We start from the raw sequence: 57,671 nt of genomic DNA on the forward strand, positions 1-57,671 counted from the left end.
CCTACGCGGACATGAGCGCCTTCCAGGAGCTTTTGACCGCGGGTGAGACCGTCTTCACCGGCTACACCGAGCTCGCCGGCGAGTCCACGGTCCGCGGCATCCTCGCCAACGGCCGCAAGGTGGGCCACGCCGCCACCGGCGAGGAGATTGAACTCGTCCTGGCCGAGACCCCGTTCTACGCCGAGGCCGGCGGCCAGGCCGCCGACACCGGTCTGATCACCGGCGACGGCTTCGTCGTCGAGGTCCTGGACGTGCAGCGCCCCATCAAGGGCCTCAGCGTCCACAAGGCGATCGTCCGCGAGGGTGAAATCGGCGCCGACGCCCGCGTCCTCGCCGCCGTCGACCGCGAACGCCGGCACGCAGCCGAGCAGGCACACACGGGCACGCACATCGTGCACGCCGCCCTGCACCAGATCCTCGGGCCGGAGGCGCTGCAGCGCGGCTCCTTCAACAAGGCCGGCTACCTCCGCTTCGACTTCTCCTGGGGCGAGGGCCTGAGCACGGCCACCCGCTCGGAGATCGAAGAGGTCGCCAACATCGCCATCCGCAACAACTACCAGGTTGAGACCAAGATCATGGGCCTGGCCGAGGCGAAGGCACTCGGCGCCATGGCGCTCTTCGGCGAGAACTACGGCAACGAGGTCCGCGTCGTGGAGATCGACGGCGCCTGGTCCCGCGAGCTCTGCGGCGGCACGCACGTGTCCAACACCTCACTCATCGGCAGCCTGTCGCTGCTGGGTGAGCAGTCCGTCGGCTCGGGCAACCGCCGCGTCGAGGCCTTCGTCGGCATGGACGCCTTCCGGCACTTGGCCGCCGAACGCGCCCTGGTCACCGAGCTCACCGACATGCTCAAGGTGCCCTCAGGCCTGCTCACCGAGCGCATCGCCGGCACCCTCGCCAAGCTCAAGGCCACCGAGAAGGAACTCGAGCGTCTCCGCAAGGAGCAGCTCACCGCCGCCGCCGCGCAACTGGTGGGCACCGCCAAGGACGCCTCGGGCGTCAAGGTCATCGCCCACGACGCCGGCCAGATCGGTGGCGCGGAAGACCTGCGCGGCCTGGCCCTGGACCTGCGCACCCGTCTCGGCTCCGACGCCGCGGCCGTCGCGGTGGCCGGCGTCAGCAACGACCGCCCGGTGATCCTGGTGGCCACCAATGAGGCCGCCCGTGAGGCCGGCGTCAAGGCCGGCGCGCTGGTCCGCCTGGCCGCCGGCATCCTCGGCGGTGGCGGCGGCGGCAAGGACGACGTCGCCCAGGGCGGCGGCACCGACGTTAGCAAGGTCGGGGCAGCCCTGACCGCCGTCGTCGACGCCATCACCAAGCGCTAAAGGCCGCGGATGGTTGACGCTATGGTGCCCGGCGGCTACCTCCGGGGCGTGAAGCTCGGGGTAGACGTCGGCACCGTGCGCGTGGGGGTGGCCGTGTGTGACCCTGACGGCATCCTCGCAACCCCGCTCCGGACGCTCAAGCGTGACGCCAAGAAAGCTTCCGACGTCAGGATCCTGGTCCGGGAGGCGCTGGAGCGGGACGTCGTGGAAATTTTTGTCGGCCTGCCCCGCACCATGAAGGGGGAGGAGCACGCCTCCGCGACAATGGCTTCCGACTATGCAAAGCTACTGGTCAGTACCCTGCGGGCGGCCGACGCCGACATTCCCGTCTGGCTGGTTGACGAGCGACTGAGCACCGTTTCAGCGCACCGGGACCTGCACCAAGCTGGCATGAGCAGCCGCGACCATCGTAAAGTGGTTGATCAGGTTGCGGCCGCAGGGATACTGCAACACGCAATCGATATGCAAAAGGCCAGGGGGACGGAAGTGGGTCGCCGCGTCAGCGCGGACCCGCAGCCGGGGCCGACCGGTGGCGGCGCTCAGGCCGCCCCGGACTTAAACGCGCATTCTGCACAACGCATTCTGCCCGAAATGGAAGGCTACAGTGAGCCCGGTCAACAATGACGAGTCCTCTGGTTTTGCCACTGGCGGCGCAGACCGCCCGCTGACGCGCAAGGAAATCCGGGCCCAGGAGAAGTTCCTGGCCACCCAGAACCACGAAGTCGTCCCGCCGCAGGCCTATGTCACGGGCCAGGAGGAGCAGGCCGCCCCCGAGGCGCCGTCCCATCAGGAACCCGCGCACGAACCGGTCCAGGAACCCGTGCACCAGGAGCCCGCATACGCCGAGCCCGTGCAGGAGGAACCGGTCCACGAAGCGCCGGTCCACGACGCGCACACCGACCAGGTGCCCGTGCACGAACCGGCCCAGCAGCCCGTCCATGTCGAGCCTGTGCCCGCCGAAGAGGCGCACCACGAGGCTGGCTACGCTGCCCCCGCCTTCGCAGAGGCCGCCCACGAGGAGCCGGCCCACGAGCTGCACGACGCGGCCCAGGAGCCCGTCCACGAATACGCCGGGGGTCTCTCCCGTGAGGAAACCCTCCGCCGTGCCGACGCCCTGCAGTACGGCCACCCCGCCGACGGCGCCGCGTACTACGACGAGCACCTCGACGACCACCATGAGGGCGCGGCCTACGCCGGGCACCCCCTCGAAGACCACCACGACGAAGAGGAGCACGGCCGCGACCTGATCGGCGCCGCGGGCATCCCCGTCGCCAAGGGCCCGTCCAAGAAGGTCCGGCGCCGCCGCCGCTTCCTGGCCCTGGTCCTGACCCTCGCCGTCTTCGTCGTCGCAATCGTCGTCGGCGCCCAGTTCATCAAGCCGCTGCTCGGCGGCAACACGGTTGCGGACTACCCGGGCCCCGGCACCGGCGAGGTCACCATCACCGTGCCGGCCGGCGCAGGCCCCAAGTCCGTGGCCGCGGACCTGCAGGCCAAGCAGGTCATCGCCAACCCGGACAACTTCGTCAAGGCCTTCGTGGCTGCCGGCGGAGCCCTCACCCCGGGCACCTTCAGCATGCGCAAGGAAATGAACAACACCGATGCCGTCAACATCCTGCTGAACAAGGGCAGCGGCAAGGTCATGTACTTCGCCCTCAGCGCCGGCATGCGCATCAACGAATCCCTGCAGGCCATCTCCGAAGGCACCGGCGTGCCGGTCCCCGAGCTCAAGGCGCTCAGCGACTCCCCGGCACAGTTCGGCGTTCCCGCGAAGGCCAAGAACCTTGAGGGCTTCCTGTTCCCCGGCGAATACCGCTTCCCGCTGGGCACCTCAGCCAAGGACGTCCTGACGAAACTGGTCGGCAGCACCCTGGACGAGCTGAAGGCCCAGGGCATCACCGACCCGGCCAAGCAGTACGACGTCCTGACCGTCGCCAGCATCGTCCAGGCCGAGGGCGGCCAGGCCGAGTACGGTGACGTCGCCGGCGCCATCTACAACCGCCTCAAGCCCAACAACACGGAGACCGGCGGCCTGATCCAGTCCGACGCCACAGTCACCTACGGCCTGGGCATCCGCAGCTTCCACATCGATGAGGCGCAGAAGGCGGACAAGTCGAACCCGTACAACACCTACGCCAACCAGGGCCTGCCCGCCGGTCCGATCGGCTCGCCGGGCAAGACCGCCATCGACGCCGCCGCCAAGCCGAAGACGAACGACTACCTCTACTGGGTGACGGTCAACCTGGACACCAAGGAGACCCTGTTCGCCAAGACGCTGGCGGAGCACAACGTCAACGTGGCTAAGTACAATGCCTGGTGCAGCGCCAACCCGAACCGTTGCGTGTGACCGGACGGGCGGCCGTCCTCGGCCACCCCATCGGGCATTCGAAGTCCCCGGCCTTGCACCGGGCCGCCTACGCGGCACTCGGCGTGGACATCGGCTACGAGGCGATCGATGTCACCGTCGACGCCCTGCCCGGGTTCCTGTCGACGGTCCGCGCTGAGGACAGTTGGCGGGGGCTCTCGGTGACGATGCCGCTGAAGGCCGCCATGGCCGCGGCCGTGGACGAGGTCCGCGGCGTGGGGGAGACCCTCGGCGTGGTCAACACCGTCGCACTCGAGCCCGGGCCCGCAGGTCCGCGCCTCGTCGGGTACAACACCGACGTCGCCGGCATCGTCAACGCCCTCCGCTACGCCGGCGCCCCGGATGCGCCGACCGCCGCCGTGCTGGGCGGGGGCGGAACCGCCGCGGCCGCCGTCGCCGCCCTGCGCGACCTCGGCACCGCTTCCGCCACGGTTTTCGTCCGCGACGCGGTCCGGGCCGCCGACGTGCGCGCCGCCGCCGCCGGCGTCGGCATCGACCTGCAGTTCCGGCCCCTCGTGGAGGCGGCCCGTGAACTCCCCGGCTACGACGTCGTCGTCTCCACCCTGCCGCCTCGCGCCGCGGACGGAACCGGAGCGGACCTCGCCGCCGCCGGCGCCGCGACGCCTGGCATCCTGCTCGATGCCGCGTACGACCCGTGGCCCAGCCGGATCGCCGCGGCGTGGACCGCGGGCGGCGGAACCGTGGTCCCCGGCCTGGAAATGCTGCTCTACCAGGCGATCGAACAGGTCCGGCTTTTCGCAGCCGTCGACGGGCCGATGCCCGCCGAAGTCATAGATGTGATGTGTGACGCAGTAGGGGCACCTCGACGGGTGTTCTGAGTGCCGCACATGGCAGGATGGAAGCTATGTTGCGTTGGTTGACCGCCGGTGAATCCCATGGCCCGGCACTGGTCGGAATTATTGAAGGCGTCCCCGCCGGCGTCGAACTCAGCAGTCCCCGGATCGTCGAGGCGCTTGCCCGGCGCCGGCTCGGCTACGGCCGCGGCGCCCGAATGAAGTTCGAACAGGACGAGGTCAGCATCCTTGGCGGTGTCCGCCACGGCCTGACCCAGGGCGGCCCCATCGCCATCCAGGTGGGCAACACCGAATGGCCCAAGTGGGAACAGATCATGTCCGCGGACCCGGTGGACCCGGAGACCCTCGCGGACCAGGCCCGCAACGCCCCGCTGACCCGGCCCCGCCCCGGCCACGCCGACTTCACCGGGATGCAGAAGTACGGCTTCGACGAGGCCCGCCCCGTCCTGGAGCGCGCCAGCGCCCGCGAGACCGCCACCCGCGTGGCCCTCGGCTCGGTGGCCGCCGCCTACCTCTCCCAGCTCGGCATCGAACTGGTCTCCCACACCGTCTCCATCGCCACCGTCTCCGTCCCTGAGGGCAAGCCCCTGCCGGTTCCCTCGGACGTGCTGGCCCTCGACTCGGATCCGTTGCGCTGCTTCGACCGCGAAACCTCCCACGCCATGGTCGCCGAGGTCGACGCCGCCCACAAGGAGGGCGAAACCCTCGGCGGCGTCGTCGAGGTCCTCGCCTACGGCCTGCCGCCGGGACTCGGCAGCTACGTCCACTGGGACCGCCGGCTGGACTCCCGCCTCGCCGCCGCCCTGATGGGCATCCAGGCGATCAAGGGCGTCGAGGTCGGCGACGGCTTCCTCACCGCCTCGCGGCGCGGCTCGGCCGCCCACGACGAGATCGTCAAGGACTCCGAGGGCCGGATCATCCGCACCTCCAACCGCGCCGGCGGGATCGAGGGCGGCATGAGCATCGGCGACGTGCTGCGCGTGCGCGCCGCCATGAAGCCGATCGCCACCGTGCCCCGGGCCCTCAAGACGGTCGACGTCGCCACGGGCGAGGCCGCCAAGGCCCACCACCAGCGCTCGGACGTCTGTGCGGTCCCGGCCGCCGGCGTCGTCGCCGAGGCCATGGTGGCACTGGTCCTGGCCGAGGCCGTGGCCGAAAAGTTCGGCGGTGACTCGGTTGCCGAGACCGCCCGCAACCTCAAGGGCTACCTGGACAACATCCCGGCGTCCCTGGACTCGATCGGCCACTAGTGCCTGCCAGTGAAACGCCGCGCCGGCAGGCCGGCAGCCGGGCCCCGATCGTCCTGATCGGGCCGATGGCCGTCGGCAAGTCTGCGATCGGCCAGCAGTTGGCGCAGCACCTCGGCGCCCGGTTCATCGACACCGACGCCGAGGTGGTCAGCCAGCACGGCGCCATCGCGGACATCTTCGCCAGCCGGGGCGAGTGTGCCTTCCGCGAGATGGAGGCCCGGGCCGTGTCCCGCGCCGTGGAAGACGCCGCCGAATTGCCGACCGTCATCTCCCTCGGCGGCGGCGCCGTCCTGGACTCGGGCACCCAGCAGCTGCTCGCCGGCTGCACCGTGGTCTATCTCGAATGCGACGCCGGCACGGTGGCGGACCGGATCGCCCGGAACTCCGGCCGGCCGCTGTTGGCAGGGGACGCCATGGAACGGTGGCGGACCCTCTTTGCCACCCGCCAACCGGTCTACGAACGCCTCGCCGACATCGTCCTGGACGTCCGTCACGGCAGCGTCGCGGACCTGGCACACCGACTTGAAGATGCGCTCCGGCGCCCCGCCGGCACCGCCGCGGCGGCCCCGGCGGCAACAAAGAAAGTGGAACTGTGAGCAACGAATCAACCACCATCCCCGTCACCGGCCAGTCGGCGTCGGAGAACTACGACGTCGTCGTCGGCCGCGGCCTGCTCGCCGGCCTCCCGGCGCTGCTGGGGGAGCGGGTCAAGCGCGTCCTGGTCATCCACCCGCGCGCCCTGCGGCTCACCGGCGACGCCGTCCGCGAGGAACTCGGCACCGCCGGCTTCACCGCCCTGACCGCGGAAATCCCCGACGCCGAAGAAGGCAAGCACATCGAGGTCGCCTCCTTCTGCTGGCAGGTGCTCGGCCAGAACGATTTCACCCGCTCCGACGCGATCGTCGCCGTCGGCGGGGGAGCGGTGACCGACCTCGCGGGCTTCGTCGCCGCCACGTGGCTGCGCGGCATCAAGGTGGTCCACATGCCCACCAGCCTGCTCGGCATGGTGGATGCCGCCGTCGGCGGGAAGACCGGGATCAACACCGCCGAGGGCAAGAACCTGGTGGGCGCGTTCCACCCGCCCGCCGGCGTCCTGGCCGACCTGGACACCCTGGACACGCTGCCGAAAAACGAGATCATCTCCGGCCTCGCCGAGGTCATCAAGTGCGGCTTCATCGCCGACCCGGCCATCCTCGACCTGATCGAGAAGGACCCCGTGGGCGCCACCGACCCACGCTCGGAGGTCCTGCGGGAACTGATCGAACGCGCCATCACGGTCAAGGCCCGCGTCGTCTCCGAGGACCTCAAGGAAACCGGACAGCGCGAAATCCTGAACTACGGCCACACCCTGGGCCACGCGATCGAACTCGCCGAGCGCTACTCCTGGCGGCACGGCGCCGCCGTGTCCGTCGGCATGATGTTCGCCGCGGAACTGGCCCGCAGCGTGGGCCGGCTCAGCGACGCCGACTTCGACCGGCACCGGGCCATCCTGGAAAGCCTCGGCCTGCCCACCACCTACCGCCGCGACCGCTGGCAGGCACTGCTCGACGGTATGCGCCGGGACAAGAAGTCCCGCGGCGACCTGCTGCGATTCGTGGTGCTCGACGGCGTCGGCCGTCCGGGAATCCTCGATGTCCCGGACACCTCGCTGCTTTTCGCCGCCTACCAGGAGATTGCCTCCTGATGATCAGCGACAACGGCGGCACCAGCGAGTGGCCGGACGCCGGGTTCCCCGGCATCCGGATCAACCCGCGCACGCTCATGCCGGAACTGGTCAACGAGGAGGCCTGCGCCGACGCCCTCGCCGCGTCGCAGGACCCCACCGACCTGATCTTCGTCCGGCTCGTCGAGGGCCACCCCGGGGAGGCGGCCGAGCTGCTCGCCGAGGCCCGGTACAAGGACCCCGATTCCTTCCGGCTCCGGATGTTCGAGGCGGAGGTGCTGCGCGTCTCGCACCGCTCCGACCGCGCCGTCGAACTCTACCGGCAGCTGCTGGCCGAGGCGCAAGGCACCCCCGAGGAGGCCTCCGTCCGGCAGCACCTGGGCCGCTCCTATTTCGCGGCCGGCAACACCGCTGCGGCCGTCGAGTCCTTCGCCAAGGCCCTGGACCTCCGGGTGGCCGGCGCCGCCGACGCGGCCCTGATCTACTCCTCAACCGTGGCCCTGCAGCGCGCCCGGGACGTGCTGGACCTGGCCTCCTGAGGGACCCCGTCCGGCACTGCATCCGTAAAGCCGGTAGAATGGATCTTGGATTTTTGAAAAACACGCGCGGAGCCGCCCATTGGGCGCGCCCGCATGGCATACACGGCTGGCGGCTTAGACCGGCCATTGACGAAACCTGAGGATACTGTGGCAACGACCAACGACATCAAGAACGGAACCGTGCTGAAGCTGGAAGGCCAGCTCTGGAACATCATCGAATTCCAGCACGTCAAGCCCGGCAAGGGCGGCGCCTTCGTCCGCACCAAGATGCGTAACGTCATGTCCGGCAAGGTTGTCGACAAGACCTTCAACGCCGGCCTCAAGATCGAGACCGCCACCGTGGACCGCCGCGACTACCAGTACCTGTACCAGGACGGCGCCGACTTCGTCTTCATGGACACCTCGGACTTCGACCAGCTGACCGTGCCGGCCGCCACCGTCGGCGACGCCACCAACTTCATGCTCGAGAACCAGATGGTCAACATCGCCATCCACGAGGGCAACCCGCTCTACATCGAACTGCCGCCGAGCGTCGTGCTGGAAATCACCTACACCGAGCCGGGCCTGCAGGGCGACCGCTCCTCCGCCGGCACCAAGCCCGCCACCCTGGAAACCGGCTATGAGATCCAGGTGCCGCTGTTCGTCGAGAACAACACCAAAATTAAGGTCGACACCCGCGACGGCAGCTACCTTGGCCGGGTCAACGACTAGTGAGCGCCCGCGGTAAGGCCCGCAGCAGGGCCCTGGATGTTCTTTTCGAGGCGGAACAGCGTTCCGTCTCCGCATTCGATGTGCTGCGCTCCCGTCGTGAACAGACGGATCAGGTCATCAACCCCTACACCCTGGAGATCGTCGAGGGCGTGGTCTCACACCAGGCCGCCATCGACGAGTTCCTGGAAACCTACTCGCAGGGCTGGTCGCTGGAACGGATGCCGTCCGTAGACCGCATCATCCTGCGCGTGGGCACCTGGGAACTGCTCTACAACGACGACGTCCCCGACGGCGTCGCGGTGAGCGAGGCGGTGGCGCTGGCCAAGACGCTCTCGACGGACGAGTCCCCGTCCTTCATCAACGGCCTGCTGGGCCGGCTGCAGCAGCTGAAGCCGTCGCTGCTGGCCTGATCCGGCCGGCACCGAAGCGCCCCCATGACGGGGGACTCTGCGGCGAAAAACTCCGGGCCGGCGCCCGCCATCACGGCGGGCGCCGGCCCTTTCGCGTCTGTCTGGCTGTTCTCGCCCGTGTGATGCACACCGCGTCCCGGAGACCCGAAGCGCCGGGGCCCGTGTGGTAATTTGAAAGAGCAAATGTTCCTTTTTTAATTCCGTCCCGTGAGGCGGGGAAAGGGGAGACGAGCGATGACTTCTGTTCCGGAATCACCGGTACCGGCGACGGTTCAGCTGAGCCGCGTCGTGCTCAGCCAGGCCGACATCGACCGGGCACTCACTCGTATAGCCCACGAAATTCTCGAGTCCAACAAGGGCTCCCAGGACCTGGTCTTGCTGGGCATCCCGCGCCGCGGCTACCCGCTGGCCGTCCGGCTCGCCGCGAAGATCGCCGCCGCCGATCCGTCCGTGGATCCCGCCGCCATCGTCGGCCAACTCGACGTCACCATGTTCCGTGACGACCTCTCGCACCAGCCCACGCGGCCCCCTTACCCCACGCAGCTCCCGCGCACCGGCATCGACAACAAGGTCGTGGTCCTCATCGACGACGTCCTCTACTCCGGCCGCACCATCCGCGCCGCCCTCGACGCCCTCGTGGACCTGGGCCGGCCGAGGATCGTCCGCCTGGCCGTCCTGATCGACCGGGGCCACCGCGAACTGCCGATCCGCGCCGACCACGTCGGCAAGAACCTGCCGACCTCCTCCGCCGAGAAGGTCCGGGTCCGGCTCGAGGAAACCGACAGCGCGGACGGCCGCCCCGTCAACGAGGTCGTCATCGAGGCAGCCGTCGAGGCCACCGCATGAGGCACCTGCTTTCCACCGGGGACCTCAGCCGCGCAGACGCGATCCGCATCCTCGACACCGCGGAGGAAATGTCCGCCGTCGGCGACCGCGAGGTCAAGAAACTCCCCGCCCTCCGCGGGCGCACCGTGGTCAACCTCTTCTTCGAGGACTCCACCCGCACCCGGATCTCCTTCGAGGCCGCCGCCAAGCGGCTGTCCGCGGACGTGATCAACTTCGCCGCCAAGGGCTCCTCCGTTTCCAAGGGCGAATCCCTCAAGGACACCGCCCAGACCCTCGCCGCGATGGGCGCGGACGCCGTCGTCATCCGGCACTGGGCCTCCGGCGCCCCGCACCGGCTCGCCGCCACGGACTGGATCGACGCCGGCGTCATCAACGCCGGCGACGGCACCCACGAACACCCCACCCAGGCCCTGCTGGACGCCTTCACCATGCGCCGGCACTGGTCGAAGCTCGCCGGCGTCCCTTCCACCGGGGCGGACCTGACCGGGATGCGCGTCGCGATCGCCGGCGACGTCCTGCACTCCCGGGTGGCCCGCTCCAACGTCTGGCTGCTGCGCACCCTCGGCGCAGAGGTCACTCTCGTCGCGCCGCCCACGCTGCTGCCCATCGGCGTCGAACACTGGCCCTGCACCGTCAGCTACGACCTGGACCAGACCCTCGCCGGCGGCGTCGACGCGATGATGATGCTCCGGGTCCAAGGGGAGCGGATGAACGCCTCGTTCTTCCCCACCACCCGGGAGTACTCCCGCCGCTGGGGCTTCGATGACAACCGCCTCCGCGCCCTGGACACCCTGGGCCTGAAGGACACCATCATCATGCACCCCGGCCCGATGAACCGCGGCTTGGAGATCTCCTCCGCCGCCGCCGATTCGCCGCGCTCCACCGTCCTGGCCCAGGTCCGCAACGGCGTGTCCGTCCGGATGGCCGCCCTGTACCTGCTGCTCTCCGGCGACACCCGCGAGCCAGCCCCCACCCACTCCAAGGAGAGCCACTGATGGCACCGCAGCACCAGACCGGCAGCTACCTCATCCGTGGCGCCTCGATCCTCGGCGGCCCGGCCGAAGACCTGCTGATCCGCGACGGCGTCATCGCCGCCCGCGGCACCGACCTCGCCAACGACGACGGCGTCACCGTGATTGATGCGCACGGCCTCGTCGCACTGCCGGGCATGGTGGACATCCACACCCACCTGCGCGAACCCGGCCGCGAGGACGCCGAAACGGTCGAGACCGGCACCCGCGCCGCCGCCCTGGGCGGCTACACCGCCGTCCACGCCATGGCCAACAGCAACCCCGTTGCGGACACCGCCGGCGTCGTCGAACAGGTCTTCAGCCTGGGCCGCACCGCCGGCTGGGCCGACGTCCGCCCGGTCGGCGCCGTCACCGTCGGCCTGGCCGGCGAGCAGCTCGCCGAACTCGGCGCCATGGCGGACTCCCGGGCCCGGGTCAGGGTCTTCTCCGACGACGGCATCTGCGTCAGCGACCCGGTCCTGATGCGCCGCGCCCTCGAATACGTCAAGGCGTTCGACGGCGTCGTCGCCCAGCACGCGCAGGAACCCCGGCTCACCGCCGGGGCCCAGATGAACGAGGGCGCCGTCTCCGCCGTCCTCGGCCTCGCCGGCTGGCCCGCGGTGGCCGAGGAAAGCATCATCGCCCGCGACGTCCTGTTGGCCCAGCACGTCGGCTCCCGCCTGCACGTCTGCCACGTCTCCACCGCCGGGTCGGTCGAGATCATCCGCTGGGCCAAGTCCCGCGGCATCAACGTCACCGCCGAGGTCACCCCGCACCACCTCTGGCTCACCGACGAACTGGTCCGCAGCTACGACCCCGTCTACAAGGTCAACCCGCCGCTGCGCACCGACGAGGACGTCCAGGCCCTGCGCGCCGCCCTCGCCGACGGCACCATCGACGTGGTCGGCACCGACCACGCCCCGCACCCCAGCGAGCACAAGGAGTGCGAGTGGGCGCAGGCGGCCATGGGCATGACCGGGCTGGAGACCGCCCTCTCCGTCGTCCAGCACACCATGATCGAAACCGGCCTGATGGACTGGGCCGACTTCGCCCGCGTGACCTCCACCACCCCCGCCGCGATCGGCCGGGTGGAAGACCAGGGCCGGCCGCTGGAGGCCGGGGAACCCGCGAACGTCATCCTGGTGGACGCGGCTGCGCGCTGGAGCGTTGACCCTTCTAAGATGGCAACCATGGGCCGCAACTCTCCATTCGCCGGCCGGGAACTCCCGGGCAAGGTGATGGCCACCTTCCTGCACGGCCACCCGACCGTCCTCGACGGCGCGCTGAACACCCCCTACCGCTGGGACGCCGCGGACACGGCGGGGCGCCCCTGATGGTCAAGGAACTCTCGCTGCTCCTGGTTTTGGTCCTGGTGGCCGTGGCGCTGGTGCTGATCGGGCTGGGCTGGCGCAACCGGCTCCGACGCCAGGCGGACATCCCGGCGCTGCCCGAGGCCCCCGACGCGCTTGGCCCGGCCCTGGCCGAGGCCGAGGGCCAGTACGTGGCCACCACCACCGCGGGGGACTGGCTGGACCGGATCGCCGTCCATGGGCTCGGCCTGCGCACCAACGCCGGCCTCTCCGTGCACCGCGACGGCGTCCTCTTTGACCGCGCCGGCGCGGGTCCGCTCTTCATCCCCGTGGAATGCCTTACCGGCGTACGCCAGGAAAGCGGCATGGCCGGCAAGTTCGTGGAACAGGACGGGCTCCTGGTCCTGAGCTGGATGCTCGGGACCCGCGAGCTGGATACCGGATTCCGCAGCCGCCGCGCCGAGGACAAGACCGCCCTCCTGACCGTTCTCAATGATTTGATCTCCGCTGCCCCCCAGGCAGAAGCCGAAAGTGGAAAGTAACGACGTGACGCAACCAGTGATCGCAACAGAGCAAGACAAGTCCGAGTCCGGGACCGCCGCCGGCGTCCCCGCCGCGCCGGAGCCCGCCGTGCTTGTCCTCGAGGACGGCCGCATCTTCCGCGGCCGCAGCTACGGCGCCACCGGCACCGCCCTCGGCGAGGCCGTCTTCGCCACCGGCATGACCGGCTACCAGGAGACCATTACGGATCCCTCCTACGCCCGCCAGCTCGTGGTGCAGACCGCGCCTCACATCGGCAACACCGGCGTCAACAAGGACGACGCCGAGTCCCGCCGCATCTGGGTGGCCGGCTACGTCGTCCGCGACGCCGCCCGCCGCCCCTCCAACTGGCGCTCCGAGCGGAGCCTGGACGAGGAGCTCACCGAGCAGGGCGTTGTCGGCATCCAGGGCGTGGACACCCGCGCCATCACCCGCCACCTGCGCGAACACAAGACCATGCGCGCCGGCATCTTCTCCGGCGACGCCGCCCGCGCGACGGACAAGGAACTGGTCGACGCCGTCCTCGCCAGCGCCCCCATGGAAGGCTCCCGCCTGGCCGAGGAGGTCAGCGTCGACGAGGCTTACACGGTCGAGCCCGCCGACTGGGGCTGGGAAGGCGAGCCGCGGTTCAGCATCGCCGCGATCGACCTTGGCATCAAGCGCATGACCCCCATCCGGTTCGCCGAGCGCGGCGTCCGGGTCCACGTCCTGCCGGCCACCGCCACCCTGGAGGACGTCAAGGCCGTCAACCCCGACGGCGTCTTCATGTCCAACGGCCCCGGCGACCCCGCCACCGCCGACACCCAGGTGGGCCTGCTCCGCTCCGTGCTGGACGCCAAGCTGCCCTACTTCGGCATCTGCTTCGGCAACCAGATCCTCGGCCGTGCGCTCGGCTTCGGCACGTACAAGCTGCGCTACGGCCACCGCGGGATCAACCAGCCGGTCATGGACCGCGCCACCGGCAAGGTCGAGATCACCTCGCAGAACCACGGCTTCGCCGTCGACGCCCCGCTGGCGGGCGACACGGTGGCCCCCGAGGAGCGCTTCGGCCGCGTCCAGGTCAGCCACGTCAGCCTCAACGACGACGTCGTCGAGGGCCTGAACTGCCTGGACATCCCCGCCTTCTCGGTCCAGTACCACCCCGAGGCGGCCTCCGGCCCGCACGACGCCGCCTACCTCTTCGACCGCTTCATCGACCTGATGGAGAGCACGAAGACCGCGGCCGCGAACGTCGGCACCACGACCTCCACCGACTCCAAGACTGAGGACAAGAAGTAATGCCCAAGAGAACTGACCTGAAGAGCGTCCTGGTCATCGGTTCCGGCCCGATCGTGATCGGCCAGGCGGCCGAATTCGACTACTCCGGCACCCAGGCACTGCGCGTCCTCAAGGACGAAGGCCTGCGCGTCATCCTCGTCAACTCCAACCCGGCCACCATCATGACCGACCCGGAGTTCGCCGACGCAACCTACATCGAACCGATCACCCCCGAGGTGGTCGAGAAGATCATCGCCAAGGAACGCCCCGACGCCGTCCTGCCCACCCTGGGCGGCCAGACCGCGCTGAACACCGCGATCGCCCTGGACAAGAACGGCGTCCTGGAGAAGTACAACGTCGAACTGATCGGCGCCAACATCGCCGCGATCGAACTCGGCGAAGACCGGGAAAAGTTCAAGGGCGTCGTGGAGCGCTGCGGCGCCGAATCGGCCCGCAGCCACATCATCCACACCATCGACGAGGCCCTCACGGCCGCCGAAGACCTGGGCTACCCGATGGTGGTCCGGCCCTCCTTCACCATGGGCGGCCTCGGCTCCGGCCTCGCCTACGACGAGGGCGACCTGCGCCGCATCGTCGGCCAGGGCCTGCAGTACAGCCCCACCACCGAGGTGCTGCTCGAAGAGAGCATCCTCGGCTGGAAGGAGTACGAGCTCGAGATGATGCGCGACAAGAACGACAACGTCGTGGTGGTCTGCTCGATCGAGAACTTCGACCCGGTGGGCGTCCACACCGGCGACTCCATCACCGTCGCCCCGGCCCTGACCCTGACCGACCGCGAGTACCAGCGGCTGCGCGACATCGCGATCGCCGTCATCCGCGAGGTCGGCGTCGACACCGGCGGCTGCAACATCCAGTTCGCCGTCGAACCCGACACCGGCCGCGTCGTCGTCATCGAGATGAACCCGCGCGTCTCCCGCTCCTCGGCCCTGGCCTCCAAGGCCACCGGCTTCGCGATCGCCAAGATCGCCACCAAGCTCTCGCTCGGCTACACCCTGGACGAGATCCCGAACGACATCACGCAGAAGACCCCGGCGTCCTTCGAGCCGACCCTGGACTACGTCGTCGTCAAGGTCCCGCGCTTCGCGTTCGAGAAGTTCCCGGCCGCGGACCCCACGCTGACCACCACCATGAAGTCCGTGGGCGAGGCCATGGCGATGGGCCGCAACTTCACCGAGGCCCTGCAGAAGGCCCTCCGCTCCCTGGAGCAGAAGGGTTCGCAGCTGGACTTCACCCCGGTCCCGGAGTGGGAGGTTGCGGAACTGGTCGAGAAGGCCAAGCGCCCCACCACCGACCGCCTGCACCAGGTCCAGCGCGCCCTGCTGGGCGGCGCCACGGTGGAGCAGCTCTTCGAGGCCACCAAGATCGACCCGTGGTACCTGGACCAGCTGCAGCTGCTCAACGAGATCTCCCTCGAGATCCGCCAGTCCACCGCCCTGACCAAGGAGATGCTGCAGCGCGCCAAGCGGCACGGCTTCTCCGACGCCCAGATCGGCGCCCTGACGCACAACCCGGAGGCCGTGGTCCGCGGCGTCCGGCAGGCCCTGGACATCCGCCCGGTCTACAAGACCGTGGACACCTGCGCCGCCGAGTTCGCCGCGTACACCCCGTATCACTACTCCTCCTACGACGAGGAAGACGAGGTTGCGCTGCACGCCAAGCCCTCCATCATCATCCTCGGCTCCGGTCCGAACCGGATCGGCCAGGGCATCGAATTCGACTACTCCTGCGTCCACGCCTCGATGGCGCTGCGCAAGGCCGGCTACGAGACCGTCATGGTCAACTGCAACCCGGAGACCGTGTCCACCGACTACGACATCTCCACCCGGCTCTACTTCGAACCGCTGACCCTCGAGGACGTCCTTGAGGTCATCGCGGCCGAGGAACGCACCGGCGGCGTCATGGGCGTCTTCGTCCAACTCGGCGGCCAGACCCCGCTCAAGCTCGCCCAGCAGCTGGCCGACGCCGGCGTGCCGATCCTCGGCACCTCCCCGGAGGCGATCGACCTGGCCGAGCACCGCGGCGCCTTCTCCCGCGTCCTCGACGAGGCCGGCCTGATCGCCCCGAAGAACGGCACCGCCGTGTCCTTCGAGGATGCCAAGAAGATCGCCGACGAGATCGGCTACCCGGTCCTGGTCCGCCCGTCCTACGTCCTGGGCGGCCGCGGCATGGAGATCGTCTACGACGAGGCCAACCTCTCCCGCTACATCGCCAACGCCACCGAGATCACCCCGGACCACCCGGTGCTGATCGATCGGTTCCTCGAGGACGCCGTCGAGATCGACGTCGACGCCCTCTTCGACGGCAAGGACCTGTACCTCGGCGGCATCATGGAGCACATCGAAGAGGCCGGCATCCACTCCGGTGACTCCGCCTGTGTGCTGCCCCCGATCACCCTGGGCAACAACGTGATCGACCGGGTCCGGACCGCCACCCGGGCCATCGCCGAGGGCGTGGGCGTCCGCGGCCTGATCAACATCCAGTTCGCGCTGGCCTCCGACGTGCTCTACGTGCTCGAGGCGAACCCGCGCGCCTCGCGCACCGTGCCGTTCGTCTCCAAGGCCACCGGGGTGCAGATGGCCAAGGCGGCCGCGCTGATCGGCGCCGGCGTCACCATCAACCAGCTCCGCAGCGCCTACAAGATGCTGCCGGAGTCCGGTGACGGGTCCACCCTTCCGCTGGACGCCCCCGTCGCCGTCAAGGAAGCCGTGCTGCCGTTCAGCCGGTTCCGGACCCCCGAGGGCAAGGTGGTCGACTCCCTGCTCGGCCCGGAAATGCGCTCCACCGGCGAGGTCATGGGCATCGACAAGCACTTCGACACCGCCTTCGCCAAGAGCCAGGCCGGGGCCAACAACGCGCTTCCCACCGAGGGCAAGGTGTTCGTCTCCGTCGCCAACCGGGACAAGCGCGCCGTCATCATGGCGGTCAAGCGCCTCTCCGACCTCGGCTTCGAGATCGTCTCCACCGGCGGCACCGCCGACGTGCTGCGCCGCAACGGCCTGCAGGCCACCCCGGTCCGCAAGGTCGCCGAGGGCAGCAGCGCCGAGGGTGAAGGGACCATCGCGGACCTAATCGTCGCCGGCGAGATCGACATGGTCTTCAACACCCCCTCCGGTGGCGAGGCCCGCAGCGACGGCTACGAGATCCGCGCCGCCGCGACGTCCATCGGCATCCCCTGCATCACGACCGTGGCCGAGTTCAACGCCGCGGTGCAGGCGATCGAGGCGATGCGGACCTACGAATGGTCCGTCACCAGCCTGCAGGAGCACGCCGCGGCCCTCGCCGAATCGCAGGAAGCCGCCCGGACCGCGGCCCAGCATGCCTGAGCAGGGCACGGACACCACGGCCGGCCGGGAGTCCTTCGGCTCCCGGCTGGGCCGGGCCATGGCCGTGCGCGGCCCGCTCTGCGTCGGTATTGACCCGCACCCGGCGCTGCTGAGCGCCTGGGGCCTGAACGACGACGCCGCCGGCGTCGAACGTTTCTCGCTCACCGTGCTGGAGGCCGTGGGTCCGCTCGCCGCCGCGGTGAAGCCGCAGGTGGCGCTCTACGAACGGCACGGCTCTGCCGGCATGGCCGCGCTGGAACGCACCCTCGCCGAATGCACCGCCGGGGGAGTGCTCAGCATCGCCGACGCCAAGCGCGGCGACATCGGCTCCACCATGGCCGCCTACGCCGACGCGTGGCTGCGGGACGGCTCGGCCCTGGCCGCCGACTCCGTCACCCTTAGCCCCTACCTGGGCTTCGAATCGCTGCGCCCGGCCCTGGACCTCGCGGCTGAGGCCGGGAGGGGTGTCTTCGTCCTGGCTCTGACCTCCAACCCGGAAGGCGCCTCCGTGCAGCACGTGGGTGGGGCGGACTCCGTGGCCCGGCGGATCGTCACCGCAGCGGCCGGGGAGAACCGGCGCTACGACGGCGCCATGGGCTCCGTGGGCCTCGTCGTCGGCGCCACCGTGGGTTCGGCCCTGACCGACCTCGGCCTGGACCTGGAAGCCGTCCGCGGCCCCATCCTGGCCCCTGGCCTGGGCGCCCAGGGAGCCACTCCCGCCGACCTCAAGCGGACCTTCGGTGCCGCCTACGGCCAGGTCCTCGGGACCTCGAGCCGGGACATCCTGGCCGCGGGTCCGGACACCGCCGGCCTGCGGGCCGCGGCCCAGCGTACCCTCGACGGGCTGCGGACCGCCTGACACCGGGCTGAACCGCTCCCGTGCGGGTTCAGGGGGCGGTGAGGCCGGGGTCCTCCATTGCGTTCCTACGCTGCCAAAGGGTAGGTTCGGGAACAGCTACGCAGGGAGGACCCCAGTGAGTTTGCGACCCCTCACGCCGCAGGAGCGTGCCGATGCCCTGCGCAAGGCTGCCGCCGCCCGGGTTACCCGGGCCGAAGCCAAGGAGCGGCTGAAGTCGGGCCGGCTGTCCATCACCGAACTGCTCGGCGCCGCGGAAACGGACGAGGCGGTGGCACGCATGCGGGTGGTGGAACTGCTCGAGGCCCTGCCCGGCATCGGCCAGGTGCGTGCCGCGGCGATCATGGAGCGGCTCGGCATCGCGGCCTCCCGCCGGGTGCGGGGGCTGGGAACCCACCAACGCGCTGCGCTGGTAGATTTTATAGACGAGAAGCAGCCCCGTTCGAAATAAAGCACCGCTAAAGGAATATGTGAGCAAGAAACCCGGACTGACAGTCCTCGCCGGACCGACCGCCGTCGGCAAAGGCACCGTGTCCACCTACATCCGGGACAACTACCCGGGCGTCTGGCTCTCGGTCTCCGCCACCACCCGCGAACCGCGTCCGGGAGAGCAGGACGGCGTGCACTACTTCTTCAAGACCGCCGACGAGTTCGACGAGCTGGTGGCGAAGGGCGAACTGCTGGAATGGGCCGTGGTGCACGGCCGCAACCGCTACGGCACCCTCCGCTCCACCGTGGACGCCGCCATCGCCGAGGGACGCTCCGTCCTCCTGGAGATTGACCTGCAGGGCGCGCGCCAGGTCAAGCAGGCCGTCCCGGACGCACAGTTCGTCTTCCTGGCCCCGCCGAGCTGGGACGAAATGGTCCGCCGCCTGGTGGGCCGCGGCACGGAATCCGCGGAAGAACAGCAGCAAAGGCTGGAAACCGCTAAACTAGAACTTGCTGCTGAACCGGAGTTTGACCACACCGTGGTCAACGACGACGTTCGCCGTGCAGCTGACGAGCTTGTTTCACTCATGGGGCTGACCCCGAACCCGTAACCTCGGCCACGGGACGTATCGGCCCGTAAGAATTTGGAGAATTCGTGTCCACGAACCTTGAAGGCATCATCAACCCGCCGATCGACGAACTGCTGAAGGCAGCCGACTCGAAGTACGGCCTGGTGATCTTCGGTGCCAAGCGTGCCCGCCAGATCAACGCCTACTACGCTCAGCTGCACGAGGGCCTCTTCGAGTACGTCGGCCCGCTGGTCGACACCAAGCTGAACGAGAAGTCGCTGTCCATCGCCCTGCGCGAGATCAACGAAGGCAAGCTCGTTTCCACGCCGATCGAGGCCGCCGCAGAGTAAATGCTCTGCTGCCTGACGGAGGTCACGTGCGCATAGTCCTCGGAGTCGGGGGAGGGATCGCCGCCTACAAGGCGGCATCGCTCCTCCGGCTTTTTACTGAAGCCGGTCATGACGTCACCGTCATCCCCACCGACGCCTCCACCCGGTTCGTGGGGGTTGCCACCTGGGAGGCCCTCTCCGGGCACCCGGTGAGCAACAGCGTCTTCGACGACGTGCACACCGTCAACCACGTCCGGCTCGGCCACGAGGCGGAGCTGATCGTGGTGGCGCCGGCGACGGCCGACCTGCTGGCCCGCGCCGCCACCGGGCAGGCCAACGACCTGCTCACCAACACGCTGCTGATGGCCGGCGGGCCGGTCCTGATGGCCCCCGCCATGCACACCGAGATGTGGCGCCACCAGGCCACGCAGGCGAACGTCGAGACCCTGCGCTCCCGCGGCATCACCGTTCTCGAGCCCGACTCGGGTCGCCTCACCGGCGCCGACTCCGGCCCCGGCCGGTTGCCCGAACCCGCCGCGATCTTCGCCGCCGCCATGGCGCTGGCCGAATCCTCCGGCATCCCCGACGCCCCGGAGCGTGCTGCGGCCCCCGGCCCTGCCGGCCCCACAGCTTCCGGCCCCGGCCCGCTGGCCGGCACCAGGGTCACCATCAGTGCCGGCGGTACCCGTGAACCACTGGACCCGGTCCGATTCCTTGGCAACCGCTCCTCCGGGAAGCAGGGCGTGGCTCTCGCCGCCGCCGCCCGCGACGCCGGCGCGAAGGTCCGGCTGCTCGCCGCGCACATGGACGTCCCCGCGCCCGAGGGGGTCGACGTCGTCCGCGTGGAAACCGCGCTGGAACTCCGGCAGGCCGCCCTGCGCGCCTCCGCCGAGTCGGACGTCATCATCATGGCCGCCGCCGTCGCCGATTTCCGCCCGGCCGAAACCTCCGGGACCAAGATCAAGAAGCGCGACGATACCGCCGACCCGGTCATCACCCTGGTCCGCAACCCGGACATCCTCAAGGAACTGGTGGAGGTCCGCGACACCGCATCCCGCAACCAGCTGATTGTGGGCTTCGCCGCCGAGACCGGCGACGCCGACGGCGGGGTCCTCGAGTACGCCGAGGCCAAGTTGCGGCGCAAGGGCTGCGACCTCCTGGTGGTCAACCAGGTGGGCCGCGATGAGGTCTTCGGCCAGGACACCAATTCCGTAGTCATCCTTGCCCGCTCCGGCTCCGAACCCCAAGAGGCGTCGGGCAGCAAGTCCGATGTCGCTGCTGCCGTGATCGACCGCGTCAGCGCCGAGCTGAGCCGGGTGCAACCGCCCGCCTGACACCCGGCGTTAGCAAGGTCTCCCTCACCGGAGGTCACGCGCCGCTGTATGCCCGTTCCCAACCAGTAAGGTAGTTGAGTGACTTTACCGCTGCACATCCCAGACTTTCACGGGTCCACGCCCGCCTCGCTCCGGCTCTTCACCTCCGAGTCCGTGACGGAGGGACACCCGGACAAGATCTGTGACCAGATCAGCGATGCCATCCTCGACGCCCTGCTGGCCAAGGACCCTGAGTCCCGGGTCGCCGTCGAAACCCTCGCCACCACCGGCCTGGTCCACGTTGCCGGCGAGGTGACCACCGACGCGTACGTCGAGATCCCGCAGATCGTCCGCGAGACGATCCTGGGCATCGGCTACGACTCCTCCGCCAACGGCTTCGACGGCGCCCGCTGCGGCGTTTCGGTTTCCATCGGCCAGCAGTCCAACGACATCGCCGGCGGCGTCTTCAACTCCATCGAGGCCCGCGAAGGCCGCCAGGAGGACGACTACGACCTCCAGGGCGCCGGCGACCAGGGCCTCATGTTCGGCTACGCCAGCGACGAGACCCCCTCCTACATGCCGGTCCCGATCTGGCTGGCGCACCGGCTCTCCGAGCGCCTCACCGAGGTCCGCAAGTCCGGCCAGCTGGACTACCTGCGCCCCGACGGCAAGACCCAGGTGACCGTGGGCTACGACGGCGACCGTCCGGTCTCGCTCGAGACCGTCGTGATCTCCAGCCAGCACGCCGAGGGCGCCAGCCTTGACCAGCTCCGGGCCGACCTCGCCGAGCAGGTGGTGAACCCGGTGATGGCCATGTCCAACCTGGACACCTCCCGGTCACGCAACATCCTCAACCCCGCCGGTGCCTTCGTGATCGGCGGCCCGGTGGGCGACGCCGGCCTGACCGGCCGCAAGATCATCGTCGACACCTACGGCGGTATGGCCCGCCACGGCGGCGGCGCCTTCTCCGGCAAGGATCCGTCGAAGGTGGACCGCTCCGCAGCCTACGCCATGCGCTGGGTTGCCAAGAACGTGGTGGCGGCGGGCCTGGCCCGACGCGCCGAGATCCAGATCGCCTACGCGATCGGCCAGGCCCGCCCCGTGGGCACCTACGTGGAAACCTTCGGCACCGAGACCGTGGACCCGGCACGCATCAGCGAGGCGATCTCCGAGATCTTCGACCTGCGCCCGCGCGCCATCATCGACGCCCTCGACCTCAAGCGCCCGATCTACGCCAAGACCGCCGCGCACGGCCACTTCGGCCGCGACGAACCGGACTTCACCTGGGAGCGGCTGGACCGCGTGGACGCGCTGAAGGCCTTCTTCAACGCCTGATTCCACATTGTCAGTGCTCTGTGATGTGCTGTAGCCAGGCCGCCAACCGGCGGCCTGGCTACCTGTTTTAACCGGCCTTTTCGGCCGCGTCCGCAGCCTTTTGAATGCCGTTGTGCCGGCCCGAAGCACCTGGGAAAGGAGAGAGACCCGTGAGCGAGTCACGCCGCCCCGCCGCGCCGGAAGAACCCTTCCAGCTCTCCCTCCTGCAGGGCTTCCCGGCCTCCGCCGCCGCGGCGGGTCCCGCCCTGGCCGCCGAACTTCCCGTGGCACGGGTGCAGCTGGAGAGCTTCCTGCCGCACCTGGACCGGCCCTTTGACTACAGCGTGCCCGCCGACCTGGACGCTGCGGCCCGGCCCGGCGTTCGGGTGAAGGTCAAGTTTGGCGGGCAGGAGCTTGGCGGCTTCCTGCTGGAACGCGTAGCCGCCTCCGACGCCGGGCATGCGCTGGTGCCGCTGCACAAGGTGGTTTCCCCGGTGCCCGTGCTGACTCCCGGGGTGGCAGCGCTGGCGGAGCGCGTCGCGGCCCGCTACGCCGGCACCGTCAGTGACGTCCTGCGCGTTGCCGTGCCGCCGCGGATGGCGAGGCTGGAGAAGGAATTCGCCCCCGGCGGTGACCTGGACCCGGCTCTGTTTACCGAACCCGTGCCCGAGGATGCCGGGACTGAGGCACTCCCGCCGGACAAGGCGGCACCGGCGGCAGTTCTGCCGCCCTCGGGCTGGTCCGCCTACCGCAACGGCGGTGCGTTCCTGCAGCACCTGGGCGCGGGGGAGTCGCCCCGTGCGGTGCTCTCGGCGCTGCAAGGCTTCGGCCCCGCGGCGTGGCCCCGGCTGATCGCCGAAGCCGTCGCGGCCGTGCGCCGCTCTGGCCGGGGCGCCGTCGTCGTCGTACCCGACTACCGGGACCTGGACCGGGTGGAGGCGGCGCTCCTGGAGCTGCTGCCCGCCGCGGACGTGGCGCGGCTGACCGCCGACGACGGGCCCACCCCGCGCTACCGGAACTTCCTGCGGGTGCTCAGCGGGGCGGCAGGCGTCGTGGTCGGGACGCGGTCGGCCGCCTACGCCCCGGTGCACCGCCTCGGACTGGTGGTCTGCTGGGACGACGGGGACGACCTGCACATCGAACAACGGGCGCCGTACGCCCATGCGCGCGAGGTGCTCCTGCTGCGGGCGGTGCACGAAGGGGCGGCCTGCCTACTCGCCGGGCACGCCCGTAGCACGGAGACCCAGCGGCTGGTGGAGTCCGGCTGGGCACTTCCCGTCGAAGCGGACCGCACCGTGGTGCGCCGGACCGTGCCGCGTGTGGTGAATACCGCGGACAGCTTCGAGCAGGAGCGCGACCCGCTGGCCCGGATCGCCCGTCTCCCCGGCGCGGCATGGCGTGCGGCGAAGGAGGGCCTGGAACGCGGACCGGTACTGGTGCAGGTGGCCCGCGCCGGGTATGCGCCGTCGCTGGCGTGTGAGCGCTGCCGCGAACCGGCCCGCTGCACCGCCTGCAACGGCCCGCTGGCCATCAACGGACCCGCCGGCAGCGGCGCCGTCCCGGTCTGCCGCTGGTGCTCCACCGCGGCGGGTCATTGGCGGTGTGCCACCTGCAACGGCACTCAGCTCCGCCGGGGCGCCACCGGGGCGCTCCGGACCGCGGAGGAACTGGGCCGCGCTTTCCCCGGCAAACCCGTGCTGAACTCGTCCGGTGACCGGGTCCTGGCCACCGTCCCGGACACCAAGGCCCTCGTGGTCGCCACCGTGGGAGCCGAGCCCGTGGCGGCGGGCGGATACGCCGCCGCGCTACTGCTGGACGGAGATTCCCTGCTGCGCCGCGAGAACCTTAGGGCGGGCGAGGACGCCGTGCGCCGCTGGTTCAATGCCGCCGCCCTGGTCCGGCCCGCCGCCGATGGCGGCCTGGTGGTGATCACCGCCGACGACGCCGCGGGCGTGGGTGCGCTGCTGCGTTGGGATCCCGCCGGTTATGCCGGCCGGGAACTCGGACTCCGGCAGGAACTGTCGCTGCCCCCGGCGGTGCGGGTCGCGTCCCTGACCGGACCAAGGACGGCGGTCGGGCATTTCACCTCCGCCGTCGAGGCCGGCCTCGCGTCGCGGGGCATCACGCTGCGGACCGCCGGACCGGCGCCGCTTCCCGGCTCCGGGTTTCCGGCGCCGGGCGTGCCGGGTGCGGGGATTCCGGGTGCCGGTGGGCTGGGTGTCCAGGCCGGCGGCGCGTCCCGCGGCGAAGACGTCCGGACGCTGCTGTTCATTCCGTACGCCCAGGCAGCCGAAGTGACTAAGGCGCTGCGGGCCGTTAAGGCGGCCGCCGCGGCCAAGCGAAGCGACGACCCGGTGCAGGTCCGGCTCGACGGCGTGGACGTGCTGTAGATGACGCCCGTCCATGGCCCCGACGCCGTTGCCGCGGCGCTGCGTGACCTTGCCGCGGCCGAGAAGGTTGAGGACGGGGCGGAGCGTTGGTTCCGAAGCGTGTGGATGGCGGAGCAGCACCCCTGGCGGCAGATGTGTGGGTTTTTTCGCCCGACTACTTGAGACTCCTCGTGGTGGATCATCCCTGGCGAGGGCTGGTACCGCCGGGCGGGAAGGTGGAACCGGGGGAGACCTCCCGTGAGGGCGCCGTACGGGAGCTGGCCGAGGAGACCGGGCTCGTCCTTGAGGTCGCCGCGGTCCCGGCCTTCGCTGCTGTCCGGTCCTACCGGGACGACTGGCCGCCGACGCTGAACCTCTCCTACTGGTCGATCGCCAGCCCTGGGACGGCCCGCCTCGTTCCGGAGGCGGACCAACCCGCCCTGTGGGTTGACGTCGGCAGCGCTTGGAGGACTTACCACGCCAACGACGCACAGGTGATCTCGGGATTTGCGGAACGGAAGCGCCGCGAACAGCGACCCCTTTAGGCAGATCTGGAGTGCTCCCGTGATCGTGGCGGCCCGCACAGTAGAGTGAAGCCATGTTGCACTCAACCCGGCAGGGCTCCGGTAAGCCGCTCCTCCTGGTCCATGGTCTCGGATCCAGTGCAGGAAACTGGAACCCGATAGTCCCGGCGCTGGCTGCTGAACGAGATGTCATCGCCGTCGATCTGCCCGGGTGCGGGGAATCCGCCCCCCTGACCGGCGAGACGACAATCGCGACGCTGACCGATGCCGTCGAAGCCTTCATCGGCGAAGCGGAACTGGGCGACATTGATCTGGTCGGCAGCTCCATGGGGGCACGCATGGCCTTGGAAATGGCGCGGCGGGGGCACGCCGGGACCACGGTCGCGCTCGACCCTGGAGGTTTTTGGAGTGACCGCCAGGCCGCGATCTTTGGTGCCAGCATCAAAGCGTCCGTCGCGCTGGTGCGCCGCATCCAGCCGGCGCTTCCTTTCCTCACGGGCAACCCCGTGGGCCGCACGGCCCTGTTGGCTCAGTTCTCCGCGCATCCCTGGAGGCTGCCGCAGGACCTGGTGCTGCATGAGCTTCGCGGTTTCAAGACGTCAACCAGCCTGGACCCGGCCCTCGACGCGCTGATTCACGGCCCCCGCCAGGAAGGCGCTCCGGCGGGTTCACTCAAGGGCAAAGTGGTCATTGGATGGGGGCGAAAGGACAAGGTGACTGTTCCGGGCGAGGCGGCACGAGCCATGGACCTTTTCCCGGATGCAACTCTCCACTGGTTCGACGACTGCGGTCATTTCCCGCACTGGGACCAGCCCCGGGAGACGGTGCGCCTGATCCTGGACAGCACCGGCTGAGCTGCGGCTGGGTGCCGCGCCAACCCAGGCCCTACCGCCGTCGTCGGCCCTGCTTCCTCAGCGCCACCGCTTCCTCGGCCGCGGCAAGGAGCCGGCGCGCCGATTCGTCCCAGCTGAACTCCGCGGCCCGGTGCACGGACCGCACGGAACGGTCCTTCCACAGCGCCGGATCCTCCAGATCGCGGACGGCGGCCGCGAAGTCGGCCGGCGAGGATGGATCCACGTAGCTGACCACGTCGGAACCCACCTCGCGGAAAATTGGGATGTCGCTGGCGATCACCGGCGTCCCATGTGACATCGCCTCCACCAGCGGCAGCCCGTAGCCCTCTGCCTTGGACAGGCTTACCAGCGCGGTGGTCCGGGCCAGCAGGGCTTCGTACTCCGCATCCGTGACCCCGTTGTGGAACACCACATTGGCGCCCGCGGGAATCAGAGCCTCCAGCTCGGCACGGCGCTCGGGCGTAATCCGGCTCAGCAGGTGGAGCGTCATCTCCGGCAGCTCCGCCATGCCGCGGACCATTGTCTCAACGTTTTTGTAGGGCATGAACGAGCCCATGTACAGCAGCGTCTTCTCGGCCCCGGCGCCGGGATCACGAGGGGTCAGCCCCGGCTGGGGTGCGTTCCCGACGATCCGCACCGGGCGCCTGGTCAGCCGGTACTTGGCCATCAGCGCCTCGGTGGTGGCGCTGATGGTGGCCACGACATCGGCCCGGTTGAGCAGCACCCGCTGCGGCCAGAACGCCTTGTGGTACAGCCTCCACAGCACCCGAACGGGCGCCGGCAGGAAGCCGGGGGGAGCCGGGTGCTCGTAATAGATCAGGTCGTGGAGGGTCAGGATTAGCGCGTACTTCCGCCCCCAGCTGCCCATGGTCTGCATCGGGCAGACGACGACGTCGGCCCCCAGCGGGTTGACCTTCCGGGCGACGAACAGCTCGGCCGGGGACAGCGGGCTGTTGATCAGCGTGTAGGGCACGTCCGGCAGCAGCGCGAGCTGGCGGGTGTCGCTGATCAGCATGGACACGTCGGCCACCTTGGCGGCGGCCGCGATCAGGCTGGAACCGTAGCGGCTGATGCCGTCGTGGTGGTCCAGCCGGGTGAAGCGGGCGTCGATGAGAATTTTCACGCGGCGTGGTCCTTCAGGAAGCGGCGAATGAAACCGGCGGCGGGTTCCGGGGTCTCGTAGTGGATCAGGTGTCCGACGCCGGGGATGACGTCCAGGGTGCCGTCGGGAAGGCGGGGGAGCAGTTTGTGCTGGTCCGGCAGGGCGGCGATCTCGTCCTTCTCCCCGGCGATCAGCAGCACCGGCAGCGTCAGACGCTCGGCGACCTCGGCCACGTTGTTTCCCACCGAGGCCTTGAAGGCCTCCAGCAGGCTGTCCCGGTCCGCGAAGGCGGAGAAGTAGGCGGTGTGCTGTGCGTGGACGAATTGCCGCAGGCGCTTGTCCCTGGTCTTGGCCATGGTCTCGCTCATCACACGCACGATCAGCTGGTTGCGCAGCAGGGCGTTGCCCAGCCGGCGGGGGAGCCGGGCCGCGGCCTCGTAGTAGAGCACCGCGGCCTTGGTCATCAGCCCCTTCGGGCCCTCCAGGGCCGGCGCCGCGATCGGGTTGATGAGGATCAGTTCGGACACCGCGTCCGGGTGATGGGCGACGAAGTGGCTGGTGATGATCGAGCCGAACGAGTGGCCCAGCAGCACCGTGTCCGGTCCCAGCCCCAGGGCGGCCATGAAGTCGGCCACGAACCGCCCGTAGCCCTCCACGCTGTGCGCACCGGCGGCAAGGGCACCGGAGACACCGAAGCCCGGCAGGTCGGGCATGACCAGGCGCATCTCGGGGAGTTGGTCCGCCACCCGGAGCAGGCCGTGGTGGTCGCCGCGGAAGCCGTGGATCACCAGGATGGTGCGGGTGTCCGGGGTTTCCTGCAGGGGTTCATACGTCCAGTACGCCACCCGGGTGCCGTTGAGGTCCACGGTGGAGGCGGTTGCGCGGGTCTGCAGGGCGGCGCTGAGGAGCGGTTGCGGGGGAGGGGGCTGGGTCGCCACGTGTTCCATTCGTTGTGGTGGGGGGCCTGTGGTGGGGTGCGGGCGGCGGTGCGTCAGTTGACGTTGTCCGGGTTGGACCCGGTGCGGAAGCCGCGGTCCAGACCGGCCAGGGCGTCCAGGTCCGCCGTCGTCAGCTCGAACCCGAAGACGTCGTGGTTTTCGTGGATCCGTGCGTAGGAGCTTGCCTTCGGGATGACCACGTTGCCCAGTTGCAGGTGCCACCGGATGATGACCTGCGCGGGGGAGCGGCGGTGGGCAGCGGCGATCTCCGTCACCACCGGGTCCTCAAGGACCTGGCCGCGGCCCAGCGGGCTCCACGCTTCCGTCACGATCCCCAAGGAGGAGTGAAGTTCGCGCAATTCGGCCTGCTGCAGCCACGGGTGCAGCTCGATCTGGTTCACGGCCGGGACCACCTCCGCGCCCTGCAGCAGCCGGTCAAGGTGCGCCGGCTGGAAGTTGGACACGCCGATCGCGCGGACCCGTCCCTCCCGGTACAGCGTCTCCAGCGCCCGGTAGCTGTCCGTGTAGAGGCCGCGCCCGGGGCAGGGCCAGTGGATCAGGTAAAGGTCGAGGTACTCGAGGCCCAGCTTGGCCATCGAGGTGTCGAAGGCCCGCAGCGTCGCGTCGTAGCCCTGCTCGTCATTCCACAGCTTCGTGGTGACGAAGAGGTCCTCACGCGTCAGCCGGGGGTGCCGCTCCCCGGAGCCGCCGGTGGCGCCGTCGAACGCTGCCAGGGCACCAATCGCCTTGCCGACGCCGGTCTCGTTGCCGTACATCGCGGCAGTGTCGAAGTGCCGGTAGCCGGCCTCCAGGGCCATGGTCACCAGCCCGGCGGCGTCGGCCGGCGGCACCTTGTACAGCCCGTATCCCAGGCGGTCCATCAGCACACCGTTGTTCAGCGTCACCCGCGGCGTCATTCTCATAGCAACGACTCTACCTAGTACCACGGCCTCTCCCGCGTTCCTTCCGCCTCAGCCGAGCCCCTCGGTACTGACCAGCCGCCGGGCACTGGCCTCGTCCAGGATCAGGTCTGTCGCCAGCCCCGCGGCCAGGGCGCCGCGCAGTCCATTGATCTTGGAGGCGCCGGAGACCACGCAGATCCGCCGCCGGACCTGCCGGAGCTGTGCCAGGTCCGGCCCTGTGGAGCGTTCGTTCAGGGTGATGCCGTCGGAGGAGCCGTCCGCGCGAAAGAACACGGTCGCTACGTCGCCCACGACATCGGACCCGGCCAGGACGCTGAGATCGTCCTCGTCGAGGTAGCCGCCCGCGTAGACGTGGCTGGGGTAGTCGGCGTCGACCGATCCGACACCGAAAATGGCGATGCTCATCCGCGCCTGCAGCTGAAGGATGCGCTGCACGCTGCGCTCATTCCACATGGCCTGCTTGGTGGCGGCGTGGTCGAAGAACGCGGGCACCGGGAATTGCTCCACGCGCGCGCCGTAGGCGCTGCCGAAGCGACGCATGATGTCCGAGGCGTAGGTGATGCCGGTGGTCTGCATGTTTCCGGCGCCGTTGAGCTGGACGATGATGCTGTCGTGCGTAATCTTCCGGGTCAGGTGGCGGCTGACCGCGCTCAGCGTCGACCCCCACGCGACGCCGATGATCGCATTCGAATCAACCAGCGGGCCGATGGTCCGCGCGGCCTGCATGGCCACCCGGTCAAGGGTTTCCGCCTCGTTCAGGGTGTCCACCACCGGAACCACGTGGACGTCCACCTTGTATTCGGCCTTGATCCGGCTGGCGAGCTCGGGGCCGGTGTCCAGCGGGCTGCGGATCTGGATCTGCACCAGGCCCGATTCCCGGGCCGCGGAGAGCAACCGCGAGACGGTCGAACGCGAGGTCCGCAGCTCCCGTGCGATCGCGTCCATGGTCAGGTCCTGGAGGTAGTACAACTGGGCCGCCCGGAGGGCGTCCGACTGGCGCGTCGGCGACATTGCGGCTCCCTTCTGCACGTTTGTGCATAGTGCTTGACTCCATTTTCCATTACTCCAAAGAATAGTCATGAACGGCGTCGTGCCAGAGGCGCGCCGCGCAGCGTCAAGCCCCAAGGAGCAGTGTTGGGAAACAAGGTCAGTTCCGGTCATCCGGCCCCGGGTCAGCAGCGCACATCGGTGCAGCAATTGCGGGACCGTCCGCACGCACAGGTACTCATCATCGGCGGGGGCATCAACGGAGTCGGGACGTTCCGGGACCTGGCGCTCCAGGGCGTCGACGTCGCCCTCGTCGAGCGCGGCGACTTCTGCCAGGGGGCCAGCGGCGCCTCCTCGCACATGATCCACGGCGGCATCCGCTACCTCGAAAATGGCGAATTCCGCCTGGTGCAGGAGTCCGTGGTCGAACGCAACCGCCTGCTGCGGATCGCCCCGCACTACGTCAAGCCGCTGCAGACCACCATCCCGATCTTCAGCACCTTCTCCGGCATCCTCGCCGCGCCGCTGCGGTTCCTGACCCACAAGCAGGGCAAGCACACCGAGCGCGGCGCCTTCCTGATCAAGGCCGGCCTGACGATGTACGACTTCTTCTCCCGCGACGGCGGCACCGTGCCCCGGCACCAGTTTCGCGGCCGGAAGAACGCCCTGGCCGAGCTGCCCCGCCTTCACCCCGGCATCAAGTACGCCGCGACCTACTTCGACGCCTCTGTGCACAACCCGGAGCGCCTCACCCTGGACGTGCTCCAGGACGGCGAGAAGGCCGGCGAGGCGGGCGGCAACGGCGCCCGCGCCAGCAACTACCTCTCCCTGGTCTCGATGGGCACGGCGGCCGACGGCAAGTCCGGTTCCGTGCAGCTCCGTGACGAACTGACCGGCGAGGTCTTCGACTTCACCGCCGACGTCGTGGTCAACACCACCGGTGCCTGGGTGGACCTCACCAACGAGGCCATGGGCGCCGCATCGAAGTTCATGGGCGGCACCAAGGGCTCGCACATCGTGCTGGACCACCCGGAACTGCTCGAAGCCTGCCAGGGCCGCGAGATCTTCTTCGAGCACACCGACGGCCGCATCGTGCTGATCTACCCGATGGGGGACCGCGTCCTGGTCGGCACCACCGACATCGACGCCGACATGGCCGAGGACGCCGTCTGCACCGACGCCGAGATCGACTACTTCTTCGACCTGATCGGCCACGTCTTCCCGGACCTGCCGGTCAGCCGCGAACAGATCGTCTACACCTTCTCCGGCGTCCGCCCGCTGCCGCGCCACGACGAAACCCAGCCCGGCTTCGTCAGCCGCGACTACCGCATCGAACGCCGCGGCGGCAACGGCAGCCCGGTGGTGCTGAGCCTGGTCGGCGGCAAGTGGACCACCTTCCGCGCCCTCGCCGAACACCTCAGCAACGACGTGCTGGCCGAACTGGGCCGCACCCGCAAGGTCTCCACCGCCAAGATGGCGATCGGCGGCGGCGCCGGCTTCCCCGACTCCGAAGAAGGCGTGCAGCGCTGGATCAAGGCCCACATGACCTCCGGCCGCGACGCGGACCGGACCGCAGGCCTGCTCACCCGCTACGGCACCCGCGCCGAGGCCGTCATGGAGTTCCTCGACGCCGGTGAGGACCGGATGCTGCGCTCCACCCGTGAGCTAAGCGTCCGCGAGCTGGAGTTCATGGCCCGCAACGAGCAGATCGGCCACCTGATCGACGTGCTGATCCGCCGCACCTCGCTGGCGTTCCGCGGCCTGGTCACCGGCGAACTGCTCAACGAGGTCGCCGACGTCCTGTCCGGCCCGCTGGGCTGGGACGCCGCCACCCGCAGCGCCGAAATCACCCACGCCCAGGAGGTGCTGGAACGCTTCCACGGCGTCCAGGTCCACAGCCTGGTTGCCTAACACTTGAGCGGCCGGGGGCACTTTTCCCCCGGCCGCGAAGGCTGCCACCAGGGCCCGACGGGCCCGAAGGCAGTTGCCGGCCGGCAGCGTGAAACCGCTGCCGGCCACACGTCCCCTCCACCCGCGAGGGACGACAACAGAAAATAGAGGAGTCAAAGATGTCTCTTGGAATAGTTTTCCTGTCCGAAGTATTCGGTACCGCAATGCTGACCCTGCTGGGTTGCGGCGTTGTGGCCAACGTCGCGCTCAAAGGCACCAAGGGCAACAACGGCGGGTTCCTGATGGTCACCTGGGGCTGGGGCATTGCCGTCTTCGCCGGTGTCTTCGTGGCCGTCAAGTCCGGCGCGCACCTCAACCCGGCCGTGACCTTCGGACTGCTGCTCAACGGCAAGAAGGAGTACGCACCCGGCGTCGCCGTCGACTTCGGCTCAACCCTGACCTACTTCGGTGGCGAGCTGCTCGGCGCCTTCCTGGGCGCCGTCGTCATGTGGCTGGCCCACAAGCAGCACTTCGACGCCGAGCCCGAACCCGCCAGCAAGCTGGGTGTGTTCTCCACCGGCCCCGCCATCCGCTCCACCCCGTGGAACCTGATCACCGAGATCATCGGCACCTTCGTCCTGGTCTTCGTCATCCTGACCTTCGGCGGAACCCCCTCCGGCCTCGGCCCGCTGGCCGTCGCCCTCCTGGTGGTCGGCATCGGCGTCTCCCTCGGCGGCCCCACCGGCTACGCCATCAACCCCGCCCGTGACCTCGGCCCCCGCATCGCCCACGCGCTGCTCCCGATCAAGGGCAAGGGCTCCTCGGACTGGAGCTACTCCTGGATCCCGGTCGTGGGTCCGCTGGTTGGCGGCGGCCTCGCCGGCATCGTGGCGGCCATTGTGCCGATCATCGCCACCGCCGCCGCTTCCTAACCCGAACATCCCCGTACGCATTACCTTCAACCGCCAGGCACTACAGACAAGGACGTCAACGTGAACCAGTACGTAATCGCCATTGACCAGGGAACCACCAGCACCCGCGCCATCGTGTTCGACCACAGCGGCAACATCGTCTCCACCGGCCAGATGGAGCACGAGCAGATCTTCCCGCAGGCCGGCTGGGTGGAACACGACCCCGCGGAGATCTGGAACAACACCCGCGAGGTCATCGCCTCCGCCCTCTCCAAGGCCAACCTGACCCGCCACGACATCGCCGCCGTCGGCATCACCAACCAGCGCGAAACCGCCGTCGTCTGGGACAAGACCACCGGCAAGGCGGTCTACAACGCGATCGTCTGGCAGGACACCCGCACCCAGTCGATCGTGGACGAGCTCGCCAAGGACGGCGGCCCGGACCGGTTCAAGCAGAAGGTGGGCCTGCCGCTGGCGACCTACTTCTCCGGCACCAAGATCAAGTGGATCCTGGACAACGTCGACGGCGCCCGCGCCAAGGCCGAGGCCGGCGACCTGGTCTTCGGCAACACCGACAGCTGGGTGCTCTGGAACCTCACCGGCGGCACCGACGGCGGCGTGCACGTCACCGACGTGACCAACGCGTCCCGGACCATGTTCATGGACCTCGAGACCCTCTCCTGGGACCAGGAAATCCTGGGTGCCTTCGGCGTCCCGGCGTCCATGATGCCCGCCATCAAGTCCTCCTCCGAGGTCTACGGCACGGTCCACACCTCCCAGCTGCTGCGCGAGGTACCGGTCGCCGGCATCCTGGGCGACCAGCAGGCCGCCACGTTCGGCCAGGCGGCGTTCGACGCCGGCGAAGCCAAGAACACCTACGGCACCGGCTGCTTCCTCATCTTCAACACCGGTGAGGAGATCGTCCACTCCAAGAACGGCCTGCTGACCACCGTCGGCTACAAGCTCGGCGACGCCAAGCCGCACTACGCCCTGGAAGGCTCGATCGCCGTGACCGGTTCGCTGGTCCAGTGGCTGCGCGACAACCTGGGCATGATCAGCAGCGCCCCCGAGGTCGAGACCCTGGCTGCCTCGGTCGAGGACAACGGCGGGGTTTACATCGTCCCGGCGTTCTCCGGCCTCTTCGCCCCGTACTGGCGCTCCGATGCCCGCGGCGCGATCGTCGGCCTGACCCGGTACGTGAACAAGAACCACATCGCCCGGGCCGCCCTGGAGGCCACCGCCTTCCAGACCCGCGAGGTGCTCGACGCCGTCAACGCCGACTCCGGCGTGCCGCTGAGCGAGCTCAAGGTCGACGGCGGCATGGTCGCCAACGACGCGCTGATGCAGTTCCAGGCCGACATCCTCGGCGTGCCGGTGATCCGACCGAAGGTCGTCGAGACCACGTCGCTGGGCGCAGCCTACGCGGCCGGCCTCGCCGTCGGCTTCTGGAAGGATCTGGGCGAGTGCTCGGCCAACTGGTCCGAGGACAAGCGCTGGGAGCCGCAGATGGACGACGCCGAGCGCGACCGCCAGATGCGCCTCTGGAAGAAGGCCGTCACCAAGTCCATGGACTGGGTCGACGAGGACGTGAAGTAGCCTTCCGAGCCCCAAAAAGGGGCCGGTGACTCCCGCCCGCCCGCTTCGCGGTGCCCACCACACCATGGCGGGGAGTCACCGGCCCCTTTTTGTCTGCCCGTACTTCAGCCGCTCGGATCGACGTTGTTCGGGTGGGGTGGGGTGCGGGTGCGCTAAAGTAGTCGTATGCGTGCGATCCTCCTGCTTAGCTAGCCGCCCGGCATCCCGGTTAGACCTCCGGATTGTCGAGCGGCAGCCCCTCCGTGTGAGGGGCTTTTGTGTGTCCGGGACGAAGTGCGGGCCCGGAGCAGGGGACCGAAGGATCAGGCGCCACCCGTCCTGATCGGACAAGATCGAAAAGAATAGAAGAGGCCAGCAGTGAGCGTTCAGCCGGAGACAGAGACCGGAACAGCAGCAGCCGTCGCAGGTGCCGCCCCCGAGGAGGGGACCTACAATTTCGCCGCCATGGAGGCGAAGTGGCCGCAGGTCTGGGAGGACCTCAAGGTCTTCACTCCGCTCGACGACGGCTCCAAGGAACGCCGCTACGTGCTGGACATGTTCCCCTACCCCTCCGGCGACCTGCACATGGGCCACGCCGAAGCCTTCGCGATGGGCGACGTCGTCGCCCGCTACCTGCGCCAGCAGGGCTTCGACGTGCTGCACCCGATCGGCTGGGACTCCTTCGGCCTGCCCGCCGAGAACGCCGCCATTAAGCGCAACGCCCACCCCAGCGAGTGGACCTACGCCAACATCGACACCCAGGCCGCGTCCTTCAAGCGGTACGCGATCTCCGCCGACTGGTCCCGCCGGCTGCACACCTCCGACCCGGAGTACTACCGCTGGACCCAGTGGCTGTTCAAGCGCTTCTACGAGCGCGGCCTGGCGTACCGCAAGAACTCCCCGGTGAACTGGTGCCCCAAGGACCAGACCGTGCTGGCCAACGAACAGGTGGTCAACGGCGCCTGTGAACGCTGCGGCACCGCCGTGACCAAGAAGTCCCTGAACCAGTGGTACTTCAAGATCACCGACTACGCGGACCGGCTGCTGGACGACATGGAGGAACTGCGCGGCCACTGGCCCGAGCGGGTCCTGGCCATGCAGAAGAACTGGATCGGCCGCTCCGAGGGCGCCCACGTCACCTTCGTCGTCGAGGCCGACGGCGGCAAGCCCGCCAAGGACGTCACCGTCTTCACCACGCGCCCGGACACCCTGTATGGCGCGACGTTCTTCGTGGTCGCCGCTGACGCGCCGATCGCCGTCGAACTGGTCACCGAGGAACACGCCGCGGCCCTGGACGCCTACCGCGAGCAGGTCAAGGCCCTCTCCGAGATCGAACGCCAGTCCACCGAACGCGAAAAGACCGGTGTTTTCACCGGCCGCTACGCCATCAACCCGCTGACCGGGGAGAAGCTGCCGGTCTGGGCTGCCGATTACGTGCTGGCCGACTACGGCACCGGCGCCATCATGGCCGTGCCCGCCCACGACCAGCGCGACCTGGACTTCGCGAAGACCTTCGACCTGCCGGTCCGGGCCGTCCTGGACACCGGCGAGGAGGACCCCGCCGTCTCCGGCACCGCCACCGCCGGCGAGGGCACCCTGATCAACTCCGGCGAGCTGAACGGCCTGCCCAAGGCCGAGGCCATTCCCGCCGCCATCACCATCCTGGAGAAGCAGGGAACCGGCGAGAAGTTCGTGAACTTCCGCCTGCGTGACTGGCTGTTGAGCCGTCAGCGGTTCTGGGGCGCCCCCATCCCGATCATTCACTGCCCCGATTGCGGCGAGGTCCCGGTCCCGGACGACCAGCTGCCGGTCACTCTGCCCGATGACCTCCGCGGCGAGGACCTGTCCCCGAAGGGCACCTCCCCGCTGGCCGCCGCCGAGGCCTGGGTCAACGTGGACTGCCCCTCCTGCCACGGCCCGGCAAAGCGCGACACGGACACCATGGACACCTTCGTGGACTCCTCCTGGTACTTCCTGCGGTTCGTCTCGCCGCAGTACACCGAGGGGCCGTTCGATCCGGCGAAGATCAACGACTGGATGCCCGTGGGCCAGTACGTGGGCGGCGTCGAGCACGCCATCCTGCACCTGCTCTACGCCCGTTTCTTCACCAAGGTCATCCACGACATGGGCCTGATCGAGGCCGACGAGCCCTTCCGGGCGCTGCTGAACCAGGGCCAGGTCCTCAACGGCGGCAAGGCCATGAGCAAGTCCCTCGGCAACGGCGTTGACCTGGGCGAACAGCTGGACAAGTACGGCGTCGACGCCGTCCGCCTGACTATGATTTTCGCCTCCCCGCCGGAGGACGACGTCGACTGGGCGGACGTCTCGCCGTCGGGCTCCGCGAAGTTCCTGGCCCGCGCCTGGCGGCTCGGCCAGGACGTCACCAGCGAGCCCGGCGTCGACTTCGTCGCCGGTGACCGGGCGCTGCGTGCCGTCACGCACCGCACCATCGCCGACGCCCAGGCGCTGCTGGACGCGAACAAGTTCAACGTCGTCGTGGCGAAGCTGATGGAGCTGGTCAACGCCACCCGCAAGACGATCGATGCCGGTGCGGGCGGCGCGGATCCCGCCGTCCGTGAGGCCGTCGAGGCCGTCGCGGTGATCCTCAGCCTCTTCGCCCCGTACACGGCCGAAGACCTGTGGAACGTCTTGGGACACCCGGCATCCGTTGCCAACGCCGGCTGGCCGGCCCACGACCCGGCCCTGCTGGTCCAGGACACGGTCACCGCCGTGGTCCAGGTGCAGGGCAAGGTCCGCGACCGGCTGGAGGTCTCCCCGGAGATCTCCGAGGATGAGTTGCGCGAACTGGCGCTGGCCTCGGAAAACGTCCAGCGCGCCATGGACGGCCGGGGGATCCGCACCGTGATCGTGCGGGCCCCCAAACTGGTCAACATCGTTCCGGCCTAGCCGGACCGAGCTATGCTGTCACCGGCCGTCGGCGCTTTCGCCGGCGGCCGGTCCACATTCCAGGGGGTGTTTCGTGCCTGACCGTGAGCCGCCGGGCTGGCCCTGGCTGCGGGAACGCTTGTTGCGGCTGCGCCGCGCCACCCGGCCGGATGCCGCCGAACTGGCCGTGGTCCCCGTTGTCCGGACCGCGGTGGTGACCGATTCCGCAGCGGCCCTCCCCGCCGACTGGGTGCGCGACTTTACCTCCGACGGGCGCCTGACCGTGGTGCCCATGCCGGTCATGGTGGGCGAGGAAATCTATGGTGAGGGGGAGGACGACATCGCCGAAACCATCGCCGTGGCCCTGGCCGGGGGTGTGCAGGTCCGGACCTCGCGTCCGTCGCCGGGCCAGTTCGAACGCGCCTACCGCGACGCCGCCGCCCGCGGGTTCGAGGCCGTGCTGTCTATCCATCTGTCCGCCGAGCTTTCGGGCACCGCGGACTCGGCCCGGCTGGCGGCCGCACGGGTGGACATTCTGGTGGAGGTGCTTGACTCCCGCACCGCCGGCATGGCCGAGGGAATGGGCGTGCAGAGCGCTGTCGTGGCCGCGGCCGACGGGCTGGACGCCGCGGCCGTGCGTGGCTTCGCCGAGGCCCGCCTGGCCCGGACCAAGGTGTACTTCTACGTCCCCAGCCTGGAGCAGTTGCGGCGCGGCGGACGGATCGGCGCCGCCGCGTCCCTCTGGGGAACCATGCTCTCGATCAAGCCCATACTGGCGGTCGACGACGGCAGGATCGTCCCGCTGGAACGCGTCCGGTCCGCGGCCCGGGCGGTGGCGCGGCTGGAGGAAATCGCGGCCGACGACGCCCTGTCCCGGCCCGCCGGTGAAGCGCGGCTCGCCGTGCACCACTTCGGGAACCCTGCCGAGGCCGAACAGCTGGCAGCCCGACTGGCGGACCGGCTGCCCGGCTGCCCACCCGCACAGATCAGTTCGCTGCCGGCCGTCCTCGCGGCCCACGCAGGGCTGGGGGTGCTGGCCGTGGTGGTGGGGGAGAGCAGTACCCCGGTACCATCCCCGGCGGCGTCCTCCGACCCGAGCGGTCCGCCGGCCGGTTCTTAGCAGGGCCAGCTGTCCACATAGGCCCGCCGGCGCCTATCGGCAGAGTTGCGCTGGCACCTAGCGTGGACGCATGCCGCGCCGTTCCCCGACTTCGACCCTTCCGGGTCCCCTCGCGGCCCGGCATCGTTGGGCCGCCAGCCTAGGGCCGTCCGGAAACACGTCTGCGGAGGGGTCCGCAGACGACGCGCCCCTGCTGGATCCCCTCGATTCGTCCCCTGACGCCCGGCCGGACGACGGGGTGCCGGAGTTTGCGCCGCCCGTGGTGCGCTGGCGAACGGCCCGCGGGGCCGCCGTCCTGCTTGCCGTGGTTGCGGTGCTGCTCGGCGGCTGGTTCTGGTGGCGGGCCGCCGGCTCCGCTCCGCAGGTCGTGCCCCTGAGTGAGAGGTCAACAACTGCCGCGGCCGTGGAGACTGCGCCCGCCGCTCCGGCCGAGCGGGTCGTCGTGCACGTCACGGGCGCTGTCATCCGGCCGGGGGTGCTCACACTGCCGGCGGGCAGCCGGCTCCATGAGGCAATCGCTGCCGCCGGCGGGGCCACGCCCACCGCGGACTTGGACCGGCTGAACCTGGCCGCGGCCGTGGAGGACGGCCAAAAAATCGTCGTGCCCGAACGGGGCAGCCCCGAGGCGCAGGATTCGCAGGGCGGGGCGTCGGGGGAGGGAGGCGGGTCCTCTGGCGGCAGCGGAAGCGGGTCCGGGGCTTCAGGGAACGGGACCGCGAAGGTCAACCTCAACACCGCCGACGCGGAGGAACTCGCCACGCTGCCGCGGGTGGGGCCGGTGCTCGCCCAGCGGATTGTGGACTGGCGCAAACAACACGGCCGGTTCACCCGGGTGGAGGAGCTCGACGCCGTGGATGGCGTCGGGCCTAAACTCCTCGAGGCCCTGCTGCCGTTGGTGCGGGTCTGACATGCCAGGCGAACGCCGGAAGCCGGAGCCCGGGCACCAGCAACGCCCCTGGCAGGCCTATCGGGACGCCGCGGTCACCAGCCTAGCGCCCCGGCAGGAGTCGCCGGGCACTAAAGGCGCGCTGACGGACAGGCGCACGCGGAAGACGTCGGGCGGTCAGGCACGCTCCTCACGGGCGGCCAGCATCAGGGGGCGGCTGGAGGCACACCTCGGAAACACGCTGTCCGGCCAACTCCCATGGACGTCGAACACCCGGCAGCCGAGTCACGTGTCTGCCCCGCGGAACGGTCCGCCCGACCGCGGAGCCCGGAGGCGTAGCGACCTGCGCCTCGTGCCGGCCGCATTGCTGGTCTGGGCCAGCTCCCTGGCCGGCGCGTGGATCCGGCCGCTCGATCAGGCCCTGATCTGCGCCGTGTTCCTCGCGGGCATCGTCTTCCTGCTCATGCGGAAACGGACGGCCGAACGGGGCGGGAAAAGCCACGCCCGGCGAAGCGCAAGGGCGACCCTGGCCGTGGGACTCGCCCTCGCCGCCGGGGCCGGATCGCATGCCGGCGCCGCCGCCACCGAACGGCAGCAGGGTGCCGTGGCTGAAGCCTTCGCCGCCCACGCGTCCGTCGTGGCAGAACTGGACATCACCGCCGCTCCGGAACGACTCGCCGCACCGCCGGGCCGCGGCGCCCCCGCGCGATGGTCCGTCGAGGCGAGCCTCCGCACCCTCATCCACGATGGCCACCGCATCGGGACGGCCACCCCGCTGACGGTCCTCGGCGGGGAAGACTGGGCCGGCGTGGAACAAGGCCAGCACATTCGCGCCACCGGGAAGCTCAAAGCCGCCCAGGCCGGGCGCACCCAGGCCGGGACGCTCTCCGCCACCACTTCCCCGGTTCCGCTAGCCGGGACGGACGGCACCGCGGGTGATCCGGAGGCGGCGTTGTCCGGGCTGCGCGCCCGCTACACGGCGGCCGCCCGGACACTGCCCGGTGACGCCCGCGGACTGCTTCCCGGCATGGTCACGGGCGACACCTCCGGCCTGGACCCCGGACTCGCCGCGGCGATGAAGACCGTCGGCATGACCCACCTGACCGCCGTGAGCGGGGCCAACTGCAGCCTGGTGCTCGGAGCGCTCCTCCTCGGGGCGCGGAGCCTGCGGCTTCCCCGTCCCGTTGCCGCGGGGCTGGCGCTGGCCGGGCTGGCTCTGTTCGTAGCGCTCGTGGGCCCGGATGCGAGTGTCCTGCGCGCCGCCTGCATGGGTGCCGTCGGGCTGGCAGCGGTCGCGGCGGGGCGGTCCGGGCAGGCGCTGAACCTGTTGTGCACGGCGGTGATCGGGCTGCTCCTGATGGACCCCGGGCTGGCGGATGACTTCGGGTTCCTGCTGTCGGTCCTCGCGACCCTCGGCATCATCGCAGCCGGGCGGCCCGTGATTGCGTGGTTTCCGGCCACGGTGCCCCGCGCCGTAGCCGCCGGCGTCGCGGTGCCGTTCGCCGCCCAATTGTTTTGCGGCCCGGTCATCGTCCTCCTGCAGCCGAGCTTTTCGACGTATGCCCTCGCGGCGAACCTCGCTGCCGCCGTCCTGGTGGCACCGGTGACGCTGCTGGGCACGGCCGCAGTACCGCTCCTCGCGGTGACACCGGCCCTCGCGTCCGCGCCGATGGCCGTGGCCGGGATCTTTGCAGCCGGGGTCGGGGCCGTCGCCCGCTTCTTCGCCGGGCTCCCGGGAGCCGCGCTACCATGGCCCGAGGGCGGAGTCGGTGCCGCCACGATGGCGCTGCTGTCCCTGCTCACCTTTGGCGCCGCGTGGCTGGTCGGCCACCCGGAGCGTGCCTGGCGCCTCACACTCGCGATGCACGGCCTGACGGTGCGGGGGCTGGCCCTGGCGCTGGACCGCCCCTGGCGGCCCTCGTGCGGCTTGGCCGTCCGGCGAGGCCGTGGGACGCTTAGACTCTGCAAACCAACCCTCCGGAGGAATCACCAGTGGCTGCTGCCCAGAACCAACGCACCAAGGCCGCGGCCACGAACACCGCCACCTGGCGGGACGTGACGCCTGCTCCCGTGGTGCTGGTGGGCGGCCCCGAGGATTACCTGGCGTCCCGCGCCATGGACCGGCTCCGGCAACTGGTGCGCACCGCCGCCCCCGACGTCGAGGTCACCCGGATGAGCGCCGCCGCCTACGAACCCGGCGCGCTGGCCATGAACGTCAGTCCGTCCCTCTTCGGTGAGCAAAAGCTGATCGAGGTCGAGGCGCTGGAATCGATGAACGACGCGTTCCTGGCCGACGCCCTGAAGTATTTGGCGGAGCCCGAACCCGACGCGGTCATGGTGATGCGGCACGGCGGCGGAGTCCGCGGCAAGAAGCTGCTCGACGCCATCAAGGCCGGCGGCTGGCCGGTGGTCGACTGCCAGCCGCTGAAGAAGGACGCCGAGAAGATTGCCTTCGTCATGACAGAGTTCAAGGCCGCCTCGCGCCGGATCGAACCCGACGCCGTCCAGGCCCTGATCAACGCCGTCGGGGCGAGCCTGGCCGAACTCGCCGCCGCCTGCAGCCAGCTGATCGCCGACGCCACCACAGCCGTCGACGCCGATATGGTGGACCGTTATTACGGCGGCCGGGTTGAGGCCTCCGGGTTCAAGGTCGCCGACGCCGCCATGGCGGGCAACGCCCCGCTCGCTCTTTCCACTCTGCGCCATGCGCTGGATACCGGGGCCGACCCGGTGCCGATCGTCGCCGCGCTGGCGGCCAAACTGCGGTCCCTGGCCAAGGTCGCCGGGGCGCAGGGTTCCTCGGCCCAGATCGCCAAGCAGCTTGGCATGCAACCCTGGCTGGTGGAGCAGGCCCAGCGGGACGTCCGCCGGTGGACCCCGGAGGGGCTGGTGCGCTCCATCCAGGTCACCGCCGAGGCGGACGCACAGGTCAAGGGCCTGTCCCGGGACCCGGTCTACGCCGTCGAACACGCCGTCACGGTCATCGCCGGCTCCGTCCGCCGCTAGGGGGCTGGCCGCACGTAGCTGCGTCGGGAACCCGGGACGGCAGCCCGGCGATCCCGAAAGCCGCGATAACTGGCTGTGGCCGGCACCTTGGCGGTGCCGGCCACAATCATCAGTTCAGCTGAACTGGAAAACCTTAGAGTGCGTTGACCTTCTTGGAGATCGCCGACTTGCGGTTTGCAGCGTTGTTCTTGTGCAGAACACCCTTGCTGACGGCCTTGTCGAGCTTCCGGCTGGCGGAAACCAGTGCAGCAGACGCGGCATCCTTGTCTTCGGACGCAACGGCGGTGTTGACGGCGCGGATGGCCGTCTTCAGCTCGGACTTGACTGCGTTGTTGCGCAGGCGAGCCTTTTCGTTGGTCAGGATGCGCTTCTTCTGGGACTTGATATTAGCCACGTGTGAACTCTCTTTTTCAATGCGGAAAATGGTCTAGAGGGCTTTCAGATTGGCCATTGACTGAGCGGCGTGGGGATACCTATGGCGACCAACCATCTGTGGCCGTCGACCTGCACGGACACACAGCTGTCAATAATAGCAGAAACGGCTGTCCGATGACGAAATGCTCAGTGACGAGATAGCCGTCAGGACCAGCCCTGCCGGTCGCGGAGCGCCGCGGCCACCGCGCGAAACCGCCCGGCGTCCAGGATGGCACCCTCCCGGCGGACCAATGCCGGGTCGATCTGCAGGATCCGGTCCAGGCGTGCCTCGCTGGGCCGCCACTGCCGGTCCCAGGGACCCGTGCCGATCTCCACATAGTTCGCCGCCCGCCGCGGATCGCCGTCGTGGTCCTTGCTGGTGAGCATCAGGCCCAGGAGATACCGTCCCTTGCTTCCCACCAGCAGCACCGGGCGGTCCTTGCCCTGGCTGTGGTCCTCCTCGAACGGCACCCAGGTCCAGACGATCTCCCCGGGCTCGGGCACCCCGTTGGCGTTCGGGGCGTACCTGACAGTCGCCTTCCCGCGGAAGTCGCCGGGGTAGGACGAAGGAACAGGTCCGCCGCGGCGCGGACCGGACGACGTCCCGGCCGGGCGGCGCCGTGCCGGGGGAGCGGCCGGCGCGCCGCCGACGCCAAGGAAGCGGAGCGTGCCGCGGACGGCCTTGCCGAGGGAGCGAAGGTTCAATGCCATGGGCAACCCTACCGGCGCCGGGTTCGGGCGGGCCGGAATGCAGACCCACGCGCCCGGACGTGGGAGACTAAGGGGACGAGAATTGCGGCCTTCGGCAGCACGGCGCGACGCCGGCTGTTCAGCCCGCGGACAAAACCTTCACCAGTTCAGCCAAGAGTTAGGACCCTGCGTGTCTCCCATGGCCCGCACCGCCCCGGTGCCTGCCGCAACAGATCCGGCCCTCATCCGGAACTTCTGCATCATTGCGCACATTGACCACGGCAAGTCCACGCTCGCCGACCGGATGCTCCAGTTCACCGGCATCGTCCAGTCCCGTGACATGAAGGCCCAGTACCTGGACCGCATGGACATCGAGCGGGAACGCGGCATCACCATCAAGTCGCAGGCCGTCCGGATGCCGTGGGAGCTCGAGGGCACCAGCTACGCGCTGAACATGATCGACACCCCCGGCCACGTCGACTTCACCTACGAGGTGTCCCGGTCCCTGGCCGCCTGTGAGGGCGCCGTGCTGCTGGTCGACGCCGCGCAGGGCATTGAGGCGCAGACCCTCGCCAACCTCTACCTTGCGATGGAGAACAACCTCACCATCATTCCGGTCCTGAACAAGATCGACCTGCCGGCCGCCCAGCCGGAGAAGTACGCCGAGGAGCTCGCGAACCTGATCGGCGGCGACCCGGAGGACGTGCTGCGGGTTTCCGGCAAGACCGGCGCCGGCGTCGAGGCCCTCCTGGACAAGATTGTCCGCGACCTGCCCGCCCCCGTCGGCGATCCCGATGCCCCCGCCCGGGCCATGATCTTCGACTCGGTCTACGACACCTACCGCGGCGTGGTGACCTACGTCCGCGTTGTCGACGGCATGCTGCACCCGCGCGAACGCATCCAGATGATGTCCACCCGCGCCACCCACGAACTGCTGGAGATCGGGGTCAGCTCCCCGGAGCCCACGCCGTCCAAGGGCCTGGGCGTCGGCGAGGTGGGCTACCTGATCACCGGCGTGAAGGACGTCCGCCAGTCCAAGGTGGGCGACACCGTCACCAACATGGCCAAGCCCGCCACGCAGTCGCTGGCCGGCTACGCGGACGCCAAGCCCATGGTCTTCTCCGGCCTGTACCCGCTGGACGGCACCGACTACCCGGTCCTCCGCGACGCGCTGGAGAAGCTGATGCTCAACGACGCCGCGCTGGTCTACGAGCCGGAGACCTCCGCCGCGCTGGGCTTCGGCTTCCGCGTGGGCTTCCTGGGCCTGCTACACCTGGAAATCACCCGGGAACGGCTGGAACGCGAATACAACCTGGACCTGATCTCCACCGCCCCGAACGTCGAGTACGAGGTGACACTGGAGGACAAGAAGGTCATCCACGTGACCAACCCCAGCGAATACCCTACGGGCAAGGTGGCCGAGGTCCGCGAGCCGATGGTCTCCGCCACGATCCTCGCGCCGAACGAGTTCGTTGGCGCCATCATGGAGCTCTGCCAGAGCCGCCGTGGCGTCATGGGCGGCATGGACTACCTCTCCGAGGACCGCGTCGAGATCCGCTACCGGCTCCCGCTGGCCGAGATCGTCTTCGACTTCTTCGACATCCTCAAGTCCCGCACCCGCGGCTACGGCTCGCTGGACTGGAAGGCCGACGGCGACCAGGTCGCCGACCTGGTCAAGGTCGACATCATGCTCCAGGGCGAGCAGGTGGACGCATTCAGCGCCATCACCCACCGGGACAAGGCCTACGCCTACGGTGTGATGATGACCGGCAAGCTGCGCGAACTGATCCCGCGGCAGCAGTTCGAGGTGCCCATCCAGGCTGCGATCGGCTCCCGCATCATCGCCCGCGAGAGCATCCGTGCCATCCGCAAGGACGTGCTCGCGAAGTGCTACGGCGGTGACATCACCCGAAAGCGCAAACTGCTCGAGAAGCAGAAGGAAGGCAAGAAGCGCATGAAGATGGTGGGCCGCGTCGAGGTACCGCAGGAGGCGTTCATCGCCGCCCTGACCACGGAAGAATCCAAGGACAAGGCCAAGAAGTAACCATGCCAAGCGCACTACCCCTCGGCGACCCCGCGCCGTCGGACGGGCTGCTGCCCGCCCAGGCGCTGGAGGGCGCCGGGGGCCGGGCCTTCGGGCTCTACGTTCACATCCCGTTCTGCGCGGTGCGCTGCGGCTACTGCGACTTCAACACCTACACCGCCACGGAACTCGGCGGCGGGGCGTCCCAGGATGCCTACGCCGACACCGCCGTCGCGGAGGTCGGATTCGCGGCCCGCGCCCTGGCCGATTCCGGGTTGCCGGAGCGTCCGCTCAGCACCGTCTTCTTCGGCGGCGGCACCCCCACCCTCCTTCCAGCGGAAGACCTGGCCCGCATCCTGCGTGCCGCCGTCGACACCTGGGGCCTTGCGCCCGGCGCCGAGGTGACCACCGAGGCGAACCCGGACTCGGTGACCCGCGAGTCCCTGCAGCTCCTGGCCGACGCCGGCTTCACCCGGGTGTCCTTCGGGATGCAGTCCGCCGTGCCCCACGTGCTCAAGGTCCTGGACCGCACCCACACGCCCAGCCGGGTGCCCCTGGTGGTGGAGTGGGCCCGCGAGGCCGGGCTGGCCGTCAGCCTCGACCTGATCTACGGCACACCCGGTGAGTCGCTGGAGGACTGGCGCCATTCACTGGAGACGGCCCTGTCCTACCGCCCGGACCACATCAGCGCCTATGCCCTGATCGTCGAGGAGGGCACCAAGCTCGCCGCCCAGATCCGCCGCGGCGAGGTCCCGGGGATCGACGACGACGACCACGCGGCCAAGTACGAACTGGCCGACGAACTCATTTCCGCCGCCGGGCTGGGCTGGTACGAGGTCAGCAACTGGGCGGCGACGCCGGAGCAGGCTTGCCGCCACAACCTCGCCTACTGGCGCGGGGACGACTGGTGGGGGATCGGTCCGGGGGCCCACTCGCACGTCGGCGGCGTCCGCTGGTGGAACGTCAAGCACCCCGTCGCCTACGCCGCCCGGCTGGACTCCGGCGCCTCCCCGGCGGCGGGCCGGGAAACCCTGGACTCGGAGACCCGCAATATCGAGCGCATCATGCTCGAGGCGCGGCTGGTCTCGGGCCTGGACATCCCCAGCCTGGGCGGGCTGGAGGAAACCGGCCGGCACGCCGTCGCGGGACTGATCGCCGACGGACTCGTGGAACCGGCGCAGGCCTTCCGCGGCCGGCTGGTCCTTACGCTGAAGGGCCGCCTCCTGGCCGACGCCGTCGTCCGACGGCTGCTGCCGGACTGACCCGCCGGGCCGGCGAGCCGCCCGCACCAGGGAAAGACAAAAACGGGCACCCCGGGAGAAATCCCCGGGGTGCCCGTTGACGTTGTGGGAACCGGCGCTACTTGATCCAGCGCAGGTTGAATTCGTAGCGGTGCGGCTGGCCGCGGTTGACGTGGATGCCGGCCGCCACGGAGAAGCAGGCCAGCGCGATCCAGATGACCGTGGCCAGGACCGCGAACAGGTTGCCCACCACGGGGACGAACACCAGCAGGTTGGCCACCACGGCCGCGATCGTCGGCGGCAGGGTGAAGTTCAGCGCTTCCTTGGACTCCTGGGCGGTGAAGGGTCCGCGGTCCTTGAAAATCAGGTAAATCAGCAGCGACGGGATGCAGCCGAGGATGCCGCCGAAGTGCGACAGGGTGGCCCACTGACGGTCCTCGCTGGCGGTCAGGGGAAGCGCATTTGCGGGAACGCCATGGTACTGCGACTGGCCGTGACCGGCCTGGGGGTCCGTGTGTTCGCGTGCGTCTTCTGCCACGTTTCGTCCTTTGGATTGCGGTGGAGCGTTGGTACCTGTGCGGGCGCGGCCACCGTCACAACGCGGCGGCCACCGTATCAAGAATACTTGCTTGGGCGCCGACGCCCGCCACCTTGCCGGACGGGCCCTACTGTTCCGGGGCGGTGAGGAAGTCGATGACCTCCTCCACCCGGCCCAGAAGCGAGGGTTCCAGGTCGGCGTAGCTGCGGACGGCGCCGAGGAGTTTCTGCCAGCCCAACCCGATGTCCTCCTTGGTGCTGTGCGGCCAGCCGAAGGCGGTCAGGATGCCGGTCTTCCAGTCCACGCCGCGGGGGATCACGGGCCAGCGTTCGATGCCCAGCACGGACGGCCGGATGGCCTGCCAGACGTCAATGTACGGGTGGCCGACGATCAGGACGTTTCCGCGGGCTCCGGGGGAAGCCATGACGGCCTCGGCGATCCGGGACTCCTTGGAATCGGCCACCAGGTGGTCCACCAAGACGCCGAGGCGGCGGCCGGGACCCGGACGGAAGTCCCTGACCGCGGCTGAGAGATCGTCGATGCCGTGCAGGGGTTCGACGACGATGCCCTCGACCCGGAGATCGTCGCCCCAGACCTTCTCGACCAGTTCGGCGTCGTGTTTGCCCTCAACCCAGATCCGGCTGGCCTTGGCCACCTGCGCCCGCTGGCCCTCCACGCGCACCGAGCCGGACGCCGTGCGCGTCCCGGCTGCCGGTCCTGCGGGCGCCCGGGGTGCCGGCGGCATCAGCCGGATGGGCCGGCCCTCCAGGAGGAAGCCGTAGCCGAGTCGGAAAGTCCGGGACTTCCCGCGCCGATCCTCAAGGGCCACGACGTGCATGCCGCCGGACTTCTCCACCCGGGTGACGGCACCAACCCAGCCGGACTGCACGTCCTCGAGGACCATGCCGCGCTGCACCGGGACCTCGGGCAGCTGGGAAGGGGCGGGGGCGGTGAGGTCCTGCGGGCCCCAGTTCTGATAGGACATCGGTTACACACTGCTTTGCATCGGGGCGGAACTGCAACGGGGGACTGCGTCGGGCCGGGGTGGTGGCCGGCCGCGCCGGGCAGTCGCCCGGCTTGCCACGGTCACGCCCGGAGCGAATCCAATGCTAACAACGCGGCCGGACATATTAGACTGGTTAGCACTGAGGCATGCCGAGTGCTAACCCCCGGGTTCTTCCGGGCGGCGGGCGCCGGTTGACGGTTGAGGCTCGATTGGAGGTGCGGCGTGAGCGAACCACGCAAACTCGAAGTGCTGCGCGCCATCGTGGAGGACTACGTCCATTCCCGTGAACCCGTGGGCTCCAAGGCGCTGGTGGAACGCCACCACTTGGGCGTCTCCAGCGCAACGATCCGCAACGACATGGCCGCGCTGGAGGACGAGGGGCTGATCACCGCCCCGCACACCAGCGCCGGCCGGATCCCCACGGACAAGGGCTACCGGCTCTTCGTGGACCGCATCTCCGCGGTCAAGCCGCTGTCCCCGGCGGAGCGGCGGGCCATCCAGGCCCTGCTGGAGGGCTCCGAAGACCTCGACGACGTCCTGGACCGGACCGTGCGCCTGTTGGCGCAGCTGACCAACCAGGTGGCCGTGGTGCAGTACCCGCTGCTCAGCCGAGCGCGGGTGCGGCACATCGAGTTTGTGCTGCTGGCACCGCGGAAGGTGCTGACCGTCCTCATCGCTGACACCGGCAAGGTCGAACAGCGCGTCATCGACGTCGGCCAGGACCTTGGCGACGAAACCCTCGCCGAGCTGCGGGGCGTCTTCCTCGGCCGGCTCGGCGGAACCCCGTTGAGCCTGCTCCCGCAGACCCTGCCCGACGTCGTCGACAGCACCGCCCCCGCCCGCCGCGGCGCCGCCCAGGCGCTGGCCCGCGGACTGGAGGCGCTGGCCGCCAGCAGCCGCGAGGAGCGGATGGTGATGGCCGGCACGGCCAACCTCGCCCGCTCCAACGTTGACTTCCCGCTGAGCATTGGCCCCGTCCTCGAGGCCCTCGAGGAGCAGGTGGTCATGCTCCGGCTGCTCTCGGACATGGCCGAGGACCCCCGCGGCGTGACCGTCAGCATCGGCCGGGAGAACCCCTACGACGGGCTCTCCGAGGCCTCCGTGGTGGCCACCGGGTACGGCCCCGACGCCACCGCCAAGGTGGGCATCCTCGGCCCCACCCGGATGGATTACCCCACCACTATGGCCGCCGTCCGCGCGGTGGCCCGCTACCTTTCACGGATCCTCGGGCCCTGACCGGCCGGATCCACCACCAGGCTTGTCGCCCAGCACCGGCAGTACAAAAAGGAAGAGATACACACTTTGAGCAGCCACTACGACGTTCTTGGAGTCTCCCGCGAAGCAACCGGCGAGGAAATCAAGAAGGCCTACCGCAAACTCGCGCGGACCCTGCACCCGGACGTCAACCCGGGCGAGGACGCGTCCGAGCGCTTCAAGGCGGTCACCCACGCCTACGAGGTGCTCTCCGACCCGCAGAAGCGCCGCGTCTACGACACCACCGGCAACGAGAACGGCACGGACAACGGCTTCGGCGGCGGCAGCTACGCCGGTCAGGGCTTCGCGTTCCAGGACATCTTCGAGACCTTCTTCGGCGGTGCCGCCGGAGCCGGCGGCCCGGCCTCCCGCGTCCGCCGCGGCCAGGACGCGCTGATCAGCGTCCGGATCGAGCTGCGCGACGCCGTCTTCGGCGTCAACAAGAAGCTCGAGGTGGACACCGCCGTCACCTGCCCCACCTGTGAGGGCTCCTGCTGCCGCGAGGGCAGCCACCCGGAACGCTGCGACATTTGCGGCGGCAGCGGCCAGGTCCAGCGCCCGGTCCGCTCCATCCTGGGCCAGGTCATGACCACCGCCCCATGCGGCAGCTGCGAGGGCTTCGGCACCGTCATCAAGGACCCCTGCAACGAGTGCGCCGGCCAGGGCCGGATCCGCAGCCGCCGGTCGCTGACCGTCAAGGTCCCCGCCGGCGTTGCCACCGGCACCCGGATCCAGCTCTCCGGCCAGGGCGAGGCCGGCCCGGCGGGCGGCCCCTCCGGCGACCTGTACGTGGAGATCCGGGTCAACAACGACCCGACCTTCGTCCGCGAGGGCGACGATCTGCACGCCAGCCTCACCATTCCGATGACGGCCGCGGCCCTCGGCACCGAGCTGACCCTGGACACCTTCGACGGGCAGCAGGAAATCGACGTCAAGAGCGGCACTCAGTCCGGCGAGGTCATCACCCTGCGCGGGCTCGGCGTCACCCACCTGCGCGGCTACGGCCGCGGCGACCTCAAGGTGCACCTCCAGGTGGAGACCCCCGCCAAGCTCGACGCCGCCCAGGAGGACCTCATGCGCCAGCTGGCCAAGCTCCGCGGCGAGCAGTTCACCGAGGGCAAGCTGGCCGCCAGCGGCGGGGTCTTCGCCAAGCTGCGGGACCGCCTCGGTAACCTGTAGCGGTGAGCAACCCGGTCTTCTTCACCCCCGCCGGAACCCTGGACAACCAGGCCCCCGGTTCCACCTTCGTGCTGGACGGCGCCGAGGCGCGGCATGCCGTCACGGTCAAGCGCCTCGCTGCGGGGGAGCAGGTGGACATCGCCGACGGCGCCGGCCGCCGGATCACCGGCACGGTCACCGGCGCCGGGCCCCAGGAGCTGACGCTCGAGTGCACCGCGGTCAACGACGAGCCGCGTCCCACGGTGCGGCTGGTGCTGGTGCAGGCCCTGGCGAAGGGTGACCGGGACGAACTCGCGGCCGAGACCGCGACGGAGCTGGGGATCGACGCCGTCGTCCCGTGGCAGGCCGAACGGTCGATCGTCCGCTGGAAGCCCGAACGCGCCGCGAAGGCGCACGCCAAGTGGCAGTCCGTGGTGACGGCGGCGGCGAAGCAGGCCCGCCGCGCCTGGATCCCCGAGGTCCGCGCCGCCGTGGACGGCGGCTCGCTGCAGGCGGCGGTCGCCGCCACGGTGGCATCCGCCGGGCTGGCCGTGATCCTGCACGAGGACGCCGTCCGGCCGCTGCGCCGGGTGCTGGCCGACTGGCAGGAGAAAGTTGTTGGCGCGGACGACGGCGCGGCGCCGCGCGAGGTGCTGCTGATCGTGGGACCGGAGGGCGGGATCAGCCCGCGGGAGGTCACCCGGCTCTGTGATGCCGGGGCCGTGACCGCGCTGTTGGGGCACCACGTGCTGCGGTCCTCCACCGCCGGGCCCGCGGCCACCGTGCTGGCCAGCGACATCCTGGGCCGCTGGTAGCGGCTACCCGGCAGGCTGCTTAGCTGTGTTTTAGGTGGTCAATTAGCCGGGCTATTTGACGGTGCTATTGGACCGGGCTATTTAACCGTGAAGCCGCGGGTGTCGACGTTGAGGTCGGTGGCCTTGCCGTTCGCGTCCACCTGGGAGACCCGCGCCTCGTAACTGCCCGGTCCCAAGTTCAGGGTGAAGCTGAACAGCCCCGACTGCTGCGCGTCTGCCGCCGCGGTCATCATGCCGCTCTGGTACGGGGTCTTGGCGGTGCCGTCGACCTTCTGGATCTCCCAGCGGAGCTTCCCGCCCGGCGAGGTGCTGCGGCCGGAGATCTTTACCGCGCCGTCGGCCACGGTGGTGCCCTCCTGCGGGTCGATGATCCACACCGGCGCCACCATGCCGGCGCTGCGGGAGGTGGGTGCGCCCAGCCGGACCCGGTTGAACGCGACGTAGTCGGTGTGGCCGTCCACAAGGATGACCACCTGGATCTGCTGCCCGGAGTCCGTCAGCCCGGCGCTGGCCGCGGCGGCGGTGGCCGTGTAGACCAGCTGCTGGATGGCGCGCTCGGCCATGTCGGCGTCGAGGTTGCTGTTGAACGCGTCGGAGGACACGTCCACCGTGATGGTGTTCTTGCCGGAGATCGACGTGGCGAGCTTGCGCGGATTCTGCCACGGGGTGAAGAAGTCAGGGTCCAGCGGCTTCTGGGACATCATCACCCGCAACGCGCGGGTCACGGGGTTGTCGTCCTCGGAGACGTCCCGGAATTCGCGGTAGAGGAAGACGTTGTTGTTGCTGCGGCCGATCCAGTACACCGGGGCCTTGTTGGAGGCCTGCGCGGATTCCAGCGGGGCGCTCGTGGCGGTGGTCCCGTCCGCGGGTCCCGGCACCGTCTGGGTGGGGGAGCCGGCGTCGGTGATGTCCTGCCGGGGGTTGGCGACGCAACCGGAGAGCACCAGGGAAGCGGGCAGCACGAACAGCAGCAGGCCGCGGCGCATGCGCCGTGCCGCCGTCGCGGTCCTCGTGCCCTGACTGCTGGCGCCCTTGATGCCGATTGCGGTGCTCCCTCTCGCGGTGGTCGTTGATGTGCGGGCCGTCGCCGGCCGGGACCGATAGGCCCAATCCAGCATGGCACAGGGGAAGTGCACGCCGGCGGGGAAGCGGGGCACCCGAACAAACTGCAACGGGAACGATATGAGGCCGATATGAAGTTGATACCTAAAGCCGGCTAACCGCTGCCGCCACGGCGTCGACGGGACGTCGAAAAGGGCGTCGGGCGGGCCACCGGAAGGCGCCGTGGAAGCGGCCGGTGGCGACGGCGGCCCGGCGTTGGGGCGCCCCGTCCGGCCGGGCTTGGAGCGCGGCACGGCGGCGGTCTCCTGACGTAAGATGGGAGGACCGCCGGACCCGGCGACGCCGCACCTCACGGCGGCGAGACGGGAGCGGCGGCGACGGAGCATATTCGAGCTGGAGGGAACCAGAGGCCCGCGGGCCATCACCATGACTGAAGCAGCCAACGGCAAGGCCCGGACCACCGCGGGCGAACGCACCACCGGGGAATTTCCCCACTCCATCCCAGGCGTGCGGACGGAGGTCGTGGTCTTCGAGAACTCGGGCCAGATGGTGCAGTCGCTGGGCAGCCACGACGAGGCGCTGCGCTTCATCGAATCCCAGTACCCCGGCGTCGACTTCCACGTCCGCGGCAACGAACTCTCCATCAGCGGCCCGCCGGCGGACGTCCCCCGGATCATGCGGCTCCTGAACGAGGTGCGCGGCCTGGTGGCCCGCGGCACGGTCATCACCCCGGCCGTCCTGCAGCAGCTCGTCTCCATGCTCCGCAGCCAGTCGCTGCAGAACCCGGTGGAGGTGCTGACCACCAACATCCTCTCCAGCCGCGGCAAGACCATCCGGCCCAAGACGCTGAACCAGAAGAACTACGTGGACGCCATCGACGCGAACACCGTGATCTTCGGCATCGGTCCCGCCGGCACGGGCAAGACCTACCTGGCCATGGCCAAGGCCGTGCAGGCGCTGCAGCAGAAGGAAGTCAGCCGGATCATCCTCACCCGCCCCGCCGTCGAGGCCGGTGAGCGGCTCGGCTTCCTGCCCGGAACGCTGAGCGACAAGATCGATCCCTACCTGCGGCCGCTCTACGACGCGCTGCACGACATGATGGACCCGGAGTCCATCCCCCGCCTGATGGCCGCGGGCACCATCGAGGTGGCCCCGCTGGCCTACATGCGCGGCCGGACCCTGAACGACGCCTTCATCATCCTGGACGAGGCCCAGAACACGACGCCGGAGCAGATGAAGATGTTCCTCACCCGCCTGGGCTTCGGCTCCAAGATGGTGGTCACCGGCGACATCACCCAGGTGGACCTGCCGTTCGGTACCCGGTCCGGCCTGCGGATCGTCGAGGACATCCTGCAGGGCATCGAGGACGTCAACTTTTCCGTCCTGGACGCCGCCGACGTCGTCCGGCACCGGCTGGTGGGCGACATCGTCAACGCCTACAGCGTCTGGGACGAAACACAACGAAACCGGGTCAAGCACTCCGTCGCCCGGGACAACCGGGGAGAACACGCATGAGCATCGAGGTCAACAACGAATCCGGCATCGCCGTCGACGAGGCCGAATTGGTGGCGCTGGCCCGATACGTCTTCGAACGGCTCTTCATCCACCCGCAGGCGGAGCTGTCCATCCTGCTGGTGGACGAGCCCGCGATGGAAAAGCTGCACATCGAACTGATGGACGAGCCTGGTTCCACCGACGTCCTCTCCGTCCCGATGGACGAGCTGACCCCCGGCACCCCGGACAAGCCCACCCCGCAGGGCATGCTCGGTGACATCGCCATCTGCCCGCAGGTCGCCGAGATCCAGGCCCAGAACGCCGGCCACTCCACCCAGGACGAGATGCTGCTCCTCACCACGCACGGCATCCTGCACCTGCTCGGCTTCGACCACGCCGAGCCGGAGGAGAAGGAAGAGATGTTCGGCCTGCAGCGCGAACTCCTCTCCGGCTTCACCGGCCGGGAAGCCCCGGCAGAGACGATTCAGTGACCCCACTGATCCTGGCCGGCATGTCGCTGGTCTTCCTGAGTTTTGCCGCGCTTTTGACAGCGGCCGAGGCAGCCTTCAACTACCTCCCTCGGCACGACGCCGAGGCGGCGGTGCTTAACAGCCGCGGCACCGCCCTCAAACGGATCCTCGCCCAGCCGGTGGCGCACATGCGCGCCCTGCGGTTCTGGCGGATCTGGTTCGAGATGGCCTCCGCGGTGGCCGTGACCGTGCTGCTGCACAGCGTGCTGGATAACGTCTGGCTGGCCGGCCTGATCGCCACCGGCATCATGGCGATCCTCGGCTTCGTGATCGTGGGGGTTTCCCCGCGCCAGCTGGGCCGCGTGCACTCCGCCGGGCTGGTGCGTTTCTCCGCCCCGCTGATCCGTTGGCTCTGCTGGGTGCTCGGCCCCATCCCGGGCTGGCTGGTCACCCTCGGCAGCGCCGTCGCCCCCGGCGCCCCGGCGGACAATGAGGCGTTCTTCAGCGAAGAGGAGTTCCGCGAACTCGTCGAACGCGCCAGCGAATCCGAGGTGATCGAGAACGACGAGGCGGAACTGATCCAGTCCGTCTTCGACTTCGGCGACACCCTGGTCCGCGCCGTGATGGTGCCCCGCACGGACATCCTCACCATCGATTCCGGCTCCAGCCTGCACCGCGCCATGTCCCTGTTCCTCCGCTCCGGCTATTCCCGGATCCCGGTGATCGGCGAGAGCACCGACCAGGTCCTCGGCATCGTCTACCTCAAGGACGTCGCCGCCGTGATCCACAACCTGGAACCCGGCGTCGAACCGCCCGCGGTGGACGCCCTCGCCCGCGAGGTGCGCTACGTTCCCGACTCCAAGCCCGTCAGCGAACTGCTGCGCGAGCTGCAGAAGGAATCCACCCACGTGGCCATCGTCATCGACGAATACGGCGGCACCGCCGGCCTGGTCACCCTGGAGGACCTGATCGAGGAACTCGTCGGCGAGATCGTCGACGAATACGACACGGAGTCCGCCGAGGCCGTCGAGCTGGGCGACGGCACCTACCGGGTGAGCGCCAAGATGAGCATCGACGACCTGGGCGAGCTCTTCGACCTGGAGCTCGACGACGACGAGGTGGACACCGTGGGCGGCCTGCTCGCGAAGGCCCTGGGCCGGGTCCCGATCGTGGGAAGCACCGTCACGGTCGACGGCGTGACCCTCCGCGCCGACCGGCTCGAGGGCCGCCGGAACCGCGTCAGCCACGTCATTGCGGCGGCAGCGCCAAAGGAAGACACTGACCTTGGAGAGCTACTCGACGAGGCCGACACAATGCAACAGGGAGTTCCACGTGAGCAAGCAGAATAAGTCCGACGGCGGAGCGCCCTACGGCGGGTACCGGGCCGGGTTCGCGGTGCTGGTGGGACGCCCCAACGCCGGAAAGTCCACCCTGACCAACGCCCTGGTGGGGCAGAAGGTGGCCATCACCTCCGCCAAGCCGCAGACCACCCGGCACACGATCCGCGGGATCGTGCACCGCGAGGACTCGCAGTTGGTCCTGGTGGACACTCCGGGCCTGCACCGGCCCCGCACCCTGCTCGGCAAGCGCCTGAACGAACTCGTGGCGGACACCCTGGCCGAGGTCGATGCGATCGGTTTCTGCCTCCCGGCGAACGAGAAGATCGGCCCCGGCGACAAGTTCATCGCCGCCCAGCTGGCCGCCCTCGGCCGCAAACCCGTGATCGCGCTGGTCACGAAGGCGGACACGGTGGACCGGCAGGCCCTCACCGAGCAGCTGCTCGCCGTCGCCGCCCTGGGCCGGGAGGTCCTCGGGGAGGAGGGCTGGAAGGGCATCGTCCCCGTCTCCGCCGCGGACGGTTTCCAGGTGGACACGGTCGCCGATGTGCTGATCAGCCACATGCCGCCGTCGCCCCCGCTCTACCCGGACGGCCACCTCACGGACGAGCCCGAGGCCGTGATGATCGCCGAACTGATCCGTGAGGCCGCGCTCGAGGGCGTCCGTGACGAGCTGCCGCACTCCCTGGCCGTCGTCGTGGAGGAAATCGTGCCGCGCGAGGACCGTCCCGAGGACCGTCCTTTCCTGGATGTCCGGGTCAACCTGTACGTCGAACGGCCCTCGCAGAAGGCCATCATCATCGGCAAGGGCGGCGCCCGGCTCCGGGAAGTCGGCACCAACGCGCGAAAGGGCATCGAGGCGCTGCTGGGCGCGCGGATCTACCTGGACCTGCACGTGAAGGTCGCCAAGGATTGGCAGCGGGACCCGAAGCAGCTGGTGAAGCTGGGCTTCTGACCCTCCCGGCCGGCCCCAACCCGCGCAGGGCGGGGGCCGGTCACAGCTTTTCCGCCGCGGGGCACTAAAATGGGTAGACCCACTCCGCGACGGAAGGCACCATCCGTGGTTCGACCCCGTGACAACCGTTCAGACGGGACCGTTCCACCGGCCCGGTCAGGCGCCGCTGCCCGGCACGCGGATGACCCCTCCGTCGGGCCCGCCCGGCACCTGGGCGCAACGCACCGGACCCCCACCTGGCTGAAGGCCACCACCATCGTGATCTCCGTACTCCTGGTGGGCGTGATCGCGTTCGGGTCCTACTGGTTCATCCGGCTGCAGGGGAACATCAGCAAGCAGGCCCTCGGCGCCGGCAACGGCCGCACCGAGGACGCCGTCAACGAGGCAACGGACAGGATGCAGATCCTGATCCTGGGCTCGGACACCCGCGACGGCAAGAACTCCGAGTACGGCAGCGCCGAGGACTCCGCCGGCTACGGTCACTCCGACGTGATGATGATGATGGACATCTCCGCGGACAACAAGCGCGTCAGCGTCATCAGCTTCCCCCGCGACCTCCTGGTGGACATCCCCAAGTGCGTGGACCAGAAGACCAAGAAGGAATACCCGGCCCAGCGCCAGGCCATGATCAACTCGGCGATGTCCGAGGCGGGCATCGGCTGCGCGGTGGACACCGTCAACAAGCTCACCGGCCTCGAGATCGACCACTTCATGATGGCCGACTTCAACTCCGTCAAGGAACTCTCCAACACCGTCGGCGGCGTGGACGTCTGCGTCAGCGACGCCGTCTACGATCCCGATTCAGGCCTGCGGCTGCCCAAGGGCACCTCCAAGGTCCAGGGCGAGCAGGCCCTCTCCTTCGTCCGGACCCGGCACGCGTTCGGCGACGGCGGCGACCTCGGCCGGATCAAGGCCCAGCAGGGCTTCCTCTCCTCCCTGGTCCGCAAGATCAAGGATGACGGCACCCTGACGAACCCGGGCCGAATGCTCGGCATCGCGGACGCCATCACCAAAAACCTCACGGTGGACGATGGACTGGCGTCCGTGCCCA

General features: G+C 69.5%; 52 protein-coding genes (2 of these 52 only partly in view). 43 read left to right on the forward strand and 9 right to left on the reverse strand.

The annotated features are described in order from the left end of the window. The 25 genes from alaS to AB0O44_RS06225 form a co-directional block, all read left to right on the forward strand. On the forward strand, window positions 1-1,325 hold the end of the coding sequence (alaS, locus tag AB0O44_RS06105; RefSeq protein ID WP_364135489.1) for an alanine--tRNA ligase. Its footprint begins 1,354 nt before the window's first position; the window shows 1,325 of its 2,679 coding nt (coding positions 1,355-2,679); its start codon lies beyond the left edge, outside the window; it ends in the stop codon at window positions 1,323-1,325. A 9-nt stretch (window positions 1,326-1,334) separates the two neighbouring features. Further along, on the forward strand, window positions 1,335-1,949 hold the full coding sequence (ruvX, locus tag AB0O44_RS06110; RefSeq protein WP_364135492.1) for a Holliday junction resolvase RuvX: 615 nt from the start codon (window positions 1,335-1,337) through the stop codon (window positions 1,947-1,949). Next, on the forward strand, window positions 1,930-3,669 hold the full coding sequence (gene mltG, locus AB0O44_RS06115; RefSeq protein ID WP_364135495.1) for an endolytic transglycosylase MltG: 1,740 nt from the start codon (window positions 1,930-1,932) through the stop codon (window positions 3,667-3,669). The genes ruvX and mltG overlap by 20 nt, the downstream gene beginning before the upstream one ends. Continuing rightward, entirely contained in the window at window positions 3,666-4,526 is an 861-nt protein-coding gene (locus tag AB0O44_RS06120; RefSeq protein WP_364135812.1) for a shikimate dehydrogenase, read from the forward strand. The genes mltG and AB0O44_RS06120 overlap by 4 nt, the downstream gene beginning before the upstream one ends. A 26-nt stretch (window positions 4,527-4,552) precedes the next feature. Continuing rightward, entirely contained in the window at window positions 4,553-5,752 is a 1,200-nt protein-coding gene (gene aroC, locus AB0O44_RS06125; RefSeq protein WP_364135498.1) for a chorismate synthase, read from the forward strand. Between the two features lie 65 nt (window positions 5,753-5,817). Continuing rightward, window positions 5,818-6,348 carry a shikimate kinase gene (locus AB0O44_RS06130; RefSeq protein ID WP_364135814.1) on the forward strand — a complete coding sequence of 177 codons (531 nt, stop codon included), beginning with the start codon at window positions 5,818-5,820 and terminating at the stop codon, window positions 6,346-6,348. After that, a complete protein-coding gene (gene aroB / locus AB0O44_RS06135) occupies window positions 6,345-7,436 on the forward strand; it encodes a 3-dehydroquinate synthase (protein ID WP_364135501.1) in 1,092 nt (363 codons plus the stop codon). The genes AB0O44_RS06130 and aroB overlap by 4 nt, the downstream gene beginning before the upstream one ends. Beyond that, window positions 7,436-7,954 (forward strand): tetratricopeptide repeat protein, encoded by a 519-nt coding sequence (locus AB0O44_RS06140; protein WP_290257743.1) that lies wholly within the window; start codon window positions 7,436-7,438, stop codon window positions 7,952-7,954. Before aroB ends, AB0O44_RS06140 begins: the two co-directional genes overlap by 1 nt. 147 nt (window positions 7,955-8,101) lie before the next feature. After that, entirely contained in the window at window positions 8,102-8,665 is a 564-nt protein-coding gene (gene efp, locus AB0O44_RS06145; RefSeq protein ID WP_364135504.1) for an elongation factor P, read from the forward strand. After that, window positions 8,665-9,075: a transcription antitermination factor NusB gene (gene nusB / locus AB0O44_RS06150; protein WP_290257744.1), complete on the forward strand. Its 411-nt coding sequence runs from the start codon at window positions 8,665-8,667 to the stop codon at window positions 9,073-9,075. The genes efp and nusB overlap by 1 nt, the downstream gene beginning before the upstream one ends. A 234-nt stretch (window positions 9,076-9,309) precedes the next feature. Then, complete coding sequence (gene pyrR / locus AB0O44_RS06155; protein ID WP_364135507.1) at window positions 9,310-9,921, forward strand: bifunctional pyr operon transcriptional regulator/uracil phosphoribosyltransferase PyrR; 612 nt, start codon at window positions 9,310-9,312, stop codon at window positions 9,919-9,921. Further along, window positions 9,918-10,916 (forward strand): aspartate carbamoyltransferase catalytic subunit, encoded by a 999-nt coding sequence (locus AB0O44_RS06160; protein WP_364135510.1) that lies wholly within the window; start codon window positions 9,918-9,920, stop codon window positions 10,914-10,916. The genes pyrR and AB0O44_RS06160 overlap by 4 nt, the downstream gene beginning before the upstream one ends. After that, complete coding sequence (locus tag AB0O44_RS06165; protein ID WP_364135513.1) at window positions 10,916-12,265, forward strand: dihydroorotase; 1,350 nt, start codon at window positions 10,916-10,918, stop codon at window positions 12,263-12,265. Before AB0O44_RS06160 ends, AB0O44_RS06165 begins: the two co-directional genes overlap by 1 nt. Further along, window positions 12,265-12,783 (forward strand): hypothetical protein, encoded by a 519-nt coding sequence (locus AB0O44_RS06170; RefSeq protein ID WP_364135516.1) that lies wholly within the window; start codon window positions 12,265-12,267, stop codon window positions 12,781-12,783. Before AB0O44_RS06165 ends, AB0O44_RS06170 begins: the two co-directional genes overlap by 1 nt. An 88-nt stretch (window positions 12,784-12,871) precedes the next feature. After that, the gene (gene carA, locus AB0O44_RS06175; RefSeq protein ID WP_364135817.1) at window positions 12,872-14,059 is read left to right on the forward strand and encodes a glutamine-hydrolyzing carbamoyl-phosphate synthase small subunit; all 1,188 of its coding nucleotides are present in this window, start codon (window positions 12,872-12,874) and stop codon (window positions 14,057-14,059) included. Then, window positions 14,059-17,382: a carbamoyl-phosphate synthase large subunit gene (gene carB, locus AB0O44_RS06180; RefSeq protein WP_364135519.1), complete on the forward strand. Its 3,324-nt coding sequence runs from the start codon at window positions 14,059-14,061 to the stop codon at window positions 17,380-17,382. Before carA ends, carB begins: the two co-directional genes overlap by 1 nt. Beyond that, window positions 17,375-18,241 carry an orotidine-5'-phosphate decarboxylase gene (gene pyrF / locus AB0O44_RS06185; RefSeq protein WP_364135522.1) on the forward strand — a complete coding sequence of 289 codons (867 nt, stop codon included), beginning with the start codon at window positions 17,375-17,377 and terminating at the stop codon, window positions 18,239-18,241. Before carB ends, pyrF begins: the two co-directional genes overlap by 8 nt. A gap of 115 nt (window positions 18,242-18,356) precedes the next feature. Beyond that, complete coding sequence (gene mihF, locus AB0O44_RS06190; RefSeq protein ID WP_364135525.1) at window positions 18,357-18,689, forward strand: integration host factor, actinobacterial type; 333 nt, start codon at window positions 18,357-18,359, stop codon at window positions 18,687-18,689. Window positions 18,690-18,708: 19 nt separating this feature from the next. Beyond that, window positions 18,709-19,278 carry a guanylate kinase gene (gmk, locus tag AB0O44_RS06195; protein WP_290257752.1) on the forward strand — a complete coding sequence of 190 codons (570 nt, stop codon included), beginning with the start codon at window positions 18,709-18,711 and terminating at the stop codon, window positions 19,276-19,278. 44 nt (window positions 19,279-19,322) lie between these two features. Then, window positions 19,323-19,586, forward strand: a complete 264-nt coding sequence (gene rpoZ, locus AB0O44_RS06200; protein ID WP_138769242.1) for a DNA-directed RNA polymerase subunit omega — start codon at window positions 19,323-19,325, stop codon at window positions 19,584-19,586. A 26-nt stretch (window positions 19,587-19,612) separates the two neighbouring features. Continuing rightward, window positions 19,613-20,899 carry a bifunctional phosphopantothenoylcysteine decarboxylase/phosphopantothenate synthase gene (locus tag AB0O44_RS06205; RefSeq protein ID WP_364135529.1) on the forward strand — a complete coding sequence of 429 codons (1,287 nt, stop codon included), beginning with the start codon at window positions 19,613-19,615 and terminating at the stop codon, window positions 20,897-20,899. Window positions 20,900-20,977: 78 nt separating this feature from the next. Further along, window positions 20,978-22,213 carry a methionine adenosyltransferase gene (gene metK / locus AB0O44_RS06210; protein WP_290257755.1) on the forward strand — a complete coding sequence of 412 codons (1,236 nt, stop codon included), beginning with the start codon at window positions 20,978-20,980 and terminating at the stop codon, window positions 22,211-22,213. Between the two features lie 149 nt (window positions 22,214-22,362). After that, window positions 22,363-24,582, forward strand: a complete 2,220-nt coding sequence (locus AB0O44_RS06215) for a primosomal protein N' (protein ID WP_364135533.1) — start codon at window positions 22,363-22,365, stop codon at window positions 24,580-24,582. A 134-nt stretch (window positions 24,583-24,716) separates the two neighbouring features. After that, window positions 24,717-25,106: an NUDIX domain-containing protein gene (locus AB0O44_RS06220; RefSeq protein ID WP_364135535.1), complete on the forward strand. Its 390-nt coding sequence runs from the start codon at window positions 24,717-24,719 to the stop codon at window positions 25,104-25,106. 53 nt (window positions 25,107-25,159) lie between these two features. Next, window positions 25,160-25,939, forward strand: a complete 780-nt coding sequence (locus AB0O44_RS06225; protein WP_364135538.1) for an alpha/beta fold hydrolase — start codon at window positions 25,160-25,162, stop codon at window positions 25,937-25,939. A 31-nt stretch (window positions 25,940-25,970) separates the two neighbouring features. Here the strand turns inward: AB0O44_RS06225 and AB0O44_RS06230 are convergent, their stop codons facing one another. The 4 genes from AB0O44_RS06230 to AB0O44_RS06245 are packed head-to-tail and all read right to left on the reverse strand — an operon-like array spanning window position 25,971 to window position 29,913. Next, the gene (locus AB0O44_RS06230; protein ID WP_364135541.1) at window positions 25,971-27,062 is read right to left on the reverse strand and encodes a glycosyltransferase family 1 protein; all 1,092 of its coding nucleotides are present in this window, start codon (window positions 27,060-27,062) and stop codon (window positions 25,971-25,973) included. Beyond that, window positions 27,059-27,979 (reverse strand): alpha/beta hydrolase, encoded by a 921-nt coding sequence (locus AB0O44_RS06235; RefSeq protein ID WP_364135544.1) that lies wholly within the window; start codon window positions 27,977-27,979, stop codon window positions 27,059-27,061. The genes AB0O44_RS06230 and AB0O44_RS06235 overlap by 4 nt, the downstream gene beginning before the upstream one ends. A 53-nt stretch (window positions 27,980-28,032) precedes the next feature. Then, window positions 28,033-28,902, reverse strand: coding sequence for an aldo/keto reductase (locus AB0O44_RS06240; RefSeq protein WP_364135546.1), 870 nt, complete (start codon window positions 28,900-28,902; stop codon window positions 28,033-28,035). A gap of 48 nt (window positions 28,903-28,950) precedes the next feature. Then, on the reverse strand, window positions 28,951-29,913 hold the full coding sequence (locus AB0O44_RS06245) for a sugar-binding domain-containing protein (protein ID WP_290257766.1): 963 nt from the start codon (window positions 29,911-29,913) through the stop codon (window positions 28,951-28,953). A gap of 177 nt (window positions 29,914-30,090) precedes the next feature. Here AB0O44_RS06245 and AB0O44_RS06250 point away from each other — a divergent pair, with 177 nt between their 5' ends. From AB0O44_RS06250 to holA, 8 genes are all read left to right on the forward strand, one after another. Beyond that, entirely contained in the window at window positions 30,091-31,800 is a 1,710-nt protein-coding gene (locus AB0O44_RS06250) for a glycerol-3-phosphate dehydrogenase/oxidase (protein ID WP_364135549.1), read from the forward strand. A gap of 158 nt (window positions 31,801-31,958) precedes the next feature. Then, entirely contained in the window at window positions 31,959-32,711 is a 753-nt protein-coding gene (locus tag AB0O44_RS06255) for an MIP/aquaporin family protein (RefSeq protein ID WP_290257767.1), read from the forward strand. Between the two features lie 60 nt (window positions 32,712-32,771). Continuing rightward, window positions 32,772-34,286, forward strand: a complete 1,515-nt coding sequence (gene glpK / locus AB0O44_RS06260) for a glycerol kinase GlpK (RefSeq protein ID WP_364135553.1) — start codon at window positions 32,772-32,774, stop codon at window positions 34,284-34,286. 357 nt (window positions 34,287-34,643) lie between these two features. Continuing rightward, window positions 34,644-37,172: a leucine--tRNA ligase gene (leuS, locus tag AB0O44_RS06265; protein ID WP_364135556.1), complete on the forward strand. Its 2,529-nt coding sequence runs from the start codon at window positions 34,644-34,646 to the stop codon at window positions 37,170-37,172. Between the two features lie 73 nt (window positions 37,173-37,245). Further along, the gene (locus tag AB0O44_RS06270) at window positions 37,246-38,271 is read left to right on the forward strand and encodes a DegV family protein (protein WP_364135559.1); all 1,026 of its coding nucleotides are present in this window, start codon (window positions 37,246-37,248) and stop codon (window positions 38,269-38,271) included. 238 nt (window positions 38,272-38,509) lie between these two features. Continuing rightward, window positions 38,510-39,178 (forward strand): ComEA family DNA-binding protein, encoded by a 669-nt coding sequence (locus AB0O44_RS06275; RefSeq protein WP_364135562.1) that lies wholly within the window; start codon window positions 38,510-38,512, stop codon window positions 39,176-39,178. A gap of 331 nt (window positions 39,179-39,509) precedes the next feature. Continuing rightward, window positions 39,510-41,216 (forward strand): ComEC/Rec2 family competence protein, encoded by a 1,707-nt coding sequence (locus AB0O44_RS06280; protein WP_364135565.1) that lies wholly within the window; start codon window positions 39,510-39,512, stop codon window positions 41,214-41,216. Further along, window positions 41,150-42,163 carry a DNA polymerase III subunit delta gene (gene holA, locus AB0O44_RS06285; protein WP_364135568.1) on the forward strand — a complete coding sequence of 338 codons (1,014 nt, stop codon included), beginning with the start codon at window positions 41,150-41,152 and terminating at the stop codon, window positions 42,161-42,163. Before AB0O44_RS06280 ends, holA begins: the two co-directional genes overlap by 67 nt. Before the next feature lie 133 nt (window positions 42,164-42,296). Here holA and rpsT read toward each other — a convergent pair whose 3' ends face one another. Both rpsT and AB0O44_RS06295 read right to left on the reverse strand, forming a co-directional pair. After that, window positions 42,297-42,557, reverse strand: a complete 261-nt coding sequence (rpsT, locus tag AB0O44_RS06290) for a 30S ribosomal protein S20 (protein ID WP_364135571.1) — start codon at window positions 42,555-42,557, stop codon at window positions 42,297-42,299. A 185-nt stretch (window positions 42,558-42,742) separates the two neighbouring features. Continuing rightward, entirely contained in the window at window positions 42,743-43,288 is a 546-nt protein-coding gene (locus AB0O44_RS06295) for a type II toxin-antitoxin system PemK/MazF family toxin (RefSeq protein ID WP_364135574.1), read from the reverse strand. 169 nt (window positions 43,289-43,457) lie between these two features. Here AB0O44_RS06295 and lepA point away from each other — a divergent pair, with 169 nt between their 5' ends. Both lepA and hemW read left to right on the forward strand, forming a co-directional pair. Beyond that, the gene (lepA, locus tag AB0O44_RS06300; protein WP_290257776.1) at window positions 43,458-45,311 is read left to right on the forward strand and encodes a translation elongation factor 4; all 1,854 of its coding nucleotides are present in this window, start codon (window positions 43,458-43,460) and stop codon (window positions 45,309-45,311) included. Window positions 45,312-45,313: 2 nt separating this feature from the next. After that, complete coding sequence (gene hemW / locus AB0O44_RS06305; RefSeq protein WP_290257777.1) at window positions 45,314-46,552, forward strand: radical SAM family heme chaperone HemW; 1,239 nt, start codon at window positions 45,314-45,316, stop codon at window positions 46,550-46,552. Between the two features lie 97 nt (window positions 46,553-46,649). On the opposite strand, the gene AB0O44_RS06310 is transcribed toward hemW, so the two are convergent. Continuing rightward, window positions 46,650-47,069 carry a DUF4870 domain-containing protein gene (locus AB0O44_RS06310; protein WP_290257778.1) on the reverse strand — a complete coding sequence of 140 codons (420 nt, stop codon included), beginning with the start codon at window positions 47,067-47,069 and terminating at the stop codon, window positions 46,650-46,652. Window positions 47,070-47,196: 127 nt separating this feature from the next. Further along, on the reverse strand, window positions 47,197-48,054 hold the full coding sequence (locus tag AB0O44_RS06315) for a DUF3097 domain-containing protein (RefSeq protein ID WP_364135579.1): 858 nt from the start codon (window positions 48,052-48,054) through the stop codon (window positions 47,197-47,199). A 243-nt stretch (window positions 48,055-48,297) separates the two neighbouring features. Between AB0O44_RS06315 and hrcA the strand changes: the two genes are divergently transcribed. From hrcA to AB0O44_RS06330, 3 genes are all read left to right on the forward strand, one after another. Continuing rightward, window positions 48,298-49,311 carry a heat-inducible transcriptional repressor HrcA gene (gene hrcA / locus AB0O44_RS06320; RefSeq protein ID WP_364135582.1) on the forward strand — a complete coding sequence of 338 codons (1,014 nt, stop codon included), beginning with the start codon at window positions 48,298-48,300 and terminating at the stop codon, window positions 49,309-49,311. 66 nt (window positions 49,312-49,377) lie between these two features. After that, window positions 49,378-50,508: a molecular chaperone DnaJ gene (gene dnaJ, locus AB0O44_RS06325; protein WP_290257781.1), complete on the forward strand. Its 1,131-nt coding sequence runs from the start codon at window positions 49,378-49,380 to the stop codon at window positions 50,506-50,508. A gap of 2 nt (window positions 50,509-50,510) precedes the next feature. Next, on the forward strand, window positions 50,511-51,302 hold the full coding sequence (locus AB0O44_RS06330; protein ID WP_364135585.1) for a 16S rRNA (uracil(1498)-N(3))-methyltransferase: 792 nt from the start codon (window positions 50,511-50,513) through the stop codon (window positions 51,300-51,302). A gap of 77 nt (window positions 51,303-51,379) precedes the next feature. Here AB0O44_RS06330 and AB0O44_RS06335 read toward each other — a convergent pair whose 3' ends face one another. Beyond that, the gene (locus AB0O44_RS06335; protein ID WP_364135820.1) at window positions 51,380-52,288 is read right to left on the reverse strand and encodes a GerMN domain-containing protein; all 909 of its coding nucleotides are present in this window, start codon (window positions 52,286-52,288) and stop codon (window positions 51,380-51,382) included. 502 nt (window positions 52,289-52,790) lie between these two features. Between AB0O44_RS06335 and AB0O44_RS06340 the strand changes: the two genes are divergently transcribed. The 5 genes from AB0O44_RS06340 to AB0O44_RS06360 form a co-directional block, all read left to right on the forward strand. Beyond that, entirely contained in the window at window positions 52,791-53,879 is a 1,089-nt protein-coding gene (locus AB0O44_RS06340) for a PhoH family protein (protein WP_364135588.1), read from the forward strand. Next, a complete protein-coding gene (gene ybeY, locus AB0O44_RS06345) occupies window positions 53,876-54,349 on the forward strand; it encodes an rRNA maturation RNase YbeY (RefSeq protein WP_290257784.1) in 474 nt (157 codons plus the stop codon). The genes AB0O44_RS06340 and ybeY overlap by 4 nt, the downstream gene beginning before the upstream one ends. Next, complete coding sequence (locus AB0O44_RS06350; RefSeq protein WP_364135593.1) at window positions 54,346-55,677, forward strand: hemolysin family protein; 1,332 nt, start codon at window positions 54,346-54,348, stop codon at window positions 55,675-55,677. Before ybeY ends, AB0O44_RS06350 begins: the two co-directional genes overlap by 4 nt. Further along, the gene (era, locus tag AB0O44_RS06355; RefSeq protein ID WP_364135596.1) at window positions 55,661-56,620 is read left to right on the forward strand and encodes a GTPase Era; all 960 of its coding nucleotides are present in this window, start codon (window positions 55,661-55,663) and stop codon (window positions 56,618-56,620) included. Before AB0O44_RS06350 ends, era begins: the two co-directional genes overlap by 17 nt. A gap of 105 nt (window positions 56,621-56,725) precedes the next feature. Further along, on the forward strand, window positions 56,726-57,671 hold the 5' portion of the coding sequence (locus AB0O44_RS06360) for an LCP family protein (protein ID WP_364135599.1). It continues 641 nt past the right edge of the window; 946 of the gene's 1,587 nt are visible here — the first part of the coding sequence; the start codon lies at window positions 56,726-56,728; its stop codon lies off the right edge, out of view.

It is taken from the genome of Arthrobacter sp. NPDC080082, assembly GCF_040686595.1.
In the GTDB taxonomy this organism is placed as follows: Bacteria; Actinomycetota; Actinomycetes; order Actinomycetales; family Micrococcaceae; genus Arthrobacter.

Coding starts and splice junctions, on each gene's coding strand:
- ruvX (WP_364135492.1), top strand. CDS start 1,335: ATGGTTGACGCTATGGTGCCCGGCGGCTACCTCCGGGGCGTGAAGCTC.
- aroC (WP_364135498.1), top strand. CDS start 4,553: ATGTTGCGTTGGTTGACCGCCGGTGAATCCCATGGCCCGGCACTGGTC.
- AB0O44_RS06130 (WP_364135814.1), top strand. CDS start 5,818: ATGGCCGTCGGCAAGTCTGCGATCGGCCAGCAGTTGGCGCAGCACCTC.
- AB0O44_RS06140 (WP_290257743.1), top strand. CDS start 7,436: ATGATCAGCGACAACGGCGGCACCAGCGAGTGGCCGGACGCCGGGTTC.
- pyrR (WP_364135507.1), top strand. CDS start 9,310: ATGACTTCTGTTCCGGAATCACCGGTACCGGCGACGGTTCAGCTGAGC.
- AB0O44_RS06160 (WP_364135510.1), top strand. CDS start 9,918: ATGAGGCACCTGCTTTCCACCGGGGACCTCAGCCGCGCAGACGCGATC.
- AB0O44_RS06165 (WP_364135513.1), top strand. CDS start 10,916: ATGGCACCGCAGCACCAGACCGGCAGCTACCTCATCCGTGGCGCCTCG.
- AB0O44_RS06170 (WP_364135516.1), top strand. CDS start 12,265: ATGGTCAAGGAACTCTCGCTGCTCCTGGTTTTGGTCCTGGTGGCCGTG.
- carB (WP_364135519.1), top strand. CDS start 14,059: ATGCCCAAGAGAACTGACCTGAAGAGCGTCCTGGTCATCGGTTCCGGC.
- pyrF (WP_364135522.1), top strand. CDS start 17,375: ATGCCTGAGCAGGGCACGGACACCACGGCCGGCCGGGAGTCCTTCGGC.
- AB0O44_RS06225 (WP_364135538.1), top strand. CDS start 25,160: ATGTTGCACTCAACCCGGCAGGGCTCCGGTAAGCCGCTCCTCCTGGTC.
- AB0O44_RS06240 (WP_364135546.1), bottom strand. CDS start 28,902: ATGAGAATGACGCCGCGGGTGACGCTGAACAACGGTGTGCTGATGGAC.
- AB0O44_RS06245 (WP_290257766.1), bottom strand. CDS start 29,913: ATGTCGCCGACGCGCCAGTCGGACGCCCTCCGGGCGGCCCAGTTGTAC.
- AB0O44_RS06255 (WP_290257767.1), top strand. CDS start 31,959: ATGTCTCTTGGAATAGTTTTCCTGTCCGAAGTATTCGGTACCGCAATG.
- AB0O44_RS06295 (WP_364135574.1), bottom strand. CDS start 43,288: ATGGCATTGAACCTTCGCTCCCTCGGCAAGGCCGTCCGCGGCACGCTC.
- hemW (WP_290257777.1), top strand. CDS start 45,314: ATGCCAAGCGCACTACCCCTCGGCGACCCCGCGCCGTCGGACGGGCTG.
- AB0O44_RS06315 (WP_364135579.1), bottom strand. CDS start 48,054: ATGTCCTATCAGAACTGGGGCCCGCAGGACCTCACCGCCCCCGCCCCT.
- AB0O44_RS06335 (WP_364135820.1), bottom strand. CDS start 52,288: ATGCGCCGCGGCCTGCTGCTGTTCGTGCTGCCCGCTTCCCTGGTGCTC.
- AB0O44_RS06340 (WP_364135588.1), top strand. CDS start 52,791: ATGACTGAAGCAGCCAACGGCAAGGCCCGGACCACCGCGGGCGAACGC.
- ybeY (WP_290257784.1), top strand. CDS start 53,876: ATGAGCATCGAGGTCAACAACGAATCCGGCATCGCCGTCGACGAGGCC.